General features: G+C 45.9%; 45 protein-coding genes and 3 pseudogenes. 45 read left to right on the top strand and 3 right to left on the bottom strand.

Annotated features, from left to right (window positions below):
* The 28 genes and pseudogenes from GSO_RS18440 to GSO_RS10955 form a co-directional block, all read left to right on the top strand.
* The coding region (locus GSO_RS18440; RefSeq protein ID WP_010492156.1) for a hypothetical protein at window positions 1-290 on the top strand (290 nt) is incomplete at its 5' end.
* Window positions 290-1009 (top strand): DUF4176 domain-containing protein, encoded by a 720-nt coding sequence (locus GSO_RS16245; RefSeq protein ID WP_010492154.1) that lies wholly within the window; start codon window positions 290-292, stop codon window positions 1007-1009. The genes GSO_RS18440 and GSO_RS16245, both read left to right, overlap by 1 nt.
* The gene (locus GSO_RS11095; protein WP_010492152.1) at window positions 1009-2307 is read left to right on the top strand and encodes a T7SS effector LXG polymorphic toxin; all 1299 of its coding nucleotides are present in this window, start codon (window positions 1009-1011) and stop codon (window positions 2305-2307) included. Before GSO_RS16245 ends, GSO_RS11095 begins: the two co-directional genes overlap by 1 nt.
* A gap of 15 nt (window positions 2308-2322) precedes the next feature.
* Window positions 2323-2979, top strand: coding sequence for a DUF443 family protein (locus GSO_RS11090; RefSeq protein WP_010492151.1), 657 nt, complete (start codon window positions 2323-2325; stop codon window positions 2977-2979).
* Window positions 2980-3006: 27 nt separating this feature from the next.
* On the top strand, window positions 3007-3303 hold the full coding sequence (locus tag GSO_RS11085; RefSeq protein WP_010492149.1) for a DUF4176 domain-containing protein: 297 nt from the start codon (window positions 3007-3009) through the stop codon (window positions 3301-3303).
* A gap of 179 nt (window positions 3304-3482) precedes the next feature.
* Window positions 3483-3776, top strand: coding sequence for a hypothetical protein (locus tag GSO_RS11080; protein ID WP_010492147.1), 294 nt, complete (start codon window positions 3483-3485; stop codon window positions 3774-3776).
* On the top strand, window positions 3776-4495 hold the full coding sequence (locus GSO_RS15935; RefSeq protein WP_010492145.1) for a DUF4176 domain-containing protein: 720 nt from the start codon (window positions 3776-3778) through the stop codon (window positions 4493-4495). Before GSO_RS11080 ends, GSO_RS15935 begins: the two co-directional genes overlap by 1 nt.
* Complete coding sequence (locus GSO_RS11070) at window positions 4495-5931, top strand: T7SS effector LXG polymorphic toxin (protein ID WP_010492144.1); 1437 nt, start codon at window positions 4495-4497, stop codon at window positions 5929-5931. Before GSO_RS15935 ends, GSO_RS11070 begins: the two co-directional genes overlap by 1 nt.
* Before the next feature lie 35 nt (window positions 5932-5966).
* Window positions 5967-6602 carry a DUF443 family protein gene (locus tag GSO_RS11065; RefSeq protein WP_010492142.1) on the top strand — a complete coding sequence of 212 codons (636 nt, stop codon included), beginning with the start codon at window positions 5967-5969 and terminating at the stop codon, window positions 6600-6602.
* Window positions 6603-6772: 170 nt separating this feature from the next.
* Window positions 6773-7399, top strand: coding sequence for a hypothetical protein (locus tag GSO_RS11060; protein ID WP_029345589.1), 627 nt, complete (start codon window positions 6773-6775; stop codon window positions 7397-7399).
* Window positions 7400-7401: 2 nt separating this feature from the next.
* Window positions 7402-7986: a hypothetical protein gene (locus GSO_RS11055; RefSeq protein WP_010492139.1), complete on the top strand. Its 585-nt coding sequence runs from the start codon at window positions 7402-7404 to the stop codon at window positions 7984-7986.
* 614 nt (window positions 7987-8600) lie between these two features.
* Window positions 8601-8858, top strand: coding sequence for a hypothetical protein (locus tag GSO_RS11045; RefSeq protein ID WP_010492138.1), 258 nt, complete (start codon window positions 8601-8603; stop codon window positions 8856-8858).
* A gap of 431 nt (window positions 8859-9289) precedes the next feature.
* The gene (locus GSO_RS11035) at window positions 9290-10819 is read left to right on the top strand and encodes an LXG domain-containing protein (protein WP_138117959.1); all 1530 of its coding nucleotides are present in this window, start codon (window positions 9290-9292) and stop codon (window positions 10817-10819) included.
* Window positions 10820-10821: 2 nt separating this feature from the next.
* Complete coding sequence (locus tag GSO_RS11030; RefSeq protein WP_010492135.1) at window positions 10822-11406, top strand: hypothetical protein; 585 nt, start codon at window positions 10822-10824, stop codon at window positions 11404-11406.
* A gap of 515 nt (window positions 11407-11921) precedes the next feature.
* Window positions 11922-12509, top strand: coding sequence for a hypothetical protein (locus GSO_RS11025; RefSeq protein ID WP_010492134.1), 588 nt, complete (start codon window positions 11922-11924; stop codon window positions 12507-12509).
* 542 nt (window positions 12510-13051) lie between these two features.
* On the top strand, window positions 13052-13840 hold the full coding sequence (locus GSO_RS11015; RefSeq protein WP_010492131.1) for a hypothetical protein: 789 nt from the start codon (window positions 13052-13054) through the stop codon (window positions 13838-13840).
* Window positions 13841-13926: 86 nt separating this feature from the next.
* The gene (locus GSO_RS11010) at window positions 13927-14130 is read left to right on the top strand and encodes a hypothetical protein (RefSeq protein WP_010492130.1); all 204 of its coding nucleotides are present in this window, start codon (window positions 13927-13929) and stop codon (window positions 14128-14130) included.
* Window positions 14131-14237: 107 nt separating this feature from the next.
* A complete protein-coding gene (locus GSO_RS11005; RefSeq protein ID WP_010492129.1) occupies window positions 14238-14909 on the top strand; it encodes an enhanced serine sensitivity protein SseB C-terminal domain-containing protein in 672 nt (223 codons plus the stop codon).
* Window positions 14910-15182: 273 nt separating this feature from the next.
* Window positions 15183-15839, top strand: coding sequence for a DUF443 family protein (locus GSO_RS11000; RefSeq protein ID WP_010492128.1), 657 nt, complete (start codon window positions 15183-15185; stop codon window positions 15837-15839).
* A gap of 188 nt (window positions 15840-16027) precedes the next feature.
* Window positions 16028-16168, top strand: coding sequence for a hypothetical protein (locus tag GSO_RS17845; protein WP_155807533.1), 141 nt, complete (start codon window positions 16028-16030; stop codon window positions 16166-16168).
* Window positions 16169-16181: 13 nt separating this feature from the next.
* Window positions 16182-16673 (top strand): DUF443 family protein, encoded by a 492-nt coding sequence (locus GSO_RS10990; RefSeq protein ID WP_010492127.1) that lies wholly within the window; start codon window positions 16182-16184, stop codon window positions 16671-16673.
* Between the two features lie 160 nt (window positions 16674-16833).
* Complete coding sequence (locus tag GSO_RS10985) at window positions 16834-17469, top strand: hypothetical protein (protein ID WP_225358793.1); 636 nt, start codon at window positions 16834-16836, stop codon at window positions 17467-17469.
* Window positions 17470-17675: 206 nt separating this feature from the next.
* Window positions 17676-18473 carry a DUF443 family protein gene (locus GSO_RS10980; protein ID WP_010492125.1) on the top strand — a complete coding sequence of 266 codons (798 nt, stop codon included), beginning with the start codon at window positions 17676-17678 and terminating at the stop codon, window positions 18471-18473.
* Window positions 18474-18488: 15 nt separating this feature from the next.
* Window positions 18489-19148 (top strand): DUF443 family protein, encoded by a 660-nt coding sequence (locus GSO_RS10975; protein WP_010492124.1) that lies wholly within the window; start codon window positions 18489-18491, stop codon window positions 19146-19148.
* Window positions 19149-19297: 149 nt separating this feature from the next.
* A complete protein-coding gene (locus tag GSO_RS18515) occupies window positions 19298-19849 on the top strand; it encodes a type VII secretion protein EssB/YukC (protein WP_044112918.1) in 552 nt (183 codons plus the stop codon).
* A gap of 7 nt (window positions 19850-19856) precedes the next feature.
* Window positions 19857-20194, top strand: a pseudogene (locus GSO_RS18510) (type VII secretion protein EssB/YukC); the annotation flags it as partial.
* A gap of 63 nt (window positions 20195-20257) precedes the next feature.
* Window positions 20258-20566, top strand: a complete 309-nt coding sequence (locus GSO_RS18295) for a hypothetical protein (RefSeq protein ID WP_010492121.1) — start codon at window positions 20258-20260, stop codon at window positions 20564-20566.
* Window positions 20567-20662: 96 nt separating this feature from the next.
* Window positions 20663-21070, top strand: coding sequence for a Got1/Sft2-like family vesicle transport protein (locus GSO_RS10955; RefSeq protein WP_010492120.1), 408 nt, complete (start codon window positions 20663-20665; stop codon window positions 21068-21070).
* Window positions 21071-21666: 596 nt separating this feature from the next.
* Here GSO_RS10955 and GSO_RS10945 read toward each other — a convergent pair.
* Both GSO_RS10945 and GSO_RS10940 read right to left on the bottom strand, forming a co-directional pair.
* Window positions 21667-22386, bottom strand: a complete 720-nt coding sequence (locus GSO_RS10945) for a Panacea domain-containing protein (protein ID WP_010492116.1) — start codon at window positions 22384-22386, stop codon at window positions 21667-21669.
* Entirely contained in the window at window positions 22386-23003 is a 618-nt protein-coding gene (locus tag GSO_RS10940; RefSeq protein ID WP_010492114.1) for a nucleotidyltransferase family protein, read from the bottom strand. The genes GSO_RS10945 and GSO_RS10940 overlap by 1 nt, the downstream gene beginning before the upstream one ends.
* A gap of 232 nt (window positions 23004-23235) precedes the next feature.
* On the opposite strand from GSO_RS10940, the gene rpmG reads away from it, so the two are divergent.
* The 9 genes and pseudogenes from rpmG (at window position 23236) to GSO_RS10900 (ending at window position 29554) form a co-directional block, all read left to right on the top strand.
* The gene (rpmG, locus tag GSO_RS17060) at window positions 23236-23385 is read left to right on the top strand and encodes a 50S ribosomal protein L33 (protein WP_075760979.1); all 150 of its coding nucleotides are present in this window, start codon (window positions 23236-23238) and stop codon (window positions 23383-23385) included.
* A gap of 19 nt (window positions 23386-23404) precedes the next feature.
* The gene (gene secE / locus GSO_RS10935; RefSeq protein WP_010492112.1) at window positions 23405-23575 is read left to right on the top strand and encodes a preprotein translocase subunit SecE; all 171 of its coding nucleotides are present in this window, start codon (window positions 23405-23407) and stop codon (window positions 23573-23575) included.
* Window positions 23576-23677: 102 nt separating this feature from the next.
* Window positions 23678-24232, top strand: a complete 555-nt coding sequence (gene nusG / locus GSO_RS10930) for a transcription termination/antitermination protein NusG (protein WP_010492110.1) — start codon at window positions 23678-23680, stop codon at window positions 24230-24232.
* 9 nt (window positions 24233-24241) lie between these two features.
* Window positions 24242-25087: an alpha/beta fold hydrolase gene (locus GSO_RS10925; RefSeq protein ID WP_010492107.1), complete on the top strand. Its 846-nt coding sequence runs from the start codon at window positions 24242-24244 to the stop codon at window positions 25085-25087.
* Window positions 25088-25139: 52 nt separating this feature from the next.
* The gene (locus GSO_RS10920; RefSeq protein ID WP_010492105.1) at window positions 25140-25583 is read left to right on the top strand and encodes a nucleoside 2-deoxyribosyltransferase; all 444 of its coding nucleotides are present in this window, start codon (window positions 25140-25142) and stop codon (window positions 25581-25583) included.
* A gap of 194 nt (window positions 25584-25777) precedes the next feature.
* Entirely contained in the window at window positions 25778-28024 is a 2247-nt protein-coding gene (gene nrdJ, locus GSO_RS10915; protein ID WP_010492103.1) for a ribonucleoside-triphosphate reductase, adenosylcobalamin-dependent, read from the top strand.
* Window positions 28025-28050: 26 nt separating this feature from the next.
* Entirely contained in the window at window positions 28051-28440 is a 390-nt protein-coding gene (locus GSO_RS10910; protein WP_025013291.1) for a DUF4430 domain-containing protein, read from the top strand.
* Window positions 28437-29052 (top strand): annotated as a pseudogene (locus GSO_RS10905) (ECF transporter S component). Before GSO_RS10910 ends, GSO_RS10905 begins: the two are co-directional and overlap by 4 nt.
* A complete protein-coding gene (locus GSO_RS10900; RefSeq protein WP_010492097.1) occupies window positions 29003-29554 on the top strand; it encodes a cob(I)yrinic acid a,c-diamide adenosyltransferase in 552 nt (183 codons plus the stop codon). Before GSO_RS10905 ends, GSO_RS10900 begins: the two are co-directional and overlap by 50 nt.
* Before the next feature lie 70 nt (window positions 29555-29624).
* On the opposite strand, the gene GSO_RS10895 is transcribed toward GSO_RS10900, so the two are convergent.
* Complete coding sequence (locus GSO_RS10895; RefSeq protein ID WP_010492096.1) at window positions 29625-31100, bottom strand: amidase; 1476 nt, start codon at window positions 31098-31100, stop codon at window positions 29625-29627.
* 424 nt (window positions 31101-31524) lie between these two features.
* Here GSO_RS10895 and mgtA point away from each other — a divergent pair, with 424 nt between their 5' ends.
* The 8 genes and pseudogenes from mgtA to GSO_RS17835 form a co-directional block, all read left to right on the top strand.
* Window positions 31525-34155, top strand: coding sequence for a magnesium-translocating P-type ATPase (gene mgtA, locus GSO_RS10890; RefSeq protein ID WP_010492094.1), 2631 nt, complete (start codon window positions 31525-31527; stop codon window positions 34153-34155).
* A gap of 171 nt (window positions 34156-34326) precedes the next feature.
* Window positions 34327-34752, top strand: a complete 426-nt coding sequence (gene rplK / locus GSO_RS10885) for a 50S ribosomal protein L11 (RefSeq protein ID WP_005688081.1) — start codon at window positions 34327-34329, stop codon at window positions 34750-34752.
* Window positions 34753-34850: 98 nt separating this feature from the next.
* Entirely contained in the window at window positions 34851-35540 is a 690-nt protein-coding gene (gene rplA / locus GSO_RS10880) for a 50S ribosomal protein L1 (RefSeq protein ID WP_010492086.1), read from the top strand.
* Between the two features lie 189 nt (window positions 35541-35729).
* Window positions 35730-37103 carry an NAD-dependent succinate-semialdehyde dehydrogenase gene (locus GSO_RS10875; protein WP_010492084.1) on the top strand — a complete coding sequence of 458 codons (1374 nt, stop codon included), beginning with the start codon at window positions 35730-35732 and terminating at the stop codon, window positions 37101-37103.
* 428 nt (window positions 37104-37531) lie between these two features.
* Window positions 37532-39085, top strand: a complete 1554-nt coding sequence (locus tag GSO_RS10870; protein ID WP_010492082.1) for a glycosyltransferase family 4 protein — start codon at window positions 37532-37534, stop codon at window positions 39083-39085.
* Window positions 39082-40578: a glycosyltransferase gene (locus tag GSO_RS10865; protein WP_010492080.1), complete on the top strand. Its 1497-nt coding sequence runs from the start codon at window positions 39082-39084 to the stop codon at window positions 40576-40578. Before GSO_RS10870 ends, GSO_RS10865 begins: the two co-directional genes overlap by 4 nt.
* 132 nt (window positions 40579-40710) lie before the next feature.
* Window positions 40711-40782 (top strand): annotated as a pseudogene (locus tag GSO_RS18580) (KxYKxGKxW signal peptide domain-containing protein); the annotation flags it as partial.
* The coding region (locus tag GSO_RS17835; protein WP_010492078.1) for a pectate lyase-like adhesive domain-containing protein at window positions 40782-45875 on the top strand (5094 nt) is incomplete at its 3' end. The pseudogene GSO_RS18580 and the gene GSO_RS17835, both read left to right, overlap by 1 nt.

Genomic DNA, 45875 nt, shown 5'->3' with positions numbered 1-45875 from the left:
GGAAAATCAGTTATTCATCAGATGAATGGCAGTCAGTTGTAGCTAAAGCGTCGAGTGGCAACTCGTCAATTGCGCCGGGAAAAGGCAGTTCAATTTCGAAAACAACCCTGTCGAATTTCCGGGATTTGTACACCGAGCAAGAGACGATTCAAACATTAGTCCTGCGTTACGTTGAATATGTGGAACAAGACACCCGAAAGATGAGTCGTGTTGGGCATAAGAAGCAGGCCGATGATGAAGCGGATGCACGCGAAACTAGGGCAGGCGTGAATGACAGGAGGACTCGTTGATGGATAAAGGACAAGGCAATGACAATCTTGAGATGTTGCGCGAGTTGCTTACGGCACATACCTTCAATAATGAGGTTCAGGTAGATGACCAGCTATTGTCGTTCTTAGTCCAGATCGGGCATACCAGTCAACTGCTACGAAATATTTATCGGGCCATTCGACGAAGAGAAGCAACGTATGTGTATCAGCCGCTTCTTGGCAGTTCAATCGAATTTAAATTTAAATATGACGAGCAGCAGGTGACATTTCAAAAAGCGACCATGGAGATGTCAATCACAATGGATGATTTCTTATTTCTCTTGGGATCGGCTGATGCGGTGTATGCGCCCGTCTTACCTCTCGGCACCGTTCTGGTTTTGGACAAGCGAATGCTTGCCCCTGAAATCACCAAACCATTTGAGAACAAGGACTTTAAAGTCCTGATTACTGGCAGGAAGATCCCCTTATCAGGAGACTACGCTAACTACCTTATTGATTATGTTACGCGACTGTGGCCGTATGGTGAACTACCAGAAACCGAGCCGCTGATGGTTTCAAATATGATGATCGAACGAGTCGACCAGTTAGGGCCGACAGATGAATTTGCCGATGGATTTTCAGAGAACATTCTGCACACGAATCAGTTGGTGGAAGGGCGACTGTCAACGGCATTTATGGCCTCAGCCTTGGCCAAGAAACTAGTTGCAGCTATCCAAAATGAAGGGAATGAAACAGCCTAATGGGATTTCATGTTGATTTAAAAGAAGTGACTGAAGCAGGCAAAAGCTACCAAGCTAAAGCCAAAGCGGTGACGGAACAGATCAATCAAAGTGGTCTTGCTTTGGGCCATGTTGCCGATTCAAAGGCGCTGGAAGGGGCGACTGGCCGGGCGATCGGTCAGGACATTCGCAATATTCATTTACCGATAGCGACGGCCTTGGTTGATTTGTATCGGGCACTTGATCTGGCGTTTCAGCAAGAGCAGGAACGTTTTGCCGCAACGGTCAAAGAAACCGATACCAGTGCCGTCATTGATGAAGATACGCTGGATAGTCTCAGTCAGCGGTTGGATCAATTGCGACAGGAGAAAGACCAACTGGACAGCCAAACCAAAAACATTTACCGCGATGTCGAAGATATCATCAGCCTCTCGTTTCCCTCAACCAGCAAGTTTGACCACGAAGCTAACGACACACACGGTGTCCTACAACACACGAAGACGTGGGTGCATGAGTTTGAAGCGCAACAAGGAACTTTGGACAATCTTCATGATATTGAAAGTAAAGTTCAGAGCAAGCTTGGGGAAGCCGAAGGCATCGTTGGCAACGCCTTTTCGAGTTCCAAGTTGATGAGTGTGGCGTCCTCCACCAGCTTTAGGACTTATGTCAAGCAGAAGCAGGGGAGTCTGGAGTGGCAGGTTGAGAAGATGCGGCGGATGGACCAGCAGAAGAAGTGGATCAAGGGAGTTGAGCAAGGTCGAGAGTTCTACGAAGATGGAAGTGTTGATAGTTGGCCTGATTTATTATCCGCGGTCGGTCAGAACGTTCTCAGGGAAGGTGGACAAAAAACAATTTCCAATGGGTTGACTACTACTGGCAAATACCCTGGCGTCATGGTCAATGATTCATTACATACTTATGATGTCGGGCAAGGAATGATTAAAAATGGTCAAAAAATGGCAGGAATAGGTGAGAAAGTTGGCAAATGGATGCCAGGAGTTGGTTTCACCCTTGGGACTGCAGATGATTATTTTAGCGGTCGAAGAACTTTGGGAAATGCGGTTGTATATAACGGAGTCGTCACGGGAATTGGTTGGGGTGTAAGTAGCCTAGTAGCAGTTGCCCTTGGTCCTGGAATTATTACTGTTGGGGTAGCTATTGCAATGGCGGCAGCTGTAACTTTTGCATTTAACAAGCTTTATAAAAATAATGTCTTAGGAATAAAAGACAGATTAAACGAGGGTGGTAAGTTTTTTGATAAAAACATAATGCCTATACTTAAAGGCGCTTTCAGCCCGACAAGCCATGTTTATATTTGATTGGATGGAGAAGATATGGGAGATATACATTTTAAATATGTCCACAGAATGATACGATACGAAGTCGCGGAAACGGATAGTGGTGATTATTATTTGGTGGATATGGGAGTGCCATTTCTAAGTTGCTTTTGGCATCTTTACAGTTTCTTTTCACCAAGAAAATGTTTTGCCATTTCGAAAGAGAATGCTGAAAAGTTAACTCAACAATCGATCAGTCTTTCAGCCACCATATTGACAGCAGGAATCCTAAGTACCCTTGTCATTCGTTTTATTGATCGAAGCGACGGAATGTGGATTATGCCATTTGAAGGTGGGGCCAAGATCGTTATTTTAGTAGTCGTTGGTGGGCTTGTTCTTTCTTTGTGGCTGTTTCTCTTACAACAATCTAAAAGGAAGATCAGTTCATTTGGAATATCATTAACAAACGACAAAGCAAAGATGATTCAATTTAGGCCGACAAGATTTTCAACGCTTATTAAGCAGGCGGGCGCTATGTTACTTTTATTGACAATCTTAATTGCGAGCATTTTGATCGTTTTGCAACCCAAAACAAGTTTTATCTTTTTAGTTATTTATGGAATCTCTTTTCTCTGCTTTATCAGCTATTCAGCACGATCCTTGCGTGAAGGAAGCAGTTTTGTTGCTAGGAATAAGTCAGAGGAAAAATTATAGACAATGTTAACGAAGGAGCAATATTTCATGTCAAACATATATCCACTAGGTTCAGTTGTAACCCTTAAAGACGGTACCCAGAAAGTCATGATCATTGGTCGCGGCGTTGTTACGAATGGTGACGAAGGCAAGGAGTTCTTTGATTACGTTGCCTGCTTGTATCCTGCAGGCATCTTCAATGAACAGATGATCTACTTCAACCAAGAGAATATTGACCACTGCTTCTTTAAGGGCTTTTCTGACGAAGAAGAAGCGGCATTTGATGAGGTTTATCCGTCATTGGTTGCAAAGTTACCTGAAGATGTTAAGCGAGGAGAGGTTTGAGGGATTCTTTACATAGGGCGTACTGTTCGGAATTCGTCGGAATTGTTGAAAGATTGTACGATCCAAAGCATCAACACCAAGATCGGACTGTAGGAAATGTAGACTGACGTGATGGACAGAAAGGTTAGTCAACCAATCGAGCAGATTGCGAAGCTCGCAGCGGAATAGGAGGAACGACGATGACAGGGAAAATCAGTTATTCATCGGATCAATGGTCCAAAGTGGTCAGTCATGCCGCTAGTGACAATGAAGCGGTGACGCCGGCAAAGGGCAGTGAAGTCGCGAAAACCAGCAGTCGAAACTTTAAGGCCCTTTATGATGAAGAAGCCGTCCTCGGGCAGCTTTTAAAGCAGTATACGGTCTATGCAATGAACGATACGACCAAGATGCTAAGTGTCGGTCAAAAGATTCAGACCAATGACGAACAAGACGCCCAGGCAATCAGTCGTGCTAGCGTTCGGAGGATCAAGTAATGGCAGATACCGTCAAGTTAGACAATCAAAAGATGCTTCAGGAGTTAATGGCAAACCACGATTTTGCGCCTAAAACAGTCGTTGATGAAAAGCTGCTTAATATCCTGATGCGACTGGGTAACAGCGGTCAGCAATTGCGTCGGTTGTATAAGAGTCTCGCTAAGGGTGCCGATGCCTATACGTATAAAACCTTAGTTGGCGATGATATGGTCTTCAGGTTTCGTTATCAAGGCGATCAAATCGAAATCGTCAAGGGCAACGAACACGTTAGCTTAAATGGCAATGATTTTATGTTTCTTCTAGGCTGTGTTGATGCGGTGTTTAGTCCCATTTATCCGATTGGCACGGTGCTGATCCTTGATAAAGATCTTTTGGCTTCAGAGCTGACCGAACCGTTTGTGGATCGGCCGCTTGAAGTGGTGATTACCAGTCGCAAGATTCCCCTTGAGGGGGAGTTTTCCAACTACCTAATCGATTATTTGGCAAGGTTCTGGCCGTATGGGGAGATTCCGCATACGGATCCGCTCTTTATCACGAATATGATGATTGAACGCGTTGAGATGATGGGGCCTGCCAATCAGTTTGAACATGACTTTTCAGAGAAGGTCTTACGGACCAACCAGCTCGCCTTGAATAAACGATCCGCTGCGTTTATGGATAGTGAGGCGGCAAGGAAATATGTTGGCGCCATTCAAGACAGGAAAGAAGATGAGGGTTAATGGGATTTCACATTGATATGAGCGAGGTTCACGAAGCTAAGGAAACCTTCGCGGACAAAGTGAATGCCTTATCGAAGAAACTCGATGATTCAAGCGTATCATTCGCTCGAATCGCTGATTCGAAAGCGCTTGAAGGCAAAGTCGGTGACGCGATTGCCGATGACGTGAATAATATTCACCTGCCGATCAGTGTGGCGATGCGCGATGCTTACAAGTTACTGGTTGATGGCTTCAACAAAGAGATTGAAAGCTTCGCTTCAACGGTTGAAGAACATAGTCAGAGCGCGGTCTTGGATGAGGACACGCTCAGTTCGCTCAAGCGCCGACTGGATCAACTGGCCCAGGATAAAGACAGTCTCGATAGCAAGACCCGGAGTATCTACACCAGCATCGATAACATTGTTGATATCTCGATGCCGAGCCACAGTGCGTTTACTCGCGAATTATCCGACACAAAAGAAGTTCTGACGCACACCATTAATTGGGTGCATAACTTTGAAAGCCAATTCGACGGATTAAGCGCGCTTCAGGATCTGGTTTCCGCCACCCAATCCAAACTAAACGCGGCCAACCGGATTAAAGGGCTGGCATTTGGAAGTTCTAAGTTCAACAGCGACGTTGGCAATGCCGATTACCGAAATCTCGTACAAGCGCGGGATAAAAAAATGCGGCAACTCGAAGAAGTTAGGACAGAGAAAGCAGCGCGGTTGCGAGGCGAAAAGGAATTTGCCAAACAACATCATCTTGATTGGGGCGGCTATGTTTCCCTTTTAGAGAAAGGGCATGTCAGTAGCTTTAGAGGCTATCTAAAGATGGTTGGTTTGTTACAGGAGTACCTCGGTTCGACTTACGCCATGAAGAACGCGACAATGGGGCCGAAAACAGCATCGGGTGACCCCGGTTTTGCGATGACGGACACAGTTGATCCTGCAAGAGATGTTGGTACCAAAGTCGCCCAACGCGGGAAGACACTTGCAGACCTTGGAGAGAAGCTGGGTCACGGTAAGATTGGCGGAGGGATCACAATGGCTACGGCGGGTCTGGGTGTGGCCAATGACATGCTAAATGAGCATAAGAATTTGGGCCAGGCGATTGTGCATAATGGAGCAAGTGTTGTTGTGGGGTCCGTGGGGGGTAAGATCGGCGGAGTTGTTGTTGGAGGCGTTATTACTGCACTTGGTGGCCCAGCAACCTTAGCAGCGATTGGGGGCATCGCATTGGGTATGGTAATTAGTGCAGGATTTGCACAGCTATATAATCGTAACTTTATGGGTATGCAAACTGCTCTTGACGGGGTCGGAAATACAGTACAAAAAAGTTTAAACAATATTTGGAAGAATCTCACCAAAAAGACACAGTGGGACAAAGTGAACTACAACTACCAAGGGGTACCTTGGTATGAGACAAACCAAGGTATCGGAAAATCTACGGATTAAGCTGATATAGGAAAATATACAAGGACGTGAATGCATTGGAAGCAACAATAAGAAACCTTGTTGGAAATTATCGTTATAAAGTTGCTGAATTGCCAGATAATACAGGCTATCTTATAGACTTAGAAGCAAAAGCGCAAGATTGGCTTAGTCCATTTGGAGACGGATATGTTAAGAGAAAAAGTTATCCATTAAAGAAAGAACAATTAGACAAACTAAAACTTGAGGATCCCAATCCAACTCCAAGAACAATTGTAACTGGAGTGCCGATTATTGTAACGATAACTATTGGATATGACTTCATTAGACAATACCTTACGTTCGATATTTCTAAGAATTTAAGAATGACCATCTTGGGTTTCATATTGCTACTCTTGGTATTCGTAAAAGTAAAGTTAATGACTTCGAGACGGGAAAGGATGGAATCCTTGATCGGACGACTAGAGGAGCCACGAAATATTCGCTTTCAACTAAAACAAATAAACCCGAGGATCTTCTTTATAAAGTTGGTTGCCTTTATTATTAGTATAGGAAGCACCGTTTTCCTAACCCTCCTTTTAATATACCTTGATTTCGATCTCCTGACCCTAATTTTATATGCAACATTTTCGTTTTTCTCATTAAATCTTTCGCTGATAAGCTTTGCGATCAATAAGAAATATTATTTTCGTTGATTGCTTTAAGAGAGACAAAAACGATTCGTAGTCAATGACTTAGAAGAGGGAGTCGTTACAAGTAAAGATGCTTTTAAGAATGCTCCATCCATGAATGAAGATCGTTAATTATTTACCGTTGTTTTTTAAATTTAAAAGGAAGTGGCACAGCAACGCCATTGGTAGTAGCCATGTTTGGTGCTAATACGGCGTTTTCAGCTCTTGATCTGCTTGGGAATATTCGATCCGCACAATTGAATAAAGATCAAGCCGGACCAGTTGAAGGCCTTATGCAACAAGCTCTCGGTAAGAAAAAGGGATCGTTGGTTTACGGAACTGTAGAGTTAGCAACCGCTGTCGTTGGATCAGGGAAAGCAATTACAAGTTTGGCAGATAAGGGTTACTTGATTCAAACAGCAAGTAAAGAAAGCGTAGTTGATGCGTACAGAAACTGGAGTGCCATTGACGGCCGTGTGACAGGATTAAAGATGGCAGGCTATACGGCAAGCAGTAATATTCAGATGATGCTTCGTCCTGTATCAGTGTCTAACAACGGGCATGTGTTGCCACAATTAACCGAAGTTGCAAGGGAAAGTAAATGGTCAGCAGGCCTTCATGGCTTAGGGGCATACGGAGAGGCCGGTGCAGAGGAGTTTGGAAAGAAATATGTCAACGACAAGATTGATGATGAGATTACGGATCCCGTTGCTAAGAGTTTTCCAACACTTGGAGGTAAAGTAATCTTCAGGTCAGGTATCAAAGCATTCGAGAAACACGGAGACAACGCGTTTATAGATACCATTGAGGGGGAAAAATGACGATGGATTGGTTTATGCGATCAGATTTGGCAATGGAACTGGGAATTGTCCTGTATGTCGTTTTTGAAATTTTGGCAGTCCCGATAGTGTCGATTTTGACGGTGCACAGGAAGATAAGCAATGTTATGCAAGGTGTGACGATATTTTTATCTTTTATTTTAGCTGTGGCAACGCCAATACTCGTTGTGACACCTTTGGGATCTTACTTGCGTGTGCCAAATGAAAGTTTTGAAATATACATCTCGGTACTCTTTGCGATCATGATAGCTATTCCCTTCATCATTGTCATGGCTATTGATTTGGGTATGCTTCATTGGTTACGGAATCCACAAAATAAATATCACGATCAGATTGAATACTTTCAATCGGGTAGTATTGTTTTTTTGATGCAGGCTCTGCTGATTTTTGAATGGTGCTTTTTACTCGGCTCTTTAGCCGCAATTTATTATGTGATTAATCCCCCAAAGCAAATTTACACTATATCTAAAATCCTTATGTTACTTTCTTTGCTGGTATTTCCCGTTATTCTTTTGAAGGCTTGGAAAGGTTTATTGCGACTAATTAAGAAAGTTGGCGGAATAAACTAATAATTGCTTTTGAAGCATGTGTGAGAAGCATTCCGACAATTTAAGAAAAGTGATCTCTGCGTTTAGAATAGTGCGCTTGGGTTTAGTACTAAGATTGGAAATTTAATCATTCTTATTAACCTTGTTGTCGGGTATATCCGGTATGGCAGAAAGAGGACCAAATGCATATGAATGAAATCTTCGCCTCTAAAATGGTATTTTATGTTCTCCTAGTACTTAACATAGTTTCTGGACTGCTAACGCTTCCTGCATTGGCTGTGATGATAACACATAATATGGAGTCGAAATCAAAGCGGGCTTTCTGATTAGCCTCTGCCTTTTTGGTAGTTTCCTTTGCTCCTCTTGTTATGGCTTTTTCTTTAAACCAAAACTGGGGCTTCTTTCGGGCCGATCATGTTTCGTTTCATTTCCCTTTATTTTGGTTCTTATGGTTACACAGTAAGAACAGAAGAGCGGTGGTAGTTCTGACAGGTATAAATAAGGAAAAACTGGTATTTTCGGTATCCGGGTAGGAATGGTCTTTTACGTTTTTGTGGCCTATCCGTAGATCGCAATAAAAATTGCCAATCGATTAAACGGATTTATGCAGAGAATAGCCCAAGCGTAATGGTTACTTGGCTATAATTCCGGAAATCATCAAACAAAAAGGAATGGTGGAAGACATGGATTTATACAAATGGATTGAGCTTATTATTCTTACTGTTCTTGTTATTGCATTGTATCCAACGTGGCGGAAGAAGGTAGCGGAGAGTCCTGATAAAAAGGCATCACAAATGTGGTTTACATATGTTTATTGGTTTTTTGTCGGTCTAGTAGCACTCCGGACGGTTGCTTCCATTTTGTTGGCAGCAATGACGGGTATGGTTTTTTAAAGTCAAGTAGGGAAAGACAACAAACAGGCCGAGCAGGATAATGTCAGCGATTAACCTGACAAGATTTGGACATCCGAAGTTATGGGTATACCAAGGTTTGGAGGAACGAGTATGGATTTAACAACGTGGCTCAAATTAATTCTCATGATAGGTCTAATGGTTACGTTGTACCCAGTTTGGAAGAGAACGGTAGTCGAAACACCTAATAAAACAGCTTCGGAAATTCCGTTTACCTATGTTTATTGGGGAATGTCCGTACTGATAGTCATTATTACGATCTACGTGATTTATGTAGCGATATTTTAACTAGGTTACGTATTCCCTAGAAATGCGGTCAGTGTCCTTCTAATCTAAAAAGATTTTGACCATATGAGATTACCTTAAGGAGTTTATTTTTGTGAGAACTTAATTGTGATTTAAATAGACGAGGAGTGATTGATATGGCAAAGAGTGCAGGCGATCAAATTGATTTCGAACGATTAGTCGAATACCAACGTGATATGCATCGGGGCCTTGAACGACGCAAGGAAAAGCTACAAAGCCTGAAAAGTGCACTGACGAATCTCGGGCATTCGCCAAATTATCAGGGAACGACAGCGGATGCGGTCAGAAGCTACATTGATGAAGTTCACGTTTCGGGTATCATTAATAGCTTGCTGACGCTGATTGAAAGCTTTGAAATCGTCTTGGATGATTATGTTGCCGAATATCCGGAAGTTGATGGTGGTGAGAGTTTTCGCCTTATTGATCAGGATTACGAGGCGCTGCAACGCAAGATTAAAGAAGAAAAACCAAAAATCACGCCAATTAGGAGAAGCGTCGTCAATACGTTAGATGCCGTAGATGACATTATCTCAACATCTGGCCGTAGCAAAGTTAGTGCATACGGGGCCTCACTTGAAGATCATTTAAGCAACATGAATCACTTAATTGATGATCAACAGGAGAAGTGGGGCATGTATGAAGTTGAGCACGCCCAAGATACAGATGATCTGCAGACGATGATCACTAAGATTCGCAGCATGATCGCCCAATATGCAAATGGGAAGCAACCAACTTTAGATCAATATCAGGCAGGTGGTTTTGCGGCCTTAGTCGGGCAAGCTTTTCTCGAAGACATGAACAGCTTAGCCGAACAAAATCGACAATCTGCCAATATGGATCGTGGCGCACTTAAGTTGATTCAAATCTACCGGAAAGATCAGAGAGATTATGACAAAAGGATTGCTCAGCAAAAGGCACAGGAGCAGCAAGATCGGTGGTCTAAAGTATGGGTGAATGGCTTTTTCCTTGCTGTTGGCGCAGCCCTCACAGTTGCGACCGCTGGTGCGGCAACACCACTCGTAGTAGCTATGACTGCTGTTAGTACCGGGTTATCAGCATCTGATTTAGTAGGTAACATTAAATCAGCGCAATTGAATAAAGACCAAGCTGGATTAGCCGAGGGATTCATGCAACAGATGCTTGGCAAGAAGAACGGCTCAACGGTTTATGGATCCATAGAACTGGTTACGTCTGTCTTGGGATCGGGGGCAGCTGTTACCAAGTTGGCAGATACGGGATATTTGGTTCATGGAGCTAGCAAAATAAGTGTCTTGGATACGTACAAGACTTGGCATGAAAGCGGTTTGGGTGCCCGAATGGCATGGGGCGCCGTTAAAAGTAATGTCGGAGTCATGGCTAGATCACTAGGCTGTATAGGAAAAGGCAAAGCATTAACCAAAGCAGCAGCAGGACATAAGTTCTTGACAACAGGTGCAATTTCCAAGGTTTATGGAATAGAAACGGCGAAAGAGGTTGGGAAGGACGCCGTTAACGACAAGATTGATGATGCGATTACCGACCCTGTTGCCAAAAGTATTCCAACGCTTGGCGGAAAAGTAATCTTCAGAGCTGGCATAAAATCATTTCAGAAAAATGAAGATAAAATATGGACTACGGCTATTGGCGGGAGGGATTGACGATGGACTGGGTTATGCGATCTGATTTTGCTTTAGAACTGGGAGTTGTCCTGTATGTTATTTTCGAGATTCTTGCTCTTCCGCTAGTGTCAGCTTTAACGGTTTACAAGAAGATTGGTAGTATGGCGCGCGGGGTGATAATATTTCTATCATTTATTTTATCCGTGGCGACACCAATACTTGTCGTTACACCTTTGGGGGAGCATTTACATGTTCCGGATGAAAGCCTCGGGATTTATATCTCAGTTCTTTTTGCAATAATGATAATGATTCCTTTTATCATTACTTTGGTTATTGATTTGACTATGCTTCATTTGCTGCGAAATCCACAAAGTAAGTATCATGGTCAGATTGAATACTTTCAGTCAGGGGGAATTGTTTTTCTGATACAAGCCTTACTGCTTCTTGAGTGGGGTTTTCTGTTTAGCTTAATGAGTGCAATTTACACCGTGATCACTCCACCAAAGCAAATCGAAATTTTATCAAAAGCTCTTATGGTGATTTCATGGTTAGCCTTTCCTGTTGTTCTCATCATGCTTTGGAAAGGAGTAATGGGAATAATTAAGAAAGCTGGAGCGACAAATTAGCCATTTGGTTCTGTAGCCGTTTAGAAAAGCAGTTTTGATATTCAGTGTCTGGCGATTTAGGTTGAGGTTTTCAACTGTATTTCAGTTACTTTACAGTTATTCCGCTCATTCTAACGCTGTTAGTTAATTTGTTCATGCTGAAAGATCCTCAGACCAAAGGACACGACCAAATAGAATATTTTTGGAAGGATAGCGGCATAGTATTCTTAATACAGACATGTTGCTTTTTGCTGGTTCAGCGGTATTTTATTTACTTGCGGCGTTTTACACGAAGATAAATCCACCTAAGCAATTTCGGATAGTAGTTATAGTCCTGATGTTAGCTATCTTTTATAGCTTGTCCGATCGTTTCAACAAGAATTTGGAGAATTTCCCTGTTGATAATAGATCGTGTCGGCAATAGTTTGAAATTATGAAGATATTAGCCGAGTAGAGTGATAACGAGAAATAATTAGAGCCTTATAAAGTTAAGGAGACAAGATGTTGATAGATATCATTGAGGGGGAAAACTAACGATGGATTGGTTTATGCGATCCGATTTGGCGCTAGAATTGGGAATTACCCTATATGTCGTGTTTGAGATTCTTGCGGTTCCAGTAGTGTCTTTGTTAACGGTTCACAAAAAGATTAGCAGTATTGTAAGGGAAACAATATTTTTTTCTTCATTTGTTTTGGCTCTAGCTGCGCCAATTGTAATTGCAACAACATCGGATTCTCAATTATTACAGTTGAATGACGATGAATTCAACGTTTATTTAACGATTGTAATGGCGTCTTTAACAATGGTTTCGTTCTTAATTACGTTAACCGTTGATCTAGTTGCACTCATTAGATTAAGAAAATCACGCGGCTCTATGCATGATCAGATAAGGTTTTTTAAAAAAGGTAGTGGAATAGCTTATTTGGTTCAAGCCATGTGGCTACTATGCGGGATTTTTACGTATCCGATGTTTCTTTCAATATACAAAGGGACTGAATTTTATAAAGAAAATACACAAGTTGGTTTTGTTGTTTTTTTGATTTCCTTAGTGTTGTTCCCCTTTGTTTTAATTAAAATCTGGGGATTGATTCTGAAATTGATTAACAAGTTAAGTGCTGAATAAAAAATATTCCGAATGAACTTTCAATAAAACAGGATTGATAAAAGGACAGCTAAAAAATGCGTCATATAGGTCGGCGATTACATGACAGGATGCAGAAGAACAAACATCTAAATCCAAGACTTTCTGCGCCTTGACCGGATTACGATGCGAAAACCCATTTAAGGAACGAGTGGCGGTTCATAGATACAATGATCTGCGATGGTTTCTACCTTGTATTCCCGCTGGGGCTTATGTTAGGTGCCATGTGGATGCGTTTATGGATTCTAAAAATATTATGTGGCTTGGTTGTTTGGATATTCAGATCAATTATCAAGTGGAATATTGAAGACTATCAAGCGTATGTCCGAAAGTGGATTCGAGAAGGAAGGCCAAAGCGGGAACCATCGGAAGATGATCAACCGACGATCTGGTACCATTTCTGACGTTTTAGAACTTAAAGACAAGTGCGTCAACTGAACGCAGCTTGGTTCGCTTGCTTGGATAAGCGTCTTAGGCCGGCCACTAGTTGAAGGCAAATGCCAACAAAAAAGGAAGTTTTATACATGAAGCAATCAAAAATTTGGAACAACATCATCCGCATCGTCTTGCTTGTCGCGCCCCTGTTTCTATTCGGGATCTCATTTATTCAAGTTAACACAATGTTCAGCTTTATCATGTCATTTCTCGCTATCTGGGGCGGACTTGCATGTTACTTAGTTCTTCTGCTTCTGGGGAAGGTACGCGGATTAGCGGACGGAATCGGAGGCCTTCTGTTTGTCTTCAGCTTGGTTTGGCACATTGTTGTGAGTCTCAATGGTTATGAAGATGCTATCTTGCCGGTATGGATCACGATTATCATCCCACTGTTAATGTTTTTAGGCGGGCTGACCTATTTAATACTCGATATTATCCTTCGTTGGCAGCGAACCGCAATTACTGAGAAGGTTTCATTAAGAGATAACATCATCGTCGCTGTCACGATGATCGTGATCCTGTACCCGATCATGCACTTAAGCCGCTGGACATTGCCCTATGTCGATCAAGGTAGGGCCATTCCTTACTTTACGGGTAAGTTTCTGTTCAGTTCAATTGCCATCATCCTGTTGATCGGCCTCGCTGTTTATACGCTCATTACCACAATTCGCTCAAAACGTGGGATTGGTTCGGTTACCGGCTCAATGCTTGCCATTCTTAGTAGCCTTACTTTCGCATTTGGGTACTTTTTCATGCCGACCCTCTTTTGGACAGGGATTCAACAAGTTGCGTTATTGGTTGCCGTTATCAGTATCGTTGTCACGACACCGCCAAGTAAGAGGGTCAGATTTGCGAAGGAAGCGAAGGCACAAGGATGAAGAGGAGTGGAGTATCCCGTCTACTGCATTTGTACAACGTTAATTTATAATCTGAACATTATCAAACAAAGAGGAATGGTGGAAAGATGAATTTATACGAATGGCTTGAACTGATTATTCTCATTGCGCTTGCTGTCGGGTTGTATCCGGTGTGGCGTAAAAAGGCAGCAAACAATCCCGACAAGAAGTTTTCAAAGATGTGGTTTACATACACTTATTGGTTTTTTGTCGCTATAGTGGCTCTTCGTACGGTGGCTTCAATTTTCTTGGCATTGATAGGGTACAGATAAACAAAACCAGTACGGAATCAGGAGGAACGATGTCATTGCGGTTATCTTTCTTGTAAAGATGGCTGCTGTTAGGAATTCAACAACAAATGTGTCAAAGGAGGAAGACAATGGGACTTTTCGATCGCTTCAAAAAACAAACTGAGCCAACAAACTTTTTTAAGGGACCTAGGAATGAAAAGGGGTTTCAGCAAGTCATTGATTGGCTTAAGCAGGCAAATGAAATCATTCTGGTTTTAAGCCATGACCGCAAGATGAAGATTGGCAAAGACGGACAAGGTGCCTTGTTTTTGAATGCCTATACCGATGTCAGCCAAATTCAGCCGATGCTTAAAAAAGGCGATGTCATTGCCACCATGACTTTTGAAGGGCTCCAACGAATCTTTGAAGAAAATGGAGACTTATCCTACCTTTGGTTAAATCCGCATTCTGATAGTGCCCAAGTTTACCGTTCACTTTTTACGCCAAGGCACACCTTTTCTGAAGGAGAGGCTATCAATATCGGCTTACCTGCAACACCACCAAAGCCAATCATTGATTTGCTGGAGGACTATGCTCGGCGTGACAGCGGCGTTGCGGCGATCTATTTCGGCTTGATGCAGTCAAATAATGAATTTAGCTATCTGGTCTACATTGATAGCCCGAATAATCACGAGATTGTTGCGAAGCTGGGACCCCAGATTAAAGCACTTTATCAGTCCAACAACATCTTATATCCAGTGGATTTTACCTACGAGAATTTTATGGATGATGCGAAGTACTTGATCTATCAACAGGTTTGAAGGTGTTGATCTTTGTTTCAAGCTTTATACGATTACAGAAAAGATTGGTATGGCTAAGCATGATCTAATGTCACCACAAATTTCCAAGATAATGTACTCCCTCTTTTCAGCTTAATAGCTTTAATCAGGGCTTAATGAACTTTCACAAGTGTCTTCAAAACCTTGTTTATTAAAGTTTTTAGACCATTTGGAAGGGTTCAGGTTTCATCCAGACAACTTTAGATTATGCGAGATATAACGGCGGCGTACTTTAAAAATTTAGAAGGGTCGACTATGTTTGAAACAAGAGTAGAACCGGTTCTGGGAAATATGCGTTATAAAGTTCTTCGAAATGCTGATGGTTCTGGGTACTTGATTGATCTTGAAGCTCGCCCAATAAATTGGGTAGATCCTTTTGGAGAACTTTTCACCAAAAGGAAAGCCTTTCTACTGGATGAGGAGCAGCTCAGCAATGTAAGTATCAATACAAAGCCGGTATCCAATAGCTTAAAGACTTCGACTGCAGTAGCAGTTGGTTTTGCGGGAACCGTTTCGTATCGAATTATCCGCAAAGACATTGCTATGTCACCCTCTTTTGCATTCAGGGCCGTTGTACTTACGCTGATAGTCCTTGCAGCAGTTTTCTTTAAACTTCATGTTATGCATAGAAGAAAGATTAAGATTGAAGATAGCATTGGCAGGCTAGATGAGCTTCCAATCGTATACTTAAAAATGAAACAAAAGGATCTTTCGATGGTAGTAAATAAGCTGGTGATAGTTATCTTCAGTCTTATACTGTTGGTCTTCTTTCCATGCGTGTTACTTTTTTCATGGTTTGACCCAATTTGGATACTGATGACCGGTGCAATTGTACTTTTTGTAATAGCCCTTTCAACAATCTCAGTCTCGTCAAACACCGTTCAGTGTGTTAAAGAAATACACAGAAAGTAAGCCTAATGGAAGGAGGCAAATTCCGTGGAAGCAACGATAAAGAATCTTGTTTGAAATTATCGATATAAGATTAGCTGACGCAGTAAAAGCTGCAACTCTACAGTTCATTTGAACCCGTTAGATGACTGAATCGCCGTTGGAACTGATGGCACAGATCGCTAGCTCGTGGAGAACGAGGAGGTATATGAATGACAGAAGTAATGATCAAAACCCTCAAAGGTAATTACCGTTATAAGATGGCTGAGAACCCAGATGGAACGGGATATTTAGTGGATTTGGAATCAAAGATTCAACACTGGCTTAATCCTTTCGGGGGATCATCTGATTAAACGAAAATGCTTTATGTTGGATAAGGATCAAGTGAGAAGAATTGGTGCCGTTGGGGTTAAATATAATGCTTCATCCTCTAATGGTGTGGTGGGCATTGGGTTATTTTTGGCTGTTGTTTATCGGATTGTCGGGCGATATATAAGTATTGACCTAGCGAAACCTCAGCGTGTAACGATCATAGTCCTATTCGCTTTACTCGCTCTCGGGCTCAAAGTATTTATGATGATAGAGAATGGTAACAAAATAGAAATGGAAATAGGATCACGCCAAAAGTTAAAAGTCGTCTATATGAAGTTTAAAAGACATGATCCTAAGCTTTTTCGTGCAAGGTTAGTTGGGTTGGTCTTTTGCCTTGTTGCGGTTTTATCTTGTACCTACGATCTAATATCGGAGACCTTTGATGTGATACTTCTATTACTAGATTGCCTTTTTTTCTATTTTTTAGTGAACCTTTCTCTGGTTTCTTTAACTCAAAATTCTAAATATCAAATTTCGAGTGATTGACCATCTCATAGAGAATAAAGTGATCTAATAATTTTTTGTTGATACGGCTAGATCATCTCCGTCAATTATGGGTTCACCGTGAACTGGGGCGGCTGAAACAGCTGAACTTTTAAACAAAATCAGTAAATGATTTAAGTAAGGGGAAGTGAATACGTTGGAAGTGACAATAAAGAACCTTGTAGGAAATTATCGATATAAAGTTGCTAAGCTGCCAAACGGTGCTGGATTTCTTGTTGACTTGGAGGCAAAGCCACTTGATTGGATTAGTCCCTTTGGAGGCTTGTTTGTTAAAAGAAAGTGTTATGCATTAATCCAAGATCAGCTAGAAAAGCTTGATCCAGCTGGGCGAGAGAAAAAACCAGAAAAGACTGCTAATCTTGGATGGTTTGTTGCAAGTGCCACTATCATTTACCGCTTTCTCAAGTCCTATTTGACTTTCGATTTACCTTTTTTAGTAAGAACAACGAGCTTAGTAAGCATCTTACTTGTATTAGTGGTACTTAAAGTAAAATATATGATCTCTAGAAAGCGAAGGATCGAAGCAACACTAGGGCCATTGATAAAACTAAACCAAGTTTCTTTAAAGCTAAGACGACTAGATTTCAAATTATTTTTGTTGAAAGCTACTGTCTTTGCGATTTGCGCAGGAGCTGTTGTGATTTTGTCATGTACAATAACGCTATTCAGTTTTGATGTTTTGTCAGTGGCGCTTTATACTGTATTTCTTTTCTTCCTTTTGAATTTATCGCTAATGACGCTTGCTATTGATAAGACTTATGAAGTAAGTCCGAGTTAGCTGACATGGCCTCACGGATGTCGTTGCTATACTGACATAACATAGATACTAAACGAGTCAGAGGTATCGTGACAATAATTAAATTTCAACCGATTTATAAACACTTTCGGTATGTGGGTCAGGAGTTTTAACCACAGATATCGGTACACTTTTAGCAGCGGTTATCCGTTAAACAAATAGTGTACTTTCAGTTAAGTGGAGGAACAATGATAAAAGTAGAATTTCAAATTGTTTATAAAGGCTTTCGGTACGAGATCGCTGAGACTGACTCTGATGAGTTTTACATAGTCGATATGGGAATACCGATTGTTACTTGGTTCTTATGGATGTATAGTTATTTTAGACCTCGGAAATGCTATTCAATTTCGCATGAAACAGCAAAGACAGTTCTAAGCCAAGAGAAAGTTAATGCAATTCCCGGCGTTTTAGCTGGGGGCTTAGGTATATTTTTAACGAGCCTTGTTCGTTATACAAATAATAGCTGGTCTGTTGCTTGGGAGAAAAATACAAAGATTGTTATTATATCTGTTGTTGCAGGGCTAGTCATGTTGATTCGTCTCTGTTATATGATTGAGGCGAAAAGAAACGCGCTGAAGGCGGGAGCCGTTTTAAAAGCGGAAAAATTGAAAATGTTACGCTTTAAACCACTTGATGCGAGCATAGTAGCGATATTGTTCCTTTTAATGTTGGGTGTAGTCGGAACCTTGATTCTATTTGCCGTTATAATTCTCGAACCAATTTTCAATGTGATTTTTATATTTTTGTTCGGCGTGATGTTCCACGTATACATTGCCCTCTCGTCCAGAGTATTGTCGCCTGGACGCACGTTTATCCTTTATAAATACAAAAACAGCAAGCATGGAGAGACTATGAACAGAACAATGATGAAAGTTGAACTTGTGAATATTTTAACCGCTCCGCATTGTAAGGCTTCCAGGCGTTCATATTTTCTCACAATGTCAATTGTCAACATTATTCGATTATTAAAGGTCACACTTGGATAAGTCAAAGGAGAATATATGGAGAGCGCTAAATTTAAATATGTTACAACGAACTTTAATTATGAAATTGTTGAGTTATCTGATGGCACAAGTTACCTCGTTGATATGGGAACACCAGTGATCGCGTGGTTAACTTTGGTAGCAGGTTGTTTTATTCCAAGAAGATGCTATGCGATATCTAATGAGGATAAAGCAAATATTCTGAGATGGGAGAGAAAGAGAAGTAAAAGTAGTTATACGGGTTTCGCAACAGGGATAGCTGTCCTGATAAGTAAATTTAGTGAAGACTATGAGGACATGTTATCGTTTCATGTAACACTATTGCCCAAAGTATTCTTGATATTAGCTGCTTTAATTGTTCCGTTTGGTGTCAGAAGCATTTTTGTTCATAGAGCACAGCAAATGATTGTGTCAAGAGGGGTTGATTTGACTAAAAGAGAACAGTTCAAAATTAGATTCTCTGCAGGGCAAGCCAAACCTTTGCTTAAACAAATTTTATTGGCAGTGATTGTTTGGGGGATGCTTTCAGCTCTTTTTGCTTTTTTATTACAATCTAGTATGAACATTGTTGAATTTTTAATGTTTGGGGTGCTGTTCTTTGCCTTATTAGGCATTACTAGCACTTGTTTTCGCGAGGATAGTACATATTTTGTTCGCAAGATAGAACCTTTAAGATAAAGTATCGCCATACATCTTATACCCATCATACATTCATCGCTGTGTTAAGACCGGTTAAATAAATCAGTCAAGATGCCAGATTTGATGGCGCATGACCGCTGATCATTGCGATCAGGACAAGCTTGCTAAACTGATTGTTCGGTAAGCCAATGATTTTAGTCTTTAACAAACGACAAAGGAAGCGTGAAACAACACATGGACAAGACAATGAAGCAAATGGAGACGAATTCCATTTACAGTACGACACCAGCAAGATTACCGCGGCTATTCCACGGACGCAGGTCAGTGCGGAGAAAGATGAGTTAGAGGCAGGCTTGACGCCGGATGCCAATCCTTTGTCAGGAACGGTCACGATTCAAGACGACAATGTGATCTGGACGTATCAGCGTCCCAGCGGAACCAAGACAATTGACGAATTGCGGACACAGCTATCCCGAGTTGAACAATTAGCGTTACTTTCCAACCTGACGCAGTTAGAGAAATTCAAACAATCGCAGGTAACCGTCCTTATTCATCCCGATAGTCTAGTCTTCAATGAAAGTTTTGTTCCATTTGTGATCCATCGCGGCCTGTGCGACGTTGTACCGCCTAAAGCCTCGACCGCTGAACAACTGCTGGCTCAATACAAGGCAATTGTACTGTACGTCATGGCAAATCAAAGTGACTTTGAAAAAATGCACAAGGTGACTTTACCCGAGTGAAGGGAACCTGTTTAAGGCCATTATCGAAGCAACTGACTTTGCCGCGATTAAAGCTTTAATTGATCAGAATGTAGCAATCGAGCTGGAACGCACGCGGATGACAAAAGGGTCTGGGCAGAAGGACCATGGTCGTTTTTACCGGACTGGGTTCTATACAGCTTTGGCGGCGGTCATTGCTCTGATTGCGGTAGTTGTTTACTTAATGGCCTTCAAAGCGCCTGCTGATGCTCGCATACAAGCCAGTGAGGAAAGTTATCTGAAGGCAGACTATGCTGCCGCTATCAAAGACCTAAAAATGAGCAGCCGGGAAAGTTATCAAAGGTCCAGCAATACATTCTTGCTTCGTCCTATATCAACACTGAACACCTTGGTTCCGACCAGAAGAGGAATATTCTGAAAAATGTTCTGATGATTCTTCTTGCCCTGATGATGCCGCTAGACTGGTTTATCTTGGCACCACGTCGACGTCAATATTCAGAACAGGAAGCAGTCAGAAACCTCATACTCGTTCAGGGCCTCATGCTCTTGGACTTATTGTCAGCTATGGCCATTGTTCTTTATAAGATATTCTTTAAGTCTTCTGGCTCAAGTGGTAGTGGTGGTTTCTTTGACAGTGGCTCATCTAGCGGTGGTGGCTTCTCCGGTGGTGGTTTCTCTGATGGCGGTGGCAGTAGTTTTGGCGGTGGTGACTTCGGTGGCGGCGGTGCCGACATCTAGCTTTTTGAGTCAGAGGCGCTACGCATAGTTGTATCAAATTTTCTGGTCACAATGAATAGCTGGGAATGCAACCATTTAAGAAGGGGCTGACGAAGAATGCATCAGACAGGCCATTGGTTTCACGATAACTTGCAGAAGAATAAGGGTATGAGCTCTTTCGACATGGATCTGGTTTGGCCGGATTACGACGCGAAAACTCACCTACAGAACAAACATCGGTTCATCGGTTCGCTAATTTTCGATATTTCTTTCCTTGTCTTTTCTATGTGGCTTTTGGTATACGCGTTGATTGATCATTCGTGGATCCTAGCTCTAATATTTTGCCCGGTGGTGTGGACGGTGGGATCGTACCTCAAGTGGAATATTGAGGACTATCGTGCGTATACGCAAGAATGGATCCAAGCGGGTCGGCCAGAGCAGCAGGTGAAGAAAGACCCGCAAGACGATGATCAAGACGATGGCAGACCCGGACCACCCCAGCCACCAATCTGGCATCATTTCTAGCATTTATAGAGGATGAGAAAGTGAATATTCAACAAGCTAAGGAAATAATTGAATTCGAAGGTTTATTTGCCAAGAACTTCTTTGATACATCGCATTTACATGCAAATGAAGTTGCTACACTACATTCCAGACGATGATTCCTCTTAACACAGAAGATCATAAGCAGGATGAGTCGAAACCTGCTGATAAGCAAGATACGCAGCCATCAACCCCGACCAATCCGAAAGAGAAAGGCAAAGTAGTGGCCGACTTATCCAGTAACTTGGCCAAGGGATTGCATGATGTAGTGCCTAAGCAGCTTACCGTAACCCACGCCCCTGCGTCTGTTACAGAGGAGAAGAAAGTGATGCCACAAATGGGCGATCATAAACAAAGTGGTTTGATTATTCTGGGTGCACTAATGGTAACGGCCTCAATCGCATTGGGTATGTTTGGTTTGAAGGGACGCAGAAAGACTAGCACGCGGTAAAGGAAGATTGGCGTTAACCAAGCAGTCTATGATTTTTATTGCAACAAAAAAGTCCCGAGGAATCGGAACTTTTTGTAAACTTAGGGTTCACTTTTCAATCTTAGAGTTACAGTGAATCCCCAAAATATCAAGAAATTTGTTCTTTAGCATGATACCTTTTAATCATATCATCTGTGATGACAGCATTGTAACCATCTTGATGGGCAACGGACCAAGGCGTTCCCGTTCGATGAGTTAAATTAGCAGCCTCGTTGTTCATCTCTTGAAAAGTGTCACTATAACTGCGAACGACATGATCAATGACAGATGACAGCTTAAAGCCCTTAGGAGATCCTAAGACTTTTTCTTCATAGTTATAGTTTGATTCCATACCTTCACGGTCAAATTTCCGCTTCTTATAAACATCGTAATCTACCGGGCCATTTTCAAATGCAACGAAAGAAGCACGAAATGGTGGCTCGCCGAATTTTGTCAAAAAATCGGCGTAGACGAAATAAAGTAGTTTTTGCAATTTATAACTCGAAGCATGCAATCGTCGTTCTAGATATGAGGCTACATCCACAGAATCTAGGCTTTGCACGATGTGGACACTTTCAACGAAAGCGTCCAGCTGGTCGCTTAAAATGAATTGTTTAAAATACGGGTTATATGAGACAACGGACTCATATGAAGGTGCATCGGTTGGTATTATTTGGAAGCTAACGGAAGACTTGTTGTCTTCACCATCAAGTGCCGTGATTATTCTAGCTTTCTCGGTAACGATTTCTGCGTCGTTCTTGGAAGAAAAGTGATAGGCAGTTGCTTGTCCGTTAGTACGGTTCAAAGCAATTAGGTGAATGTACGGCATTAATCTTTGTCCTCCTTCCGCTTTTCGTGCATGTCATGTGAAAAGAGATTAGCCTTTTCATCAGCTGTGTCCCAAATTTGCAGTTCCCAGGGAAACTGAGTATTGCTGGGGCTTATATACAAGTGCAACCCATGATAACTGGGTGTATCATCTCTTATATAAGCTCGCCTAACCATATTATCAGACTTTGACCCGTAATAGTCTAGCAGTGAGTTCTCAAAACTTCTAAAATTTGGAATAATGAGTCTGGCTCCAAAAAGATCATTAAATGTTTTGAGCACGTAGTATGGCTGCAATTTGTTGAGGTACCAATGCATTTTTTTGAAAAAGGAATCCTCAAGCTTTGTTCGATAATTGAATTTACAAACATGCCAGTCTTGATCTATCAAGGGCACCAGATCCGTTTCAAATTTCACCCAGTCGCTTAATCTATCTCGATATCTTAGTGTAGTAGCGAGAAAATTCGTGTTTAAAGCTAACGTTGAGATTTTCGTGTTCTTTAGGTTGAACGAAGTGATACTTGGATCAGCGTAAAAAAAGCCTGAGAATTCATTATGAAGCCTTTCAACGACTTTAACGTGCTGTTTGATCAAAGTAATGCTTTCTAGAGAATCCATGAATAACTCCTCCATGTGGACCTAATCATAACGTAAGCAGCAAAGGAATGCTAGACAGAGATACACAAGTTTTTGTGCTCTTGGTGTCCATTTTGTGTTGGACGTTTATCCATAGAAAGATCGTTCATTCGAATAGATAATTCAAATCAAGCAAGCCGAAACCTAAAGCCGGCACTGCTTGCTATTCAAACATAATCTTGGTATCATATTGGACGTGACTGGAGGGAACAAGATGTCAGTAAAGAAAGTTGCTTTAGCTTGTTCGGTTTGTGGGCAACGGAATTATTTTGTTCCCGAAAACCCGAAGCGAACGGAACGGTTAACTTTAAGAAAATTTTGTAAACATTGTGGCCGGGTAACGGTTCACCAAGAAACCAAGTAATAATGGAAGGAGCAGACTGATGAAATTTATCAAAAGTGTTTTTGCGGAAATGAAGGCTGTTACGTGGCCGACCGCGAAACAGACACGGCGTGATACGTTTACCGTCATCATGACTTCCATTATCTTTGCCATTTATTTTGCGGCGGTAGATTGGGTCATTAACATGATCTTTCAGGCGTTCTTGTATTAAAGCCTGACAAACCGCTTCATCTTTGCTATACTATGAGCAGCGCAAAACCGCCTTCGATGACGGTTTTTTATTTTGACTCAAAACACAAAAAGGAGACGCATTATGGCTGAAACAGTAACATCGGCAGAGAAGCATTGGTACGTGTTGCACACTTATTCCGGTTATGAGAATAAGGTGAAGACGAACCTTGAACAGCGGACGACCAGTATGAATATGGATGATTATATTTTTCGGGTGGTCGTTCCTGAAGAAGAGGAACATGAACAAAAGAATGGTAAGGATAAAGTTGAGATGAAAAAGACTTTTCCTGGCTATGTGTTGGTTGAAATGGTCATGACTGATCAGTCTTGGTTTGTGGTCCGGAATACGCCGGGAGTTACGGGGTTTGTCGGTTCGCATGGGGCCGGTTCAAAACCAGCACCATTGCTGCCGGAAGAAGTTGCCAGTGTGCTGCACTCGATGGGCATGAGCACGCGTCATCAGAATGTTGAGTTTGATGTGGGCGAGTCAGTGACGATTATCGACGGTGCCTTTACCGGCATGCATGGTAAAGTGACGGCAGTTGATAAGGATAAGATGAAGTTGAAAGTTGTTACGGAAATGTTTGACCGTGAAGTGACAGCTGAATTGGACTTTGATCAAGTCGACAAGCTGTAGGTAACGCGTATGAGCGGCTGGTTCTGGATTCTTGTGACGCTGGGCGTGATTATCGTTGTCGGTAGCCTTGTAGACTATCTTTTGTTGGCCCGGACTGGCTACGCGCCGGTTCCGCTCGTGATGGATCCAACGCCGACGTTGTTTATTCCCGGGCATCTGGGGACGCGGTATTCGTTTGGCCATATGTTGTGGCGTATGCAGCGGCGTTATGGCTTAAGTAAGGATGTCGTGGCGATTGTCGCCCCGGATAGCAGCGTTCATTTGCGTGGACAGTTGAATCTGAATCACCACGCCGCCGTTCAGGTGTTGTATACGGACAAAACGGTGCGGCCTGCTGCCCAGTTGCGCGGGTTAAAGCATGTGATCGCCGCTTTGCAGGAGCAGCAGGCGTTTACCCGGGTTAATTTGATCGCGCATTCGATGGGCGGGGTGACGGCGGTGCTGTATTTATTGAGCCAACCTGCTGTTCCGGTGGCGAATCTGGTGACGATTGCTGCACCGATGAATGATGTGGAGGTTGCGCGGCGTTCGCCGATTCTTAATTGGCCGTTGACTCGTCAAGGACCGGAGCACACAGCGCCGATCTATCAGTATTTTCAACGTTCGATTACCAACTTGCCAGCAGATTTGCGGTGGTTGAATATTGCTGGGGATTTGATGTTGGGTGGACGCCACGATGGCGAAGTGGCGATCAGCAGTAGCTTTGCCGTGCGGTATTTAGTGAAGGATCGGATCAAAGATTATACCGAAGTTGTGATTCGCGGACCGCGGGCAGCCCATAGTCTACTACACGAGAATCGGTTGGTGGATCATGATATCGCCGAATATTTATGGCAGCGGCAACGCGACTTTTAAGTGCTGCTGAGTTAAAGTTTTGCGGACAGAAGCCGCCCAGGAGGAAATGAACATGGCAGAAGTATATTTGGCTGCACCGTTTTTTGATCCTGCTCAGATTGAGCGGCTTGATCAGGTTTTGGCAGCTTTGCATGCAAATGAATCGGTCACCGCTATTTTTTCACCGCGCGATGACACGAATAAGGCTGGGCTGACGCCGAACTCACCAGGGTGGCAGCGGCAGGTGTTTGGTGAGGACATTCAGGGACTGCACCGCTCAACGGTTTTAGTCGCCATTCTGGATTATGTCGGTGAAAACCCCGATCCGGGAACGGCGTTTGAGATCGGGTACGCCTATGCGCACCACATGCCAATCGTGGCGCTTCAGCTTGGCGAGATGAAAATGAATCTGATGCTGGCAGGGTCGATTACCTGCTTTGTGAATGATTTGACCGAGCTTAAAAGCCTTGACTTGGACCATGTGTTAGTGCGGCCGTACGTCGGACCGGTCTTTTAAATCCACGAATAGATCAGATGTCGCCAGCGTTTTCTTGCGCTGGCGATTTTTTAATTTCGCCTGTATTTTTAAAAAGCCGTGCAGCCCGCGTTGAGCAGGTGGTTGCCAACATTAACAATTTGTTATTGATTAATCTATATCTTGATATTAGGTTCGTTTGGCTATACCATATCTTGTATACGGGAGGTACAGCTATGCAAGTTATGATGAAACCGATCACCTTGGCACCTGATTTTATTGCCGAGGTCAAGAAAGAAATTAAGCCACACTGGGGTGAACTGGGGTGGGTCACGTATAAGCGGACCTATGCCCGGTGGTTGCCGGATCAACAACGGACCGAGAATTGGGACGAAACCGTCAAACGAGTGGTTGAGGGGAATATTAACCTTGATCCGCGGTTACATACAGCCAATCCCGATTCAGAAGTCGTGGACGAACTGCAAAAAGAGGCACGGAATCTTTTCAAGCTTATTTACGGGCTGGCCGGCACGCCATCTGGTCGTAACCTGTGGATTTCCGGAACCGATTATCAAAAGCGCAATGGCGATGCCTTGAATAATTGCTGGTTCATTGCCATTCGTCCGCAGCCATATGGTGAGTCGCATATCGTCCCGACAGATTTTTCGGCTGGCCAGCCTGCTGTCTCGATGCCGTATTCCTTTATGTTTGACGAATTGATGAAAGGCGGCGGCGTCGGTTTTTCCGTCACCAAAGACAACATTGCCAAATTGCCGCCAGTCGCAAACGCCGTTGACCTGACGATTGTGATTGATCGCAACAGTGCCAGCTATGCGGAATCACTGAAAATGGGCGCGGTTGATCGGGAAGCTTGGGAACAGGCGCATGCAGCCGAACATAATGATCGCTACGTTTTGCCTGATACCCGTGAAGGCTGGGTTTTAGCCAACGCCAAGGTGATTGATCATCATTTTGCAACGACCAATCCTAGTGGTCAGACCAAGCTGGTGCTGGATATCAGTCGGATTCGGCCAAAAGGTGCCCGGATTCATGGCTTTGGCGGCACGGCTTCCGGCCCGATGCCATTAGTCGAGATGTTGCTGGATATTAACAAGGTGCTTAATGCGCGGGTTGGCCAGCGATTGACCGCGGTTGACGCCACGGATATCGGCAACTTGATCGGTAAGACAGTGGTGGCCGGCAATGTGCGGCGTTCCGCTGAAATGTCATTAGGCTCGGCCGATGATGACGCATTCATCACGATGAAGCAGGATCAAAAAAAGCTTTATCATCACCGCTGGGCATCTAATAACAGTGTCGCGATTGATACGCAGTTTGACGCTTATGCACCGATTGCGACCGCCATTGCCAAAAATGGCGAACCGGGGGTTGTGAACCTCGATTTATCACGTCGTTTCGGCCGGATTGTCGATGGCGAAAATGCGGCTAACGATCCGGATGTTGAAGGTACCAATCCATGTGGCGAGATTTCGTTAGCCAATGGTGAACCGTGCAATCTGTTTGAACTCTTTCCGGTCGTTGCGGTGCAACAAGGCTGGAAGTTGAAGCAAGCCTTCGCACTGGCAACGCGGTATGCCAAGCGGGTAACCTTCAGCAATTACGACTGGCAGGTTTCCCGTGATATTATTAGGAAGAATCGCCGCATCGGCATTTCGATGTCCGGAATTCAGGATTGGTTCCTGGATGATTTCGGTCATCGCGTCGTCTCCGGATTTGAACCGGTTGTGGATCCGCACACCGGTAAAATGCTTGAGAAGCCGATTTATAATCCGGAAATCAAGCAAGCAGTGGATAGCTTGTATCACGCGGTTGTTGATGCGGATCAGGCTTATTCCGATGCATTGGGCTGTGAGCCTTCCCGCAAACACACCACGGTTAAGCCATCGGGAACCGTTGCTAAATTGGCAGGCGTTTCAGAAGGCATGCACTTCCATTATGCCGGTTATTTGATTCAGCGCATTCGCTTCCAGGCCAACGACCCGTTACTGCCGGCTTTGAAAGCATGCGGTTATCATATTGAGCCGGATGTTTACACCAAGAACACGATGGTCGTCGAGTTCCCGATTCGCGCGGCGCATGCTGACGATCCGGCATTTGCTTCGGCCGGAACGGTTTCGATTGCTGAACAGATTGCGACCCAAGCGTTCCTACAGACATACTGGTCGGATAATGCCGTCAGCTGCACGGTCACCTTCCAGCCGGAAGAAGCCGATCAGATTGCCGGATTGTTGTCGCAGTATCGGCACGTGATCAAGTCAACATCCATGTTGCCATACGTTGGCTCAGGCTTCAAACAGGCGCCAAAAGAGCCGATTGATGCAGACACCTATCAGCAAAAGTGCGCCAAGATTCACGGATCGGTCGCAGCTGTTTTTGCCGCCCAAAATGCCAATCATGATCAAAAAGATCTGGAATTAGTTGACCAGACGGATTGTGCTGGCGGCGCTTGCCCAATTAAGTAAAAATGCGGAGGAAATTGAAGGTTATGTTGAAGAAAGCTTTACGTTCACTGGTTGTCTTTTTTGCAGCAATGTTTGTGCTAGCTGGGTGCAGCAACAGTTCGAGCAGTGCTGCCAAATCCAGCAGCAAGCCGAACCAGATTGTGGTCACTTACCAGCTGAAGCAAAATGGCAAGGCGTTTGCAAAGAAAAAGATTACCCAGCCGAAAAAGTCAGTGGTGATGACCGGTCTGAAAAAAGGTTGGTCGGTCAAGGCTTCGAAAGGGTTTATCACTGAGATTGCCGGCAAGAAGCAAAATGTTGCCAAGAAGACTTACTGGCTGTACACCATCAATGGCAAGATGGCGAAAAAAGGCGCCACAACGCAACCGGTCAAGAACCACGATAAAGTCGTTTTTGACCTGAGTGTTACCAAATGAAGCTGCCAGCGTCAGCCAAAAAGCCATCGCCTGTTCGGGCGGTGGCTTTGCTTGGTCTATTGACGGCTTTGTGCACGGTTTTGCGGATTGTTAAAGTGCCGATTCCCAACGTTCAGCCAGTGACAGATATTTTGATGGTCGTGACGTTGTTACTCGGACTGCGCTGGGGACTCGGCTTGACTGTCAGTACGCTGGTGGTCTCCAACCTTGTCTTAGGGTTCGGCTTGTGGACGTTGCCGCAAATCGCGGCTTATATGATCTGCATGCTCGTGTTGCAAGCGATTGTGCTGATGTTGCCGGTCGTTCGGCGCCAGCTCTGGCTCCAAATCGGCTTGGCCGGGTTGCTGGGGTACCTTTACGGGTTTGTTGTCAGTCTGGGGATGGCGGTCATCGGCAGTTTGAATGGACTGGGTTTTTGGGCGTATTATATCAGTGGTTTGTTGTTTGATACTTATCATGCGATCGGAAATCTTGTTTTTTATCCGATTGTGTTGTTGGTGTTGCAGCAAGGACTGAAACAGTTCAATCGCGGATAACGCTCTTACGGAAAAGAGGACTCGGCATGAAACTTTACACAAAAGTCGGCGATCACGGTGCCACGAAACAGATTAATGGTAAGAAAGTGCCGAAATATGACCCGCAAATTATTGCATTGGGCGATTTGGACGAGCTTGATTCATGGCTCGGCTATGTCGCGTCGCAAGCAACTGCAACACCGGGGTTTGATTGGCTTGCGCAGGCGTTGAAAGATCGGCAGCGGGAGCTTTATGAGTTGCTGGCCGACGTTGCGGTACCGCGGCACCACACCATTACCGAAGCGCATGTCAAGGCACTGGAAGATGCGATTGATGACATGATGGCCCAGGTGCCGCGCATCACCGCTTTTGTGTTACCCGGTGGCCATCCGCTGGCAGCGGCGTTGCAATATGGCCGCGCCGTGGCACGTCGGGCAGAGCGCTCGCTGGATCTGCTGGCTGAAGGAGACAAGACGGTCACTGCGGTGGTTTTGCAATACAGCAATCGACTGTCTGATTACCTTTTTGCATTGGCACGTTACGTCAATTTCAAAGCAGGCGTTCCTGAAGTGAAAAGTAAGAAAGCACATAAGGGATAGAAAAGGCCTTAATCCGGTTTTCACTGGACTAAGGCTTTTCGTTTGCACACAAATTGTCATTGAGAATGGCTTATTCTGCCTGTGAAATATCATCCGACTCGCTTAGTGGATACATTTGTAACAGGTTGTGCTGCTCGAACCAATAACCAAGCCGCAGTAACTGATCTTCGCGACCCTTCGCAGCCACAAACTGAATGCCCAGCGGTAGGCCATCCGGTGATATCGCGGTGGGTAAGCTAATGGCCGGGGCGCCGGTTAAGTTGGCTTGTTGGGTGAACGGCGAGTATGCGAGGCTGGGCTCAAATAAATCCCAGACGAGCTGCTTTTGCTCATCCGGCGCAAGCTCAGCTGCATGTTTCATTTTATCGACGATGGCAGGTGATTGTAGCTCAGCATCAATGCGCGGCGCTGTTTTGGCTGTCGTTGGCGTTAACAGTAGATCATAGCTGTCGTGGAAATGACTGTAAGCTTCGGCTGCCTGATCCCAGACATCCAACGAGCGGCTATAGTCAGCGGCCGTTGTGTGCAATCCGGCTTGATAAATGGCCCACGTGACGGGTTCGACGTCTTCCGCAGTGACCGCGCGGCCGGTTTGCTCGGTATAGGCTTGGAACATGGCCGCCGTCTCGCCGCCGTTCATCAAATAATAAGCCTTCATCAATGCCGTGCCATCCACATCGGGTTGTGCTTCAACAACCGTGTGGCCAGCCGCGCGCAACGCATCCACGACTAACGCAACTGCTTTAACTGCCGTGGCGCTAACCGGTGTTCCGACGGGCGATTGCGTGGTGTAGGCGATTTTTAACGGCCGCGGGTCATTGACGTCTTCGAGATGCAACGGTGACGCATTAAACGGTGCGGCTAATTGGGTAGTTGCCAGTCCGCGCAACAAGGCTTCAGTGTCAGCCATAGTGCGGGTCAAGGCAAAATTAATGGAAGCACCTTGCCACCCGCGCCACTCACCAGGCCCGGTCGGCACCCGGCCGCGGGTAGGTTTTAAGCCGATTAAGCCGGAAAAAGAAGCGGGGATCCGAATCGAACCGCCACCGTCAGATCCGGCAGCAAGCAGACTGATGCCAGCCGCGACCAACGCCGCCGCCCCGCCGGAAGAGCCACCTGGCGAATAGTCCAGATTCCACGGATTGCGTGCCGGACCGTAAAGCGTGGCATCAGTGATATTTTTAAAGCCGAACTCCGGGACATTACTTTGACCGATGATCACAAAACCCAGTGCCTGTAATGCCTTGACAAAGTTGTTGGTGCTGGTAGCTTTGGCATCTTTGAATAGTCGACTGCCCGCTGTGGCCGGTGCGCCGGCGAAGTTTTGCCCCAGGCCTTTCAAGACCAGCGGCACACCCAAGAATGGTTGGCCGGTGTCTTTCAGTTGCGCGGCATCGTGTTTGGCAGCCGCAAACCTTGTCCAGGTGATGGCATTCAGTTTGGGATTGAGCTTGGCAATTTTATCGGCCGCCGCATCGATTAAGTCGGCGCTGGTAATGGCGCCGGCACGAATCGCGGCAGCTTGGGCTAATGCTGAAGAAATCATTAATTTTTCCCCCAAGAAGGTCTTCCTGACAACAATGCTACTTTAGTTATCTTTGACAACCATCTTACTGTCAAGTTATTCTTTGAGTAAAGCTAATTGCTTACAATTATTCGTAACTTTTCGGCAGATTTACAGGAAGGAGTGAACAAAGGACTTAATGGAACAAGATAATAGCGACGAAGCACCCACGAAGACATGAACGCAATAATTAAGTGGAAGGTGCTCATGTGGCTTCAGTGGAAAAATTGTGAAATGTATTCATGACCGGCTGACAAGTGATTTTCTTTGGAAGTTATCTGTCAGGTGGCCGGCCTTGCGTCATCACGAGGCTTAATGAAGACAGCCACTCAAACAAGAAAGGAACTATATAAAAGTTTATTGATGCCAAAACGGCATGCTTCCACATTTTATATAACAAGAGATGATGTTCAAGAAAACCATAACAAGGCATAACGCTTCTACCCAGGAAAAAACGGCGGCGTTGATGCAATATAGCCAGCAGCAGCCACAGGAGGTTCTGGCGACACTGAGAACCCGTGAAGCAGGTCTGAAGCCTGCCGAGGCCGCCGATCGTCTGGAAGAAACGGGATCCAATACCGTCGTGACCCAACATCCGCGGCCGTGGTATTTGATTTTGTTTGCCGCTTTTAATGAACCTTTTGTCTGGGTCCTGCTTTTATTATGCATCGTTTCCATTATGACGGCGGATTATGACGGTGCCCGAATGATGGGGCTGATGATTACGCTCTCTGTTTCGATTCACTTTTGGCAGGAATATCGGTCGCAAAAAGAAAGCCATGCGCTGGCTGCCTTGATTGCCAATACGACAGCGGTGACGCGTGACGGGCAAACGCAGGAGCGGCCGATGGATGAAGTCGTACCGGGCGACATTGTTCAGCTGGCAACTGGTGATATGATTCCGGCTGATGCTTATTTGATTGCGGCGCATGACTTGTTCGTCAATCAGTCGTCCTTTACCGGTGAAGCGATGCCGGTGGAGAAAACAGCCGGCAAAGCCACTTTAGAACGGGAGCAAAGTCTTTTTGATGCGCCGAATCTGGTCTTCATGGGAACAGACGTGATTTCCGGTTCTGGCACCGCGGTCATTTTGAAAACCGGGGATGCCACTTATTTTGGCGATATGGCGAATCAAATCGGCCATAAACCCGCGCCGACTAGCTTCGAACAAGGGATGCGAGCCATCAGTCGGGTTTTGATCAGCATGATGCTGGTATTGGTGCCGGTGGTGTTCGTGATCAACGGCATTACCAAGCAGGATTGGTCCCAGGCGTTCTTTTTTGCGATTGCGGTCGCGGTGGGGTTGACCCCAGAAATGTTGCCGATGATCGTCAATAGCAATCTGGCAAAAGGTGCGCTTGCCATGTCGAAACGAAAAGTTATTGTGAAACGGCTGCACGCGATCCAAAATCTCGGAGCCATCGATACGCTTTTTACCGATAAAACCGGCACGATTACCGAAGATCGCGTGGTCGTGATGCGGTATGTTGACGCGACTGGGGCCACCGATCCGGCGGTGCTGCGGATGGCGTATATGAATGCCAATTATCAGACCGGCTGGCATAACTTGATGGATACGGCAGTGGTGAATTACGCGCATGAGCACGAGGCAATTTTGGCGGACTTGCCCGCGGGATTAACCAAAATCGATGAAATTCCGTTTGATTTTGAGCGGCGGCGGCTGACGGTCGTCGTCGCCAATGAGGACCACCAGTGGATGATCACCAAAGGGGCATTTGAGGAAATGCTGGCGGTGTGTGATCGGGTCGAGCTGCATGGTGAAGTGCTGCCGATCACCCCGGAGCGGCTCAAGCAACTTCAACATACGAACGCGGCCATGAGTGGTCAGGGGATGCGGATGATTGTGGTGGCTTACCGGCAAGATGTCCATCAACAGGAAATTTATACGACCGCTGACGAACAGCATATGGTGATCGCCGGTTTTCTGGGCTTTCTGGATCCAGCCAAGCCAGATGCCAAAGAGGCGGTTGGCTTATTGCGGAACCACGGCGTTCGCGTGAAAGTTTTGACTGGTGATAATGCCATTATTACGCAACATGTTGCCGAAGAGGTGGGCATTGCCAATCAGCTTGTTGTCACGGGAAATGATGTCGAGTCCATGGACGACCAGGCATTACGGCAGGCTGTCGAGTCGACGGATCTGTTCGTGAAGCTCAGCCCGTTGCAAAAAGCGCGGATTATTAAAACCATGCGGGCAGCCGGACATACGGTTGGGTACATGGGTGATGGCATCAATGACACCGCCGCACTGCGCGAAGCCGACGTCAGTATCAGTGTCGATACGGCTGCGGACATCACCAAAGACGCGAGCGGCATTATTTTGCTGGAAAAGAGTCTGCTGGTGCTTGAAGATGGCATTCTTGAGGGACGACGGGTCTATGCCAACGCCATGAAGTACATTAAAATGACGATCGCCTCGAATTTTGGGAATGCCTTTTCGGTTTTGGTTGCCAGCATTTTTCTACCGTTCCTACCGATGCTGGCGATTCAGCTGCTGGTGCAAAATTTGATTTATGATACGTCGCAAATGACCATTCCCTGGGATAATGTGGATGACGCAACGTTAGCCAAGCCGACCCCGTGGCGCGCTAAGGGGTTGCTGCGGTATACGTTGACATTCGGGCCGTTAAGTTCGCTCTTTGACATCACAACATTCCTATTCTTATGGTTTGGGCTCGGAATCGGGGCTCATGCGGCCAGTTTGCCGGCACAGCATGTTTTTCAGGCAGGCTGGTTTGTTGTCGGCCTGTTCACCCAATCGTTAGTCGTGCACGTTTTGCGGACGCGGGTGACACCATTTTGGCGGGCGCCGGCATCGGCCATCGTCATCCTGTCGACCATGCTGGCTCTGTTGGTGGGGTTGTTCCTTATTCTGTCGCCGCTGCATCGTGCCTTTGACTTTGCGGTGTTGCCACTTAGTTATTGGCCAGGGGCGGCGCTCATCGTATTGACTTACCTAATCGTTGTTGAATGCGTTAAGCGGTTGTATTTAAAACACGGCTGGCCGTGGTTATGAACATGGTTTGCTTGTCGGAAAGAGCTTAGGGCCTGCAGGGATTCTTTTTCAACGCTCTTGCCTTTTATACATGGGCGTGCTACGCTACTTAAGTATGTTTTCAGCATACGCGTGGGAGGCCAAAACTTCTGGCCATCATAACCACATCACGGACTTAAGGAGGTATGTCTCGTGGCTAAAAAAGTAGCAAACATTGTCAAACTCCAAATTCCTGCTGGGAAAGCAACCCCAGCTCCTCCGGTTGGCCCTGCACTTGGGCAAGCCGGTATCAATATTATGGGGTTCACCAAGGATTTCAATGCACGTACGGCTGATCAAGCCGGCATGATTATCCCGGTTGTCATCACGGTTTATGAAGATCGTTCATTTGACTTCGTAACCAAGACCCCGCCGGCTGCAATTCTTTTGAAGAAAGCTGCTGGTGTTGAACATGGTTCCGGCGAACCGAATACCAAGAAGGTTGCTAAGGTAACCAAGGCTCAGGTCAAGGAAATCGCCGAAACAAAGATGCAAGACCTTAACGCTGCCGATGTTGAAGCGGCTATGCGCATGGTTGAAGGAACGGCTCGTTCGATGGGCTTCGAAGTCGAAGACTAAGACGCACTGTTCGGATTCTCAGTGAAAACTGAGGTAATCAGGTGGAAGGGAGAAAACTGATCTCCCAGTGACCACATTTGCAAGGAGGAAAACCCAGAATGGCTAAAAAAGGTAAAAAGTATTTAGAGGCTGCTAAAGCGGTTGATTCAAATAAGCAGTACACCCCTGAAGAAGCGGTTAATCTGCTGAAGAAAATCGACTATGCCAAGTTCGACGAAACTGTCGAAGTTGCCTATCGTTTAAACGTTGACCCAAAGCAGGCTGACCAACAGATCCGTGGCGCAGTTGTGCTGCCAAACGGAACCGGTAAGACGTCGAAGGTTATCGTTTTTGCCCAAGGCGACCAAGCCAAGGCTGCTGAAGACGCCGGTGCTGACATTGTTGGTGCCGAAGATTTGGTACAAAAGATTCAAGATGGCTGGTTGGACTTTGATGTTGCCGTTGCAACACCACCGATGATGGCTCAGGTTGGTCGTTTGGGCCGGGTTCTTGGCCCGAAAGGCTTGATGCCTAACCCGAAGACCGGCACCGTTACCATGGACACTGCCAAAGCTGTCAATGATATCAAAGCCGGCCAAGTTGCTTATCGTGTTGACAAGGCAGGTATTATCCATGCCCCAATCGGCAAGAAGAGCTTCGATGCTGACAAGCTGCTTGAAAACTTCAAAGCCATGAACGACATCGTTTTGAAGGCACGCCCAGCAAGTACAAAGGGTATCTACATCAAGAGCCTGACGCTGACGTCTACCATGGCGCCCGGCATTAAGGTTAACCCGACTGACTTCTAAAATAATGATTATTTTGAGACTCGCTGAAACTGGCGGGTCTTTTTCTTTTGCGTTAAATTTAAAATGGCGTATGCGCTTGGGCTGCAAGGAATTTGCCGATTTCGCCCGCCGCGGGAACGGTGTGCAGTTGGCATCTATCAAGGGAATACGCTATGATTAAGTAAGGACACGAAGGGAGCGTTTACAAAAATGGCTTATCAAACCGTTGATCCGAACACGAACACTTTAGAGAAGACTTATGCGAACACAACGCCTGCGCAAATCGGCGAAATGCTGACAACCGGGCATGCGTTTTATAAGGCACAGCGTAATCTTGATCCGGCAACGCGCGCCGCAACGTTACACGCAGTTGCCGCTTATTTCCGAGATAATGCAGATGAAATGGCTGCGATTATCACTAAAGAAATGGGCAAACGCACGGAAGAAGCTTTAGGTGAAGTCGAACTTTGTGCTGAAATTGCTGACATGTACGCTGACCGGGCGCCGGCACTGTTGAAGCCGCAGCCGATTAACAGCACGGCTGGCGCTGCAGTGACGAATCACGTTGCTACCGGAATCGTGTTTGGTGTCGAACCCTGGAATTTCCCGTATTATCAATTAATGCGGGTTTTTGCACCGAACTTCATGGTTGGCAATGCCGTCATCATCAAACCGGCAAGCAACGTACCGGCCAGCGGACTCGAATTTGAAAAGGCCGTACTGGCAGGCGGTGCGGACAAAGGCGCTTTCCAAATTGCCTTAATCGGCCACGATGATACCGAAACCTTCATCAAAGATCCGCGGGTTGCTGGTGTATGCCTGACCGGTTCTGAAGGTGCCGGTTCGCATGTTGCGGCGCTTGCCGGCAAGTACTTAAAGAAATCGTTGATGGAATTAGGCGGGATGGATGCCTTTCTGGTTTTAGACGGCGCCGATCTTAGCAGCGTCATTCCGGAAGCAGTCAAGACTCGGTTAATGAATTGCGGCCAAGTCTGCACCAGCTCCAAACGGTTTATTGTGCTAGATAAGTACTATGACGATTTTGTAGCCGGGTTGAAGAAGGGCTTTGAAAGTGTCAAAATCGGTGATCCAAGCGATCCTTCAGTTGACGTTGGCCCATTGAACAGTCAAAAAGCCAAGGACAAGCTCCAAGGTCAGGTTGATACGGCGATCGAGCATGGTGCCAAGGTCGTTTATGGCAATACGCCAGTTGATCTGCCAGGCGCATTCTTCCAGCCGACCATTTTGACAGACATCGACAAGGATAACCCTGCTTACCACACCGAATTATTTGGCCCAGTTGCCTGTGTTTACAAGGTACACTCTGAAAAGGAAGCTATTGAGCTTGCTAATGATGTACCTTATGGCCTTGGCGGTGCAGTCTTTGCCGGCGATACCAATCACGCTGCAGAAGTTGCCGCGCAGATTGAAACCGGTATGGTCGGTGCTAACCAAAGTCAGAGTTACAATGCTGAATTGCCATTTGGCGGCGTTAAGAACTCCGGTTACGGCCGTGAACTTGGCGATTTAGGTCTGTTTACATTTGTTAATGAACAAACCGTTACCCGGGCACTGCGCAAGTAACGGGTGTTCAAGCGTGTGTTAAGTGGTCATTGCTACCATGACAGATTGAACGAAGAAACTTTTTAATAGTGAAAGAAAGACGCCATCGCGATTTTGCCGCGATGGCGTCTTTGTTTGTGAACGTGACCTAAATTCTGGCCTACAACGCGTGAAAAGCCACATGAAATTTAAAAAGTCAAAAATTGTAACCGTTTTCTTGACGTTGGCGTATTAATATTTTTGCTGATAATAGTATTATATAAATGTAACCTAAGTTATGATATTTAAATATTTATACAAGAGAAGTCCTTTGGAACGTTAACCTGGTAGCTTTCAAAGGACTTTGATTGCCTTTAGGAGGAGTGAATATAATCGCTGTTTTGACAATATTTTGCGAGTATTCGAGCTTTTAACTTTTGGGAGATTTTAACAACGAGGAGTGGTTGTGAGTGAACTATTTCATCAACTTCGGTATGCCGGCTAGCAAATCCGGGATCGAGCATGCTGAACTTAAGCGCAAGAGTCTTTTTGATAAGCACAAGGAGCCATACTGCTTTTTGCTGCGGGACTGGTCGCGGGATTTACATACAAATACAGCTAACGCAGGCATTACAGACGAGCATCTGATTAACATGTTTGATTATTACCAGAACACCTGTCATGTTGATCAGGTTCAGCTTTTGCCTGAAGAGGTCGACTTGGGGCTTAAGGATCTTAAGTACGACGATGAGTATAAACGTAACCGCGTTTTGGTTTCTCGAGCTGATGGCCGGTTGGCTGCGCGAATTAACTATGTCCGTGAAACCAGACAGGTTGTTTCGACGGAACTTTTTGATGGCGTTGAAAACCTGTATCAGGTTGCATTTTATGATTCACGCGGCTTCAAGTCCTTAATCCAGTGGTATACGCCGGACAACAAGATAGGCAACGAAGAGTGGCTGACACTAGATGGCCGCCCGGTGGTTAAGGCATTTAATAAGAAAGGTGAAGACGGCAAGATTAAACAAACCGGTTGGATACTGACCGATCGGAAAGGCAAACGTTTCCAGTTTGACACGATTGATGCGTTCTTTGAGCACTTCATCAATGATGTCAATGAAAGCGGCGAGAATGTCTTTATTTTGGATCGCTCGTTACTCGCTGATGAAGCCCTTATTCACTTGGACAAGCCAGCATACACAGTCATGCATCTGCACAATTCACATGCTGGCGATGCCCAGCGGCCGATGGATTCGGTCATGAATAACAACTACGAATACGCCTTAGTCAATGGCGCTAAGTATTCGGCGTTTGTATCGGCAACTAAGAAACAAGCCGTTGATGTTACGAAACGCTTTCCATATATCACCAAGTCCTTCGATATTCCGGTTGGTATTGTTCCAGATGACGTTCTCAATCGGCAACGCATTTTGTCCAAGAATCGTATTTTTGGGAAGGTCATTGCCGTTGCCAGAATTGCCCCGGAAAAGAATCTGGATAACTTAGTTCGGGCGATTGCGATTGTGCATAAACAAACGCCAGAAGTGACGCTTGACCTGTATGGTTACCCCGACGCAACGAATAACTATGCGGAGAAGAAGAAGATCGAAAAGACGATTAAGGAACTGTCGCTAGAAGATGTCGTCACCTTTAAAGGTTATACGGAGAACCTGGAGAGCGCTTATAACACGGCACAGATTTTCGGTTTGACCTCAATCATGGAAGGTTTTGATCTCTCCCTGCTGGAAGCCATCTCGCACGGTGTTGTTGGCGTCACTTACGATGTCAATTATGGTCCGAATGAAATTGTCGAGGACGGCGTGAACGGTTATGTCACTCCTTATGGCGATATCAAGGCATTAGCCGAGAAGATTCAGTCCTTATTTGCTGACAAGGACAAAATGCAACAAATGAGCACCAATGCTTACGAGTCGGCCAAACGCTATTCGGAAGAAAACGTCTGGCATAAATGGCAAAATCTCCTACAAGACGCAGAAAAGACGGAAGGAGGTGTCGCGAAATGATTTACATGGTTGGCGAAAATGTCTTCACTTTTAACTCCGGCACTGAATTCTCCCAGATGCAGCGGCTCAAGGCTTTTAAACGCAACGGGATTGAAGCAAAGCTGTTGGTGCGGAACTATAACCGATTCTTATATCGCGATGCTTCCCGAGCTGGCTTGGCCAAAGATGACTACATCAATATGTATGACTATTTTCAAGGGGTTGTCGGCCTTGAACGCAAAAAGCAGGAGCTCCGCTTGCTGGATTCCATTCCGTTGACGAAATACCACGTTGTCGGCATTGACAACAATTTGACAACGATTGATCTTCTGGGTCGAACCATTGCCAAGATTGCTGTTATGCCGGAAACCGTGGGCTTGGTTGGCAGCATCGATTATTTTGATCGGTTTGGTAATAAGGAACTGACCGAGTTCTGGGATTGGCGCGGGTTCAAATCGATGGAACAGAATTACAATCCTGACGAAACAGTTGCTGCCCAGAAGTTCTTCGATCGACAGGAACATGTGGTGCTGGAAATCGTGCACATGAACAAGAATGGCAAGCTTGCGCCGACCCTCTGGAAATTAATGAACTATCACGGCCATGACTACGCGTTTGATTCTGAAGACAGCTTGTTTCTGTTCTTCATGAACGAAATTACCAAGACAACGCCGGGACTCATGATTTCTGATCGGCGGACGCTTGATGCACCCGTGAAGCAGGTGGCGCATGCAACAGGGACCATCGCTTATATTCATGAAGGTGATCTGTTTATTGAAGGTGAAGGCAAGAAGAAAGTACCTAACCCTATTTACGACGAAGCATTGGACGAACAAAAGCCATTCACTGCCGTCTTCTTCGCCACCCGCGAACAGGCTAAGAGCCTCAGTGGCAAATGGCCGCACTTAACGATTAAGTCATCACCGGACACATTTGCTGAAGCGCAAGCCGATAATCATTCAGAGCCTGAGCATCCACATTTAACCTATATCGGTCGACTTTTCCCGGATAAACACATCGCTGACTTGATTGATGCATTCGAACAGGTCCACCAAGCCCGTCCGGACGCCGAATTGTTCCTTAAAGGTTATTTTTCCGATGATGATTACCATCACGAGATTACCGATAAGATTCACAAGAAAAAGCTCGATGATGCCATTCACTTGGTCAATTACAGTAATGACAATCACGACATTTTGGCGAAAACCACCGTGTTTATTTCAGCGGCAAAGTCGGAGGCTTTTGGGATGAACAGTCTTGAAGCGATGGCAGCCGGAGTACCGGTTGTCGCGTATGGCTGCCTCTTCCTGAAGAACAACCTTTTGATCAATGACCAGAACGGATTGGCCGTCGACAACATGACGCCAAGCAATTTGGGCAAGGCGGCACTTTCGGTATTGCAAGATGATCAGCTGTATCAACGGTTACAGGCTGGCGCATTGAAGACCGCAACCCAACACTCAGAAAAAGCATTTGTTGATGAATGGAAATCAGGGCTTTCTGAATTTCTTTAAGTCAATGTTCAGGTAGTTGTGAGCAGCATATTCCGGAAAGGAGATGGTGCCACGGGGGAACTGCTTTGAGGAGAATGGGTTGGAAACTAAGCATTTTTAGCTTACTCAATTATTTTTGAGAGGATCTTGAGTATGAAAAAGGTAAAGAGAACGAATGTTTTGGTCGAGAAGAAACGATACAAGATGTTCAAGTCGAAGAAAAAGTGGTTAATTGCACCACTTTCTTCCTTGGCGTCGGGTTGGGAACAGCCTTCGAACCAAACGAAGTTAAAGCTGATGTTCAAACGCCCAGCAGTTCCGTCTATACTGAAGCGTCTTCATCGGGAGCTAGTAGCGGCCAAAGTAGCGCCAGTAGCAGCGCTGCCGCAACTGCACAAAGCAGCGCAACTAGTGCTAGTCAAAGTAAAGTAGCTGCTGCCAGTACAGACAGCAGTAACAGTGCTGCCAGTAGCAGCCAAACCAGTAGCGTTGCAAGTTCTAGCCAAGGCAGTGCAAGCGTTGCGAGCGCCAGCCAAGGTAGCAGTAGCGTAGCCAGCGCTAGCCAGGGCAGTAAGAGTGATGCTAGCGCCAGTGCTTCAAGCAACAGCAAGAGCAACGCCAGCGATGGCAGTGCTAGTCAAGGTAGTAGCAGTTCTGCCAGCGATAGCAAGAGCAGTGATAGCGCGAACAGCAGCAGTGCCAGTCTGACAAGTGCTGCTGAGAGTGCTGCCAGTGCATCAAGTGCTAGCGCAAGCAGTGCCAGTGCTGCAAAAGCTGCAAAGAGCACACTTGCAGCCAGCTCAGACGCGACTGATTCTGGTTCCAGCGTTGACGTAAGCACGGCTTCTGAGTTCAGCGCAGCCATGGCAAATTCGGCTGTCAGCGAGATTAACGTGAAGTCTGATTTTGTTGACGATGCCTCAGTTGCTGATAGACAGACGTACGCATACCGCCAGAACCTTGTGATTAATGGTGGCGGCCACACGATCGATTTTCGAAAGCATTGGTTTGAACAAGATGCAACGGCCACTCAGAATGAAAGTCTCACGATCAATGACTTGACCATGTACGGCTACAGTTACTGGGGCCCGGTTACCATCATGGGGGTTAACCCTAGCTCAGGCTATGATCATTCAGTGACCTTTAATAATGTGACCTACACCGGTGCCCAATTAATGTACGGGAGAAGTACAAAGGTTTATATCGACGGAAAGACAACGGTTAATTCCGTGAAGACGTATACTTCACCGTTTGATACTTCCACTCAGCAAACACAAGCTACTGGGAGCCAGCAAAACTTTGAAGTTAGCTACATGGAAGTCAAAAGCGGCGCTACTTATACGGGTACTACTTATAGTGGGACGGCTGTTCAAGTTCACGGCGGTGGCTCGTTTATTGTCGATAAAGGTGCGACCGTTGATCTGCAGAGAACAAGTGCGACTGGCGCCAATGAAGACGGTTTTAATGCACTGATTTATACAAGTGGCTCAGTGGAGTTTAAAGAAGGATCGAAGGTTACTCTTAATAAGAATAAGCTTCAAGAAACTAACTTCTCACCGATTTATATCGACACTGGTGCCAATTTAACAGTCGACAAAGATGCAGTTGTTAATATTGATGGTGCGGCTGGCAATACGCCGATTAAGATTGTCGGTAATGGTACTGTCAACCTCAATGAAGGTTCATCAATGACCATTAACCAAACCGGGGATACGTTCGGCACTAATGGTGTCATTAATATCGCCGGTAGTGGCGGCTTTTATGTTGCGAGCGGCAGCACCCTTGCCGTTAATGTGACGGGGACAGATGCAGCTTCGATTAATGTCATCAAGACGACGGATAGTAGCCAATTGAGTTTTGCCCAGGATGCAACTGCCAAGCTGACGGTTAATGGTGGCACAGGTATTGCCCATGTGCTTAACATTGGCAATAACTCGAAGATTAATATTTATATGCCAAAGTCAATTCTTTTCAGCATTGAAGGTAATACGAATAGTGCTTCCAGCATTTTTGATGTTACTGGTAGTGGTGTGTTAACAGCCCAGTATGTCAAGATTAACCCTGATAATGGTAAGACCCCGTTTGGACCATACAAGTCTGTTTCTTATACATTAAGAAACAACGGCTCTACTTCAGCAACGGCGACAGTTCAAGGCTTAACTCCGGCTGCTGAAACTTCAGGTAAAGACCTTGCGGATGATTTTGCAACTGATACTAGCCTTGAATTCGTCACAGCCGCAGACAATTTTGTCACCGTTGATCCAGTCACCAACGAAACGACAACCCTCACAGGTAAAACCAGTGCGGATGGTTATGTCACGATTACTGGATTAAAGGGGCTTCCTGACGGCACTCTGACAGCAAACCCATATGATTCAACTAAGTATTTGGTACAAGCTGATGACAATGGAAACTGGAGTTATAAGCTGCCTGCCGGTGTCACGTTGACAGCAAATACATCCTTTAAAGTGGTTTCAAGCGATGCTTTCATCGTTAAAACCGCAACGGTGGTTGTTAATGATGCCGAAACACCAAAGCAGGCTTCCAGTGCTGCTAATAGTTCAAAGACGACCGCTAGTGCCGCTGACGGAACCAGTTCACAAGAAGCAGCAACCAACAGTTTTGCAAGTGCTGCAGGAAGTTATGCAAGTGAAGCGGAGACGATTGCCAAGAGCCAGGCTTCCAATGCGACGATTCAGTCACTAGCAAGCGATGCGCAGAAGCAGGCAAGCTTAGCATCTGATGCCGAAGCTGCGGCAAGCAAGAACTCAACTGCCGCTGCTGCAGCAGCTAAATCTGCAGCCAGTGCCGCCAGTGAAGCATCATCCGCGGCTGCTGCTGTAGCCAGTGACGATGCCTTAGCAAGTTCTGCTGCCGCTGCATATGATTCATACGCAGCCGAAGCCAGTGCTGCTTCTGCAGTCAATGACTCGGCAGGTCTTGCAACAGCGTCATCTGCCGCAAGTGCTGCTGCTGCGCAAATGAATGGGGCATTGTCTGACGCGCAAACAGCCGCAAAAGTGGCCGCAAGCGATGCAATCGTTGCAAGTAGTGCAGCCGTTGCCGCCGCAGCCGCTCAAAGTGAAGCGGTCAAGAGTGCAGCAGCCGCTTCAGCTGCAAGTAAGCAGGCACTCGATGACTTGAATAAGATCAAGGCTGCATTAAACAGTGACGCCAGTGGTGCAAGTTCCAGTGCTAGTCAAGCTGATAGTGCTTCGACGGCAACGCATGAATATGCGAGTGCTGCAAGTTCAAGCGCCAGTGAAGCTGGTTCCTATGCAAACAATGCCAAGTCCAGTGCCAGTGACGCAACGGGTCAGTCAAGCACAGCCGACAAACATGCCAGCACCGCTGCCTCAGCTGCTTCCAGTTATCCGAAGGATAGCGGGATCCAGTCGTATGCAAATGCGGCTAAGAGTGCTGCTGCGCAAGCAGATAGCAATGCAAGCATGGCCAATAGTGCTGCCACAGCTGGTTCAGCGGCTGCCAGTGATGCTAGTGATCAAGCTAAGACCGCTGGTAGTGCCGATGTTGTGGCAAGCAGCGCCGCTAAGGCCGCTAATGCCAACACGAGTGCTGCAGCCAGTGCTTCCAAGGCTGGTGACAGCAAGGCTGCCGCTAGTTACTCGACCGCTGCAAGTACGGCTGCAAGCAGCGCCAAGAGTGCTGAGTCGGTTGCCAGTGATGCCGCGGGCAAAGCAGCTTCCGATGATTCGGTAGCTTCTATTGCGGCCAGCAACGCAGCCAAGTACGACAAAGCTGCTAGTGACGCGAATGCCGCTGCAAGCAGTGCAGCGAGTGCTGCACAAAGTTCTGCAGCAGCGAAGAGCGATGCAAGTGGTGCCGACAGTGCTTCAACCGCAACCCACAGCTATGCGAGTGCCGCTAATTCTAGTGCTAGTGAAGCTGGTTCCTATGCAAACAACGCAAGCTCAAGCGCGAGTGATGCAACCGGTCACGCAAACAACGCAACGAGCAATGCTAGTGCTGCATCATCGACTGCTTCGAAGTACCCAAGCGATAGCGCTATTCAATCTGCTGCAAGCACGGCATCCAGTGCCGCTGCCAAAGCAAACAGCGCTGCCAGTGCCGCACATAGTGCTGCAGCTAAAGGCTCGGCCGCTGCCAGTGATGCCAGTGACCAAGCTAAGACCGCTGACAGTGCGGATGTTGTCGCAAGCAGCGCCGCTAAGACGGCTAATGCCAACACGAGTGCTGCGGCTAGTGCTTCCAAGGCTGGTGACAGCAAAGCTGCCACTAGTTACTCTGCAGCTGCAAGTACGGCTGCAAGCACTGCCAAGAGTGCTGAGTCAGTTGCCAGTGCTGCTGCCGGCAAAGCGGCTTCCGATGACTCGGTAGCTTCCTCTGCTGCGAGTGTTGCAAGTGACGCAGATAAGACGGCTAGTGATGCGGATAAGACCGCAAGCAGTGCTGCTAGTGCTGCGGCGTCTGATGCTGTCAATCATGATGCCAGCGGCGCTAGTTCCAGTGCCAATGGTGCTGATAGCTCATCGACCGCAACGCATAGTTATGCCAGTGCTGCCAATTCTAGTGCAAGCGAAGCTGGTTCTTATGCATCACAGGCTGGTTCCAGCGCCAGTGACGCTAATGGTCATGCAAGCAGTGCCGCGGATCATGCCAGCGATGCGTCATCAGCTGCTTCGAAGTATCCAAGTGACAGTGCTATTCAATCTGCTGCAAGCACGGCATCCAGTGCCGCTGCCAAAGCAAACAGCGCTGCCAGTGCCGCAAATAGTGCCGCTAAGGCTGGATCATCAGCCGCAAGTGATGCTAGCGACCAAGCCAGTGTTGCTTCAAGCGCCGATGCTAAAGCAAGCAGCGCGGCCAAAGCTGCAGATAGTGCGGCAAGTGCCGCATCTAGTGCAGCTAAAGCAGGCAATAGTAGTGCTGCCAGTGCTTTCTCCAGTGCGGCAAGTGCTGCTTCAAGCAGTGCCAAGAGTGCTGAGAGCCAAGCTAGCGATGCCGCAAGTGCTGCCGCTTCCGATGATTCGGTAGCTTCCAGTGCCGCGAGTGTTGCAAGTGATGCAGATAAGACGGCTAGTGATGCGGATAAGACCGCAAGCAGTGCTGCGAGTGCTGCGGCGTCTGATGCTGCCAAGCATGATGCCAGCGGTGCAAGTTCCAGCGCGAGTGGTGCCGATAGCTCATCGACCGCAACATCTAGCTATGCCAGTGCTGCAGGTTCTAGCGCAAGCGAAGCTGGGTCTTATGCATCGCAGGCAAGTTCAAGTGCAAGCGAAGCTAAGGATCATGCAAGCAGCGCCGACAGTGCTTCAAGTGCCGCTTCATCGGCCGCT

This window comes from Lacticaseibacillus zeae DSM 20178 = KCTC 3804, from assembly GCF_000260435.1.
In the GTDB taxonomy this organism is placed as follows: domain Bacteria; phylum Bacillota; class Bacilli; order Lactobacillales; family Lactobacillaceae; genus Lacticaseibacillus; species Lacticaseibacillus zeae.
This window is presented reverse-complemented; position numbering and strand designations above follow the sequence as displayed.

What these genes read in the sequence shown, in the direction of transcription:
- GSO_RS16245 (WP_010492154.1), top strand. Translation starts at nt 290, where the DNA reads ATGGATAAAGGACAAGGCAATGACAATCTTGAGATGTTGCGCGAGTTG.
- GSO_RS11095 (WP_010492152.1), top strand. Translation starts at nt 1,009, where the DNA reads ATGGGATTTCATGTTGATTTAAAAGAAGTGACTGAAGCAGGCAAAAGC.
- GSO_RS11090 (WP_010492151.1), top strand. Translation starts at nt 2,323, where the DNA reads ATGGGAGATATACATTTTAAATATGTCCACAGAATGATACGATACGAA.
- GSO_RS11085 (WP_010492149.1), top strand. Translation starts at nt 3,007, where the DNA reads ATGTCAAACATATATCCACTAGGTTCAGTTGTAACCCTTAAAGACGGT.
- GSO_RS11080 (WP_010492147.1), top strand. Translation starts at nt 3,483, where the DNA reads ATGACAGGGAAAATCAGTTATTCATCGGATCAATGGTCCAAAGTGGTC.
- GSO_RS15935 (WP_010492145.1), top strand. Translation starts at nt 3,776, where the DNA reads ATGGCAGATACCGTCAAGTTAGACAATCAAAAGATGCTTCAGGAGTTA.
- GSO_RS11070 (WP_010492144.1), top strand. Translation starts at nt 4,495, where the DNA reads ATGGGATTTCACATTGATATGAGCGAGGTTCACGAAGCTAAGGAAACC.
- GSO_RS11060 (WP_029345589.1), top strand. Translation starts at nt 6,773, where the DNA reads ATGTTTGGTGCTAATACGGCGTTTTCAGCTCTTGATCTGCTTGGGAAT.
- GSO_RS11055 (WP_010492139.1), top strand. Translation starts at nt 7,402, where the DNA reads ATGGATTGGTTTATGCGATCAGATTTGGCAATGGAACTGGGAATTGTC.
- GSO_RS11030 (WP_010492135.1), top strand. Translation starts at nt 10,822, where the DNA reads ATGGACTGGGTTATGCGATCTGATTTTGCTTTAGAACTGGGAGTTGTC.
- GSO_RS11025 (WP_010492134.1), top strand. Translation starts at nt 11,922, where the DNA reads ATGGATTGGTTTATGCGATCCGATTTGGCGCTAGAATTGGGAATTACC.
- GSO_RS11015 (WP_010492131.1), top strand. Translation starts at nt 13,052, where the DNA reads ATGAAGCAATCAAAAATTTGGAACAACATCATCCGCATCGTCTTGCTT.
- GSO_RS11010 (WP_010492130.1), top strand. Translation starts at nt 13,927, where the DNA reads ATGAATTTATACGAATGGCTTGAACTGATTATTCTCATTGCGCTTGCT.
- GSO_RS11005 (WP_010492129.1), top strand. Translation starts at nt 14,238, where the DNA reads ATGGGACTTTTCGATCGCTTCAAAAAACAAACTGAGCCAACAAACTTT.
- GSO_RS11000 (WP_010492128.1), top strand. Translation starts at nt 15,183, where the DNA reads ATGTTTGAAACAAGAGTAGAACCGGTTCTGGGAAATATGCGTTATAAA.
- GSO_RS17845 (WP_155807533.1), top strand. Translation starts at nt 16,028, where the DNA reads ATGACAGAAGTAATGATCAAAACCCTCAAAGGTAATTACCGTTATAAG.
- GSO_RS10990 (WP_010492127.1), top strand. Translation starts at nt 16,182, where the DNA reads ATGTTGGATAAGGATCAAGTGAGAAGAATTGGTGCCGTTGGGGTTAAA.
- GSO_RS10980 (WP_010492125.1), top strand. Translation starts at nt 17,676, where the DNA reads ATGATAAAAGTAGAATTTCAAATTGTTTATAAAGGCTTTCGGTACGAG.
- GSO_RS10975 (WP_010492124.1), top strand. Translation starts at nt 18,489, where the DNA reads ATGGAGAGCGCTAAATTTAAATATGTTACAACGAACTTTAATTATGAA.
- GSO_RS18515 (WP_044112918.1), top strand. Translation starts at nt 19,298, where the DNA reads ATGATTTTAGTCTTTAACAAACGACAAAGGAAGCGTGAAACAACACAT.
- GSO_RS18295 (WP_010492121.1), top strand. Translation starts at nt 20,258, where the DNA reads ATGATTCTTCTTGCCCTGATGATGCCGCTAGACTGGTTTATCTTGGCA.
- GSO_RS10955 (WP_010492120.1), top strand. Translation starts at nt 20,663, where the DNA reads ATGCATCAGACAGGCCATTGGTTTCACGATAACTTGCAGAAGAATAAG.
- GSO_RS10945 (WP_010492116.1), bottom strand. Translation starts at nt 22,386, where the DNA reads ATGCCGTACATTCACCTAATTGCTTTGAACCGTACTAACGGACAAGCA.
- GSO_RS10940 (WP_010492114.1), bottom strand. Translation starts at nt 23,003, where the DNA reads ATGGATTCTCTAGAAAGCATTACTTTGATCAAACAGCACGTTAAAGTC.
- rpmG (WP_075760979.1), top strand. Translation starts at nt 23,236, where the DNA reads ATGTCAGTAAAGAAAGTTGCTTTAGCTTGTTCGGTTTGTGGGCAACGG.
- secE (WP_010492112.1), top strand. Translation starts at nt 23,405, where the DNA reads ATGAAATTTATCAAAAGTGTTTTTGCGGAAATGAAGGCTGTTACGTGG.
- nusG (WP_010492110.1), top strand. Translation starts at nt 23,678, where the DNA reads ATGGCTGAAACAGTAACATCGGCAGAGAAGCATTGGTACGTGTTGCAC.
- GSO_RS10925 (WP_010492107.1), top strand. Translation starts at nt 24,242, where the DNA reads ATGAGCGGCTGGTTCTGGATTCTTGTGACGCTGGGCGTGATTATCGTT.
- GSO_RS10920 (WP_010492105.1), top strand. Translation starts at nt 25,140, where the DNA reads ATGGCAGAAGTATATTTGGCTGCACCGTTTTTTGATCCTGCTCAGATT.
- nrdJ (WP_010492103.1), top strand. Translation starts at nt 25,778, where the DNA reads ATGCAAGTTATGATGAAACCGATCACCTTGGCACCTGATTTTATTGCC.
- GSO_RS10900 (WP_010492097.1), top strand. Translation starts at nt 29,003, where the DNA reads ATGAAACTTTACACAAAAGTCGGCGATCACGGTGCCACGAAACAGATT.
- GSO_RS10895 (WP_010492096.1), bottom strand. Translation starts at nt 31,100, where the DNA reads ATGATTTCTTCAGCATTAGCCCAAGCTGCCGCGATTCGTGCCGGCGCC.
- mgtA (WP_010492094.1), top strand. Translation starts at nt 31,525, where the DNA reads ATGTTCAAGAAAACCATAACAAGGCATAACGCTTCTACCCAGGAAAAA.
- rplA (WP_010492086.1), top strand. Translation starts at nt 34,851, where the DNA reads ATGGCTAAAAAAGGTAAAAAGTATTTAGAGGCTGCTAAAGCGGTTGAT.
- GSO_RS10875 (WP_010492084.1), top strand. Translation starts at nt 35,730, where the DNA reads ATGGCTTATCAAACCGTTGATCCGAACACGAACACTTTAGAGAAGACT.
- GSO_RS10865 (WP_010492080.1), top strand. Translation starts at nt 39,082, where the DNA reads ATGATTTACATGGTTGGCGAAAATGTCTTCACTTTTAACTCCGGCACT.